Origin of the sequence: Leptospira kobayashii, assembly GCF_003114835.2 — a bacterium.
Lineage (GTDB): Bacteria > Spirochaetota > Leptospiria > Leptospirales > Leptospiraceae > Leptospira_A > Leptospira_A kobayashii.
The window spans coordinates 910,687-968,357 of sequence record NZ_AP025028.1 but is presented as its reverse complement, the minus strand read 5'-3'; the positions used below and the strand labels follow the sequence as shown (position 1 = coordinate 968,357).

Annotated in this window: 53 protein-coding genes (2 of these 53 only partly in view); 16 read left to right on the top strand and 37 right to left on the bottom strand. The window is 41.4% G+C overall.

The window, feature by feature from the left end; genetic code table 11:
* The 3 genes in view from DI077_RS04285 to DI077_RS04275 are tightly spaced (at most 4 nt apart) and all read right to left on the bottom strand, a layout consistent with a single transcriptional unit that may run on beyond the window.
* Positions 1 to 290: the start of a glycosyltransferase family 2 protein gene (locus tag DI077_RS04285; protein WP_341461791.1), read on the bottom strand. 427 nt of this gene lie to the left of the window's left edge; the window shows 290 of its 717 coding nt (coding positions 1-290); it begins with the start codon at positions 288 to 290; its stop codon lies off the left edge, out of view.
* Complete coding sequence (locus tag DI077_RS04280) at positions 280 to 1,614, bottom strand: multiheme c-type cytochrome (protein WP_109020637.1); 1,335 nt, start codon at positions 1,612 to 1,614, stop codon at positions 280 to 282. Before DI077_RS04280 ends, DI077_RS04285 begins: the two co-directional genes overlap by 11 nt.
* A 4-nt stretch (positions 1,615 to 1,618) precedes the next feature.
* Positions 1,619 to 2,566 (bottom strand): sulfurtransferase, encoded by a 948-nt coding sequence (locus tag DI077_RS04275; RefSeq protein WP_109020638.1) that lies wholly within the window; start codon positions 2,564 to 2,566, stop codon positions 1,619 to 1,621.
* Between the two features lie 182 nt (positions 2,567 to 2,748).
* On the opposite strand from DI077_RS04275, the gene DI077_RS04270 reads away from it, so the two are divergent.
* From DI077_RS04270 to DI077_RS04240, 7 genes are all read left to right on the top strand, one after another.
* Entirely contained in the window at positions 2,749 to 3,225 is a 477-nt protein-coding gene (locus tag DI077_RS04270; RefSeq protein ID WP_109020639.1) for a DUF4395 domain-containing protein, read from the top strand.
* Between the two features lie 3 nt (positions 3,226 to 3,228).
* Positions 3,229 to 4,719 (top strand): hypothetical protein, encoded by a 1,491-nt coding sequence (locus DI077_RS04265; protein ID WP_109020640.1) that lies wholly within the window; start codon positions 3,229 to 3,231, stop codon positions 4,717 to 4,719.
* On the top strand, positions 4,679 to 5,287 hold the full coding sequence (locus DI077_RS04260) for a helix-turn-helix domain-containing protein (RefSeq protein WP_109020641.1): 609 nt from the start codon (positions 4,679 to 4,681) through the stop codon (positions 5,285 to 5,287). Before DI077_RS04265 ends, DI077_RS04260 begins: the two co-directional genes overlap by 41 nt.
* A 206-nt stretch (positions 5,288 to 5,493) precedes the next feature.
* Positions 5,494 to 6,945, top strand: coding sequence for a hypothetical protein (locus DI077_RS04255; RefSeq protein ID WP_135354892.1), 1,452 nt, complete (start codon positions 5,494 to 5,496; stop codon positions 6,943 to 6,945).
* A 126-nt stretch (positions 6,946 to 7,071) separates the two neighbouring features.
* Positions 7,072 to 7,431: a hypothetical protein gene (locus tag DI077_RS04250; protein ID WP_109020643.1), complete on the top strand. Its 360-nt coding sequence runs from the start codon at positions 7,072 to 7,074 to the stop codon at positions 7,429 to 7,431.
* A gap of 38 nt (positions 7,432 to 7,469) precedes the next feature.
* The gene (locus DI077_RS04245) at positions 7,470 to 8,417 is read left to right on the top strand and encodes a hypothetical protein (RefSeq protein ID WP_109020644.1); all 948 of its coding nucleotides are present in this window, start codon (positions 7,470 to 7,472) and stop codon (positions 8,415 to 8,417) included.
* Positions 8,418 to 8,514: 97 nt separating this feature from the next.
* The gene (locus tag DI077_RS04240; protein ID WP_167837155.1) at positions 8,515 to 9,918 is read left to right on the top strand and encodes a sulfurtransferase; all 1,404 of its coding nucleotides are present in this window, start codon (positions 8,515 to 8,517) and stop codon (positions 9,916 to 9,918) included.
* 98 nt (positions 9,919 to 10,016) lie between these two features.
* Here DI077_RS04240 and DI077_RS04235 read toward each other — a convergent pair whose 3' ends face one another.
* The 3 genes from DI077_RS04235 to DI077_RS04225 are packed head-to-tail and all read right to left on the bottom strand — an operon-like array spanning position 10,017 to position 12,559.
* Positions 10,017 to 10,685 carry a methionine ABC transporter permease gene (locus DI077_RS04235; RefSeq protein ID WP_109020646.1) on the bottom strand — a complete coding sequence of 223 codons (669 nt, stop codon included), beginning with the start codon at positions 10,683 to 10,685 and terminating at the stop codon, positions 10,017 to 10,019.
* Positions 10,682 to 11,701 carry a methionine ABC transporter ATP-binding protein gene (locus DI077_RS04230; RefSeq protein ID WP_242935351.1) on the bottom strand — a complete coding sequence of 340 codons (1,020 nt, stop codon included), beginning with the start codon at positions 11,699 to 11,701 and terminating at the stop codon, positions 10,682 to 10,684. The genes DI077_RS04235 and DI077_RS04230 overlap by 4 nt, the downstream gene beginning before the upstream one ends.
* A 21-nt stretch (positions 11,702 to 11,722) precedes the next feature.
* The gene (locus tag DI077_RS04225; protein ID WP_109020648.1) at positions 11,723 to 12,559 is read right to left on the bottom strand and encodes a MetQ/NlpA family ABC transporter substrate-binding protein; all 837 of its coding nucleotides are present in this window, start codon (positions 12,557 to 12,559) and stop codon (positions 11,723 to 11,725) included.
* A gap of 174 nt (positions 12,560 to 12,733) precedes the next feature.
* Between DI077_RS04225 and DI077_RS04220 the strand changes: the two genes are divergently transcribed.
* Positions 12,734 to 13,873 (top strand): multiheme c-type cytochrome, encoded by a 1,140-nt coding sequence (locus tag DI077_RS04220; RefSeq protein ID WP_167837156.1) that lies wholly within the window; start codon positions 12,734 to 12,736, stop codon positions 13,871 to 13,873.
* Here DI077_RS04220 and DI077_RS04215 read toward each other — a convergent pair.
* The 8 genes from DI077_RS04215 to DI077_RS04180 form a co-directional block, all read right to left on the bottom strand.
* Positions 13,833 to 15,005 (bottom strand): trans-sulfuration enzyme family protein, encoded by a 1,173-nt coding sequence (locus DI077_RS04215; RefSeq protein WP_109020650.1) that lies wholly within the window; start codon positions 15,003 to 15,005, stop codon positions 13,833 to 13,835. The genes DI077_RS04220 and DI077_RS04215 overlap by 41 nt on opposite strands.
* Before the next feature lie 599 nt (positions 15,006 to 15,604).
* Positions 15,605 to 16,900: a tRNA (N(6)-L-threonylcarbamoyladenosine(37)-C(2))-methylthiotransferase MtaB gene (gene mtaB, locus DI077_RS04210; RefSeq protein WP_109020652.1), complete on the bottom strand. Its 1,296-nt coding sequence runs from the start codon at positions 16,898 to 16,900 to the stop codon at positions 15,605 to 15,607.
* Positions 16,897 to 17,670: a tetratricopeptide repeat protein gene (locus DI077_RS04205; protein ID WP_109020653.1), complete on the bottom strand. Its 774-nt coding sequence runs from the start codon at positions 17,668 to 17,670 to the stop codon at positions 16,897 to 16,899. The genes mtaB and DI077_RS04205 overlap by 4 nt, the downstream gene beginning before the upstream one ends.
* Positions 17,667 to 18,101 carry a hypothetical protein gene (locus DI077_RS04200; protein ID WP_109020654.1) on the bottom strand — a complete coding sequence of 145 codons (435 nt, stop codon included), beginning with the start codon at positions 18,099 to 18,101 and terminating at the stop codon, positions 17,667 to 17,669. The genes DI077_RS04205 and DI077_RS04200 overlap by 4 nt, the downstream gene beginning before the upstream one ends.
* On the bottom strand, positions 18,102 to 20,648 hold the full coding sequence (locus DI077_RS04195; RefSeq protein ID WP_109020655.1) for an ATP-dependent Clp protease ATP-binding subunit: 2,547 nt from the start codon (positions 20,646 to 20,648) through the stop codon (positions 18,102 to 18,104). It lies immediately after the preceding gene.
* 61 nt (positions 20,649 to 20,709) lie between these two features.
* Positions 20,710 to 21,516, bottom strand: a complete 807-nt coding sequence (locus DI077_RS04190) for an ATP--guanido phosphotransferase (protein ID WP_109020656.1) — start codon at positions 21,514 to 21,516, stop codon at positions 20,710 to 20,712.
* Between the two features lie 4 nt (positions 21,517 to 21,520).
* Complete coding sequence (locus DI077_RS04185) at positions 21,521 to 22,219, bottom strand: ABC transporter ATP-binding protein (protein ID WP_109020657.1); 699 nt, start codon at positions 22,217 to 22,219, stop codon at positions 21,521 to 21,523.
* On the bottom strand, positions 22,212 to 23,564 hold the full coding sequence (locus DI077_RS04180) for an ABC transporter permease (protein ID WP_167837157.1): 1,353 nt from the start codon (positions 23,562 to 23,564) through the stop codon (positions 22,212 to 22,214). Before DI077_RS04180 ends, DI077_RS04185 begins: the two co-directional genes overlap by 8 nt.
* Before the next feature lie 60 nt (positions 23,565 to 23,624).
* Between DI077_RS04180 and DI077_RS04175 the strand changes: the two genes are divergently transcribed.
* Both DI077_RS04175 and DI077_RS04170 read left to right on the top strand, forming a co-directional pair.
* Positions 23,625 to 24,608 (top strand): hypothetical protein, encoded by a 984-nt coding sequence (locus DI077_RS04175; protein WP_109020658.1) that lies wholly within the window; start codon positions 23,625 to 23,627, stop codon positions 24,606 to 24,608.
* 4 nt (positions 24,609 to 24,612) lie between these two features.
* Entirely contained in the window at positions 24,613 to 25,641 is a 1,029-nt protein-coding gene (locus DI077_RS04170) for an LIC_10230 family protein (RefSeq protein ID WP_109020659.1), read from the top strand.
* 10 nt (positions 25,642 to 25,651) lie between these two features.
* On the opposite strand, the gene DI077_RS04165 is transcribed toward DI077_RS04170, so the two are convergent.
* Genes DI077_RS04165 through acpP form a run of 6 tightly spaced genes read right to left on the bottom strand, consistent with a single transcriptional unit; the run spans position 25,652 to position 29,842 of the window.
* Positions 25,652 to 26,398, bottom strand: coding sequence for a toxin-antitoxin system YwqK family antitoxin (locus DI077_RS04165; protein ID WP_242935350.1), 747 nt, complete (start codon positions 26,396 to 26,398; stop codon positions 25,652 to 25,654).
* Positions 26,361 to 27,260, bottom strand: a complete 900-nt coding sequence (locus DI077_RS04160; protein WP_423241760.1) for a mechanosensitive ion channel family protein — start codon at positions 27,258 to 27,260, stop codon at positions 26,361 to 26,363. Before DI077_RS04160 ends, DI077_RS04165 begins: the two co-directional genes overlap by 38 nt.
* The gene (gene aroB / locus DI077_RS04155) at positions 27,253 to 28,353 is read right to left on the bottom strand and encodes a 3-dehydroquinate synthase (RefSeq protein ID WP_109020661.1); all 1,101 of its coding nucleotides are present in this window, start codon (positions 28,351 to 28,353) and stop codon (positions 27,253 to 27,255) included. Before aroB ends, DI077_RS04160 begins: the two co-directional genes overlap by 8 nt.
* Positions 28,350 to 28,811 (bottom strand): NUDIX domain-containing protein, encoded by a 462-nt coding sequence (locus tag DI077_RS04150; protein ID WP_174705640.1) that lies wholly within the window; start codon positions 28,809 to 28,811, stop codon positions 28,350 to 28,352. The genes aroB and DI077_RS04150 overlap by 4 nt, the downstream gene beginning before the upstream one ends.
* Positions 28,811 to 29,551 carry a ribonuclease III gene (gene rnc / locus DI077_RS04145; protein WP_242935349.1) on the bottom strand — a complete coding sequence of 247 codons (741 nt, stop codon included), beginning with the start codon at positions 29,549 to 29,551 and terminating at the stop codon, positions 28,811 to 28,813. The genes DI077_RS04150 and rnc overlap by 1 nt, the downstream gene beginning before the upstream one ends.
* Before the next feature lie 57 nt (positions 29,552 to 29,608).
* Positions 29,609 to 29,842 carry an acyl carrier protein gene (gene acpP / locus DI077_RS04140; RefSeq protein ID WP_109020663.1) on the bottom strand — a complete coding sequence of 78 codons (234 nt, stop codon included), beginning with the start codon at positions 29,840 to 29,842 and terminating at the stop codon, positions 29,609 to 29,611.
* A gap of 419 nt (positions 29,843 to 30,261) precedes the next feature.
* On the opposite strand from acpP, the gene DI077_RS04135 reads away from it, so the two are divergent.
* Positions 30,262 to 31,755: a sulfurtransferase gene (locus DI077_RS04135; RefSeq protein WP_109020664.1), complete on the top strand. Its 1,494-nt coding sequence runs from the start codon at positions 30,262 to 30,264 to the stop codon at positions 31,753 to 31,755.
* A gap of 525 nt (positions 31,756 to 32,280) precedes the next feature.
* Positions 32,281 to 33,708 carry an OmpP1/FadL family transporter gene (locus tag DI077_RS04130; RefSeq protein WP_109020737.1) on the top strand — a complete coding sequence of 476 codons (1,428 nt, stop codon included), beginning with the start codon at positions 32,281 to 32,283 and terminating at the stop codon, positions 33,706 to 33,708.
* A 164-nt stretch (positions 33,709 to 33,872) separates the two neighbouring features.
* Here DI077_RS04130 and fabG read toward each other — a convergent pair whose 3' ends face one another.
* The 11 genes from fabG to DI077_RS04075 all read right to left on the bottom strand — a co-directional run bounded on the left by fabG (position 33,873) and on the right by DI077_RS04075 (position 45,283).
* A complete protein-coding gene (fabG, locus tag DI077_RS04125; protein ID WP_109020665.1) occupies positions 33,873 to 34,634 on the bottom strand; it encodes a 3-oxoacyl-ACP reductase FabG in 762 nt (253 codons plus the stop codon).
* Positions 34,635 to 34,688: 54 nt separating this feature from the next.
* On the bottom strand, positions 34,689 to 35,711 hold the full coding sequence (plsX, locus tag DI077_RS04120; RefSeq protein ID WP_109020666.1) for a phosphate acyltransferase PlsX: 1,023 nt from the start codon (positions 35,709 to 35,711) through the stop codon (positions 34,689 to 34,691).
* A 5-nt stretch (positions 35,712 to 35,716) separates the two neighbouring features.
* A complete protein-coding gene (gene rpmF, locus DI077_RS04115) occupies positions 35,717 to 35,917 on the bottom strand; it encodes a 50S ribosomal protein L32 (RefSeq protein WP_109020667.1) in 201 nt (66 codons plus the stop codon).
* A 69-nt stretch (positions 35,918 to 35,986) separates the two neighbouring features.
* A complete protein-coding gene (gene hisG, locus DI077_RS04110) occupies positions 35,987 to 36,601 on the bottom strand; it encodes an ATP phosphoribosyltransferase (RefSeq protein ID WP_109020668.1) in 615 nt (204 codons plus the stop codon).
* On the bottom strand, positions 36,602 to 37,357 hold the full coding sequence (locus DI077_RS04105) for a tetratricopeptide repeat protein (protein WP_109020669.1): 756 nt from the start codon (positions 37,355 to 37,357) through the stop codon (positions 36,602 to 36,604).
* Positions 37,358 to 37,362: 5 nt separating this feature from the next.
* Positions 37,363 to 39,063 carry a 30S ribosomal protein S1 gene (locus DI077_RS04100; protein WP_109020670.1) on the bottom strand — a complete coding sequence of 567 codons (1,701 nt, stop codon included), beginning with the start codon at positions 39,061 to 39,063 and terminating at the stop codon, positions 37,363 to 37,365.
* A 23-nt stretch (positions 39,064 to 39,086) separates the two neighbouring features.
* The gene (cmk, locus tag DI077_RS04095; RefSeq protein WP_109020671.1) at positions 39,087 to 39,827 is read right to left on the bottom strand and encodes a (d)CMP kinase; all 741 of its coding nucleotides are present in this window, start codon (positions 39,825 to 39,827) and stop codon (positions 39,087 to 39,089) included.
* Between the two features lie 66 nt (positions 39,828 to 39,893).
* On the bottom strand, positions 39,894 to 41,675 hold the full coding sequence (locus DI077_RS04090) for a methyl-accepting chemotaxis protein (protein ID WP_242935347.1): 1,782 nt from the start codon (positions 41,673 to 41,675) through the stop codon (positions 39,894 to 39,896).
* A 222-nt stretch (positions 41,676 to 41,897) separates the two neighbouring features.
* Positions 41,898 to 43,478, bottom strand: coding sequence for a gluzincin family metallopeptidase (locus DI077_RS04085; protein ID WP_135354894.1), 1,581 nt, complete (start codon positions 43,476 to 43,478; stop codon positions 41,898 to 41,900).
* A gap of 115 nt (positions 43,479 to 43,593) precedes the next feature.
* A complete protein-coding gene (locus DI077_RS04080) occupies positions 43,594 to 44,019 on the bottom strand; it encodes a hypothetical protein (RefSeq protein WP_109020739.1) in 426 nt (141 codons plus the stop codon).
* A gap of 142 nt (positions 44,020 to 44,161) precedes the next feature.
* A complete protein-coding gene (locus tag DI077_RS04075) occupies positions 44,162 to 45,283 on the bottom strand; it encodes a helix-turn-helix domain-containing protein (RefSeq protein WP_109020673.1) in 1,122 nt (373 codons plus the stop codon).
* A gap of 283 nt (positions 45,284 to 45,566) precedes the next feature.
* Between DI077_RS04075 and DI077_RS04070 the strand changes: the two genes are divergently transcribed.
* On the top strand, positions 45,567 to 46,205 hold the full coding sequence (locus tag DI077_RS04070; RefSeq protein ID WP_109020674.1) for a slr1658 superfamily regulator: 639 nt from the start codon (positions 45,567 to 45,569) through the stop codon (positions 46,203 to 46,205).
* Between the two features lie 29 nt (positions 46,206 to 46,234).
* Here DI077_RS04070 and aroA read toward each other — a convergent pair whose 3' ends face one another.
* Positions 46,235 to 47,518, bottom strand: a complete 1,284-nt coding sequence (aroA, locus tag DI077_RS04065) for a 3-phosphoshikimate 1-carboxyvinyltransferase (RefSeq protein ID WP_109020675.1) — start codon at positions 47,516 to 47,518, stop codon at positions 46,235 to 46,237.
* A gap of 87 nt (positions 47,519 to 47,605) precedes the next feature.
* Here aroA and DI077_RS04060 point away from each other — a divergent pair, with 87 nt between their 5' ends.
* Entirely contained in the window at positions 47,606 to 50,134 is a 2,529-nt protein-coding gene (locus DI077_RS04060; protein WP_109020676.1) for a cyclic nucleotide-binding domain-containing protein, read from the top strand.
* A 564-nt stretch (positions 50,135 to 50,698) separates the two neighbouring features.
* Here DI077_RS04060 and DI077_RS04055 read toward each other — a convergent pair.
* Positions 50,699 to 51,385, bottom strand: coding sequence for a hypothetical protein (locus DI077_RS04055; RefSeq protein ID WP_109020677.1), 687 nt, complete (start codon positions 51,383 to 51,385; stop codon positions 50,699 to 50,701).
* A gap of 90 nt (positions 51,386 to 51,475) precedes the next feature.
* Here DI077_RS04055 and DI077_RS04050 point away from each other — a divergent pair, with 90 nt between their 5' ends.
* Together DI077_RS04050 and DI077_RS04045 are read left to right on the top strand one after the other, a co-directional pair.
* Positions 51,476 to 51,886, top strand: a complete 411-nt coding sequence (locus DI077_RS04050; RefSeq protein WP_135354895.1) for a hypothetical protein — start codon at positions 51,476 to 51,478, stop codon at positions 51,884 to 51,886.
* A 3-nt stretch (positions 51,887 to 51,889) separates the two neighbouring features.
* Positions 51,890 to 52,387: a hypothetical protein gene (locus tag DI077_RS04045; protein WP_109020679.1), complete on the top strand. Its 498-nt coding sequence runs from the start codon at positions 51,890 to 51,892 to the stop codon at positions 52,385 to 52,387.
* A 46-nt stretch (positions 52,388 to 52,433) separates the two neighbouring features.
* On the opposite strand, the gene DI077_RS04040 is transcribed toward DI077_RS04045, so the two are convergent.
* The 4 genes from DI077_RS04040 to DI077_RS04025 form a co-directional block, all read right to left on the bottom strand.
* On the bottom strand, positions 52,434 to 53,444 hold the full coding sequence (locus DI077_RS04040; protein WP_135354896.1) for a D-2-hydroxyacid dehydrogenase: 1,011 nt from the start codon (positions 53,442 to 53,444) through the stop codon (positions 52,434 to 52,436).
* Between the two features lie 17 nt (positions 53,445 to 53,461).
* Positions 53,462 to 53,953 carry a tetratricopeptide repeat protein gene (locus DI077_RS04035; protein ID WP_109020681.1) on the bottom strand — a complete coding sequence of 164 codons (492 nt, stop codon included), beginning with the start codon at positions 53,951 to 53,953 and terminating at the stop codon, positions 53,462 to 53,464.
* Between the two features lie 62 nt (positions 53,954 to 54,015).
* Entirely contained in the window at positions 54,016 to 55,899 is a 1,884-nt protein-coding gene (dxs, locus tag DI077_RS04030; protein ID WP_109020682.1) for a 1-deoxy-D-xylulose-5-phosphate synthase, read from the bottom strand.
* A 7-nt stretch (positions 55,900 to 55,906) separates the two neighbouring features.
* Positions 55,907 to 57,671: the 3' portion of an adenylate/guanylate cyclase domain-containing protein gene (locus tag DI077_RS04025; protein ID WP_109020683.1), read on the bottom strand. The gene runs 560 nt beyond the window's last position; the window shows 1,765 of its 2,325 coding nt (coding positions 561-2,325); the start codon falls outside the window, past its right edge — the gene reads right to left on this strand; the stop codon is at positions 55,907 to 55,909.

Here is a 57,671-nt window from a genome sequence, read left to right as displayed (position 1 = left end):
TCATCAGAACCGTCTCCGTCACAAATAAGAATCCAATCGGGAAGTTTTTTCCTTTTTGCGATTTCAGAAAGAGCGCACAAACAAGCGTTGCCGTAACCTCTTTTCTTCTCAAAGAGTACGTTCACTCCGAAGGATCGGGCGATCTCATTGGTTTTGTCAGTGGAATCGTTATCTACTACGTATACGTTTTCTTTCGGGATGAGTTCTGTGTCCAATAGACCTTTGAGAGCAAAAGCAATGGAACCTTCTTCGTTTTTTGCCGGGATAATAACACAAGAATTATTCTCCACGACGGCTCTCATTTAACTTAAATAAGTCGGGAAGCGAAGTATTGAGGACCTTTTTCGTTTTCCAGCTGTATTTCGATTCCAATACCAAAGAACTATGTGGATAATGTTTCTTCAATTCCTTGATCTTATCTTCGTATTCTTTCGGAGCACCTGTGGTATATTTTTTCACATAATCGGAAGTGGAATTGGTAAGCCGAACATGATAAACGCGAAGTGTCACTGACACTGCCTCAGCATTCGGAATCTTTGCTTTCCAATCTCTGATTTCTTTCGGCTTCAAGCGGTTGTCTGCAACTTTCCTTGCCTTCGGAGACCATTCCCAATCCTGTCCGTAACGGATTTTATCTTTCGCAATTTCCTTTCCGTCTTTATCGAACCATACCAATTCCAATTTCAGATGCCTCTCAGGATCGGCGGAAGGTAAATAGTGTCCCGCATTCTGATTTTGAATTGTAACGATGATATCGGAATCTTTCCACTCCCAACCGACGAGTGCAATTCCCGGCTTGTAACCTCCCGGAATTTGTTCTTTATAAAGTTCGAACTTTTTCGGAACTCCACCGCCAATAAACGCATGTTTGTGGGCATTTCTTTTGGGCTTATTCAAAGACGGAATTACAAAGGATCTTTGTACGGAAGGAAGATGGCAATTCACACAGGTTTTTTCGGAAAAATGTTTTGATGCCTCTTTCAATTCTCCGCCTGTCTGAAAGGAACAAACCAGACTTGCATTCAATTCGTAAGTCTCATTATGACAATCATAACAGCGGTTACGTAGAGCTTCCGCGTCTATTTTTACCGGATGAGGAGGACTCGTGTTTCCATTCGCTCCGATCACATAAGAAGCACCTTTTCCATCCACACGCACATGGCAAGTGGCGCATGTGATCGCTTCTTTTTGCATGATCGGATCAAATCCGGGGTTTGGAATTTCTATCGGCTGAAAATAGTCTCCGTGATTCAAATTCAATACGATGTTCTCTCTCTGATTTTGAACAGGGATATGGCAATTCAGACAAATCCATTTCGGTGAAGAAGTTTTGGAAAGTTCCGCTTGGAACTGCAAATCGGAAAGAGCCTGGGAATGAGTGGAAGTTTTCCATTCCTTATAAATTTCCTCATGGCATTTTCCGCAATTCTCGGCTCTAGGAGCACCTACTCCTTGCAAGTCGGGAAGCTGCGTCACAGTCTTTGCCCATACTTTTCCGGGAAACACCTGTTCCACAGGAACAGGATTGGGAATCAGCTTCTGTCCTATAAAAACGATAAAGGCCGATAGGACGGATACGGAGAGAAAAATCGAAACGATTTTGAATCTATTCAAGTTTTTATTTCACTAACGGATAATCGGATGCATTGAGTGACGACCACTCCCACATGGACCCGGAATAATTTTTTGCACTGATACCGTAAGATAACAATACCGAGGTGGTCCAGGCGGATCTGATTCCTCCGGTGCAATAGGAAACGATTGTCGCATTTTTAGAGATGGATTGTTTGTTCAAAATGGTTTGGATTTCTTCTTTGGATTTAAGGTATCCTTTCTCATCCAAAAAATCTTTGAAATAAATCCATTTTGCTCCGGGAATATGACCACCTCTGGATTCTCCGTAAGGAGTTTCACCTTTGAACTCTCTCTCTTCCCTCACGTCCACAATGTACAGGTTTTTGTCGCCTGCTTTCCAAGCTGATTTCAATTTGCTGTGATCGATATCCAATTCCAGAGAAGATTTATCAGGGAGGGTGTTTGATTTCAATTCCTGTTTCACGGGAGATTTTTCTTTGCCTGCTTCCACCAGATAACTAGAGTAAGCTTTCGCACCACCATCGATCCAAAAAGAATTTTGATATCCGACGGAACGCAAAGTCCAAACGATTCTACCTTCTTCTCCCCAACCGTTCAAAGGATCTCCGATGACCACTACGGTAGCTTTTTCATTTACGCCCAGTTTTCCCAATTTCGATAAAATATCTTTTTTCGCGAGCAACTTACCATTATTAGGTGACTTATCAAGAGAGAATTCCTCCCAGGTTACCGATTTCGTATCCGCGATTTTGGGTAAAAAACGAAGCGATATATCACGTGCATCTAAAAAAACAGCTCCCGATTGTTTCAATTGGTAAGCTTGTTCCGCAGAAATGATCCAGGATTTTGCCAAATCCCATTTTTTTCTTTGGTCCGCACTGATTAAGTCGGAACCTACTACAAATACAAAAGCCAGCAAAAAGGCCCAAACCCCGTAGGAATTGAATACGATTTCCGCTATTTTTTTCATTCCATTGCCCTCTTCCGTTTTCTCTCAAACTTAGACGTCTTCTTAAAGAATCTTTAAGTATTATGAAGATAAGGCATAAAAATAGCCCATTTACGTCAATAAAATAAACTTTTCATCTGCAAAAACGAATTTTTCTTGCAGATCCAACCCTACTTCGAAGTCTAAGCTTCAGGTAGAATTTTATGAAACTTGGCTATTATCCGGATGTAGTGAACGAAAATGCGACCAGAATTGTTGCCTTTTCCGTTGTAGTGATCGGAGTACTCTCGATCCTTTTCCCCAATCCATACCTTCTCGGCTTTCTCCTTTTTGGATTTACCGCAAGATTGAGTTACGGACCGAAATATGAACCGTTTGCCTGGCTCACCGCCAATTGGATTGTTCCCAAATTAAAGATTTCTTTTATAGGAACCGCAGGACCGCCCAAAAGATTCGCGCAAGCCATCGGATTTAGTTTTGCTCTCGCAGCATTGATTCTTTATTTTCTCAACTTAGGAACCGCTTATCAAATCGTACTGGGTATTTTGGTTTTTTTCGCTTCCTTGGAAAGTTTCCTTGGGTTCTGTGCAGGATGTTTCTTTTTCGGGATCTTAATGAAGTTAGGTGTAATTCCTGAAGAAATATGCGAACGATGCAATAACCTCAGCTTTAATAAATAATGCGTGTTTAAAAATCTGCAAACCGAATGGGGAAGGACACTTCCCTATCTTTTTTTCGTCTTATTTTTTTCAATATCCTTATCTTTCGGTTTTTATACGGTCCAATGGGGAATTCTCTCCTATATTCTAATCCTACTTCTTTTGACAGGATCTTTTTATCTACTAACAACCGTTTCTTTAGAGTTTTATAAAACCAATTTTTTCAAATTCGTCTTTTTCGGTTTGATTCTACGGGTCATTCTCTCTTTTTCAAATCCCATCTGGGAAGATGATTGGGCGCGGTATCTATGGGAAGGAGGTCTTGTTGCCCACGGAATTTCTCCTTATAACCATCCTCCGGAGTCTTTTTTCTCGGATACCACAAAACTAGCATTTAATGAAGCGGGCAGCGGAATACTTTCCAGGATCAATCATCCAGATTGGACCACTATTTATTTTCCACTGATAGAAGTTTATTTTTTTCTCTCGTACAAATTTTCCTATTATTCTTTAATCACATTAAAGATCGGTTACATTTTCTTTGATCTTGCGGTTCTATATTTTATATTCTCTTTAAAAAATGCAAGATCCGCTGTTTTGTATTTTTTATTTCCAATTCTATTGAAAGAAGTTTATGCGAATGCGCATTTTGAACTGATTCCCTTGTTTTTTCTTTTATTCTCCATATGGCTGAACGAAAAATCCTACGAAAGAATCGCTTGGTTCGTATTCGGTCTGGGAATTCACTGTAAATTGTTTATCGTATTTTTCATACCCTTGCTGATTTTACGATGGAATCCGGATACATTCCCGGACCGTTCCTATTTTATCAGACTGATAAAAAATACCATTTATCTTGCATTAGGTGCAATATTCCCGTTTATTTTTCTTCCCGCCCTATTGGATGGGGACTGGAAATGGAATCTATTTTCCGTTTTTGCATTTGGAAAAGAATTCGAATTCAACTCCCTTCTGTTTCCCATCATCAGAATCTTATTCCAAAACCAGGCAAGGCTTGCCGTTGTTCTTATTCTGTTAGCTGTAGCGATCTTTCTCTTCTGTATGAGAAAGAACTTGTTTCGAACAAAAGAAAAGGCATTCGAAATCACAGGCTATTTTTTTCTACTTTTCCTCATCCTCGCCCCCATTGTAAATCCTTGGTATTTTCTTTTTCTGCTTCCCTTTCTTTGGAAAAACATGGATGAAAAACCTTCTTTGCTCTGGCTCGTTGCAGTAGTCCCTCAAATGGCGTATTTGACCAACACAAACCTAGGACTTTCCCGCACGGAAGCAATGGGTTCCTCTGGGTTTTACAACCTTCCCATTTCGTTAAGAATAACAGAATTCACCCTCTTATTCATTATTTTCTTACTAGAATTTCGAATATTTTCTATTATACTTTACAAAATATCTAATATATTAAATTCATGGAAAAAGCTCCGGCCACCTATTAAAAAAGGGAAGAGAGATTTTTATGAAGAAGACAGAAGTTTTAGAAAACCAAACCAAAACTGAAGCGGAAGAACTACTAACAAGTGTTCTAGGGTTAACCATTAAAAAGCGCAGAATTGAGCTTGGTTATTCCATGGAAAGGGTTTCTCAAATATCAAACGTTAGTCGGGGAATGTTGGGATTAATAGAATCCGGCAAAACAACGCCTAGCATCGGAATTCTCTGGAAACTCTCGAAAGCTTTGCGGACTACAATTGCAGAAATGGTTCCCGACTTGTTTTTAAGAAATCCCAAAATCATCAAAAAAGAAGAAGCCAGGATTTTAAAATTGCATAAAGGAAATCTGGAAGCAAGAGCACTTCATAAAGACGAAAATGAAAAACTGGAGTTATATGAGATCAAGGTGGCACCTGGTTCCTACCCTCTTCCCAGCTGGTTCGAAAATCAATTTGAACAAAATGTTGTTGTATTGGATGGAAATCTGGAGCTGAACTTTCGGGATCGCAATTACTTTCTGGAATCAGGTGACAGCGCGATTTTCCTCGCTTCCGATCTGCTACAAATCAAAAACGCCGCCGATTCCATCGCGAAAATTTTTTGGGTCAATTCCCTCCAACACGACAAAAAATAACCCCCATCAGGGGAACTTATCATAGCTTCCCCAAAATGCTGAACATATTGTACAAATATCCAATCATCTGTTCGTAATAGCATATTTTTATTCATTATAACGGACTAATCTGATTGAATTCTAACCCCCTCCGTTTCAGTTTGGCTTATCTTCCTTTAGGGACAGAAACCCTTACCGGAGGAAATTTGCATTTAGAGGAAAATACCATGAAAAATATCATCGGTAAATTAGCAGTTGGTCTTGTCCTTTTTGGGTTTCTAGGAGCCTGCAAGAAAGACAAAGACGACAATACAGGGTTACTCGTTTTGGCAGCACTACTTGGAAACGGCGTGAAAGTAAATTCCGCGGCAGATCTTGCCGTCGAATCGGCAGACAATTATGATAACAACAATTACGGCTTAGTGACTGCGACCACAGTTAAAAAATGGATCGCGAACTGGGCAGGAACAAAGCCTGACGGAATTTCAGGAAACTTAGTAATCCTTCAATCGAACACAGCTGGTTCAGGACAAGAATACATTAAGCCGGCGACAGGAGTATTCGTTTACGATTGGAACCAAGGTGGTGGAACCGATATCAACTTTCGCCAAGAAAGAAATAGCGGGGTTACTTATGTTCCTACCGCTCTTCCTGACGGAGCAAGAACAGATGCATTTCTAAAATTTTATAATATCGATCTAACTAAAGATTTGGTTATATTTGCAGCGGGAACTGATACTGGAACAGGCGTTAATGGTGGTTCCGGAGCGAACGGTTATTCAACGGATCTTCCCAATGCACCGAAAGGCTCTATCTACCAAACTACTGCTCGCGGATTGTTCTGGTTAAGATATTGGGGGGCAGATAAGAAGAACCTAGCAATCTTAGACGGAGACATCAAAACACAATTTTCAGCATCGGAATTGGTAGCATCCGGCGGGCAAAGCTCACCAACTAATACAGGAACATTCTCCGTAAAATCTTTTAAGAATGTGGACAACTCGGTTTTAGCTCAACCAGTGGAGAACGTAATTGCCCTTGTGAAAGCAGGTGGAAATTCATCAGCAACTGGATTTTCCGGATCAGTGTTTATTGCTGACGCAAGATTCAACGGAAGCATAACAGCAAATGCCGAATATATCGGAACTGCAACAGCAACCGGAGTTAGTGAATACAACGGTAGCAGTTCAACAAATAACAAAAGTGCGATCGAAGGTCATATCAAAGGTGCGGTTTTTGCTCCATGGCCGAAATTCATCAACCAAACAACAGGTAGATTCAAAACAAAAGCGGAAATCGCTGCGCTTTGGAAAGACGTAACTTGGCAATCGGATAACGCAGGTAAATCGGGATACAAAGACGGACAAGTGATTTTACAATATTGCAGAACAAATGCAAGATCAATGATCACAGGAATGTCCACATTTATCATCCTTGGTAAACCGACTGCATTTTATGACAACTCTTGGATCGAATGGAGTTCATTGACTTCGACTACAGGAGGAAAACAAAACCTTCCTTCCGGTTCCAAATTCGCAACGGATTCTGCAGACCTTACTGAAAGCTTGCAATTCAATGCAACCGGTGTAGTTGCAACTTATGCTAACTTGAAAGTGAACGCTACTCCAACTACTTCCAGACAAATCCAAATCGACGACTTGACCTACAAAAACCAATAGTCCGATTCATTATACAAACCGCTCAATTCATTGGGCGGTTTTTCTTGCAATTATCCAATAAATTATACTTTTTGTCCTTGATAACAGACATTTGTTCTATTTTGTGGAACCAAGAGGCCTAAAACAATGAAAAAAATAATAACTGCATTCACTATATTCGTTATTACATCCCTCACTCTCTCCATTTTCCCCTCAGGAGGATTCGGAGGAGGAGGTGTCGCTCAGGTTCCCCAAGGAAAGGATAGGGAAAAGTTTCACCTGGGAAAAGCAGTCTTCAACCAAGAAGTAGAACTTGCCACAGCAACGGATAAGACAAAAGAAGTCGCCCAAGCGGAGAGACTGGATTATCTACAAGGTGCGCTCCCTAATACGGAAAAACGCAGAGTCAGTCTTCCCGACTTCGCAGGCAAATTGACGGAAGAACAATTGGATGCTTTGGAATATTTCGTTAGCATTCGGTTTAACGTAAAACTGGATAAGAAGTAATAAACTTACTTAAGTATATCATTATATACAATATTAATATGAAACATATAAAAAAAATCTTTGGCACAGTCTTCTTTCTATACTCTTCTCTGTCGGCGCAGCAGGCTTGGGCGCCCTACGAAAGACAACTTTGGGTACGACCCGTTTTCGTTCATTCGGAATATAACAGTGCTTATTTGGCAAACAATCATTCCAGCTATGACGATAATGTTCGGATCAATGCAGGAAGTTTGATTCTTGAATACGGAATCACCGATAGACTGACTGCGGACGTGAGCTCCGGTTTCGGAAAATTAGGACGTCATAAAATCTTTGATCGATTTTTCGGAACTCAAACAACTCCGGAATCTCCGGATAAATACGGAGTATTGGATAGCCGATTAGGACTTCGTTATAAGCTGATCGATGAATTTGATTCCAAGTATTTTTGGATGCCCACCATATCCGTTCGTGCAGGTGCGATTAAAAAAGGGGACTACGATCGTAACCCGCAAGCTTTGGGAGACGGTGCAAGTGGTGGAGAAGTAAATCTTTACCTCGCGAAAGACTTCAACTTCTGGGGATTAGGTGCTTTGGGAGAATGGAGTTATAGAAAAAGACAGGCTCCGGTACCGGAAGATATTCTTTACTACGGCGCATTCTATAAAAGATTTCTGGAGAATATTTTTTTCACCGTCGGGGGGAGAGGGCAAATCGGACAAGGTGGATATGCTTTTGCAGATCCAAGACAAGAACCTCCTTATAACTATTTTGATCTGAAGATCCCGGATCTAACCACAGGTGTAAACCTGGCGGATCTTTGGGTAGCAAATGATAGACCTGCTTGGGGAAGAAAAGAAGATTTCCATAACGTAGAAGTAGGGCTTGGTTTTTCGGATTCGTTCGGAAATTTTTATACCGTTTTCTATTCAAAAACCATATCGGGTTACAATACCGCCAAACTGGAAACAATCGGTTTCGCTGCGACTTTACCATATAATTTATAAAGGAATATACATTATGCGATCTATAAAAATTCCAATTCTTTTGCTAAGTTTATTATTAGTAAACTTAGAATGTAAAAAAGTTCCGGAGTATGCTTTTGTGCCTGCTGCATTAAAGCTGCTCATTCCTATTTCTCCGAAAGTAAACTCTGCTGCCGACCTTGCAAGTGAATCAGCTGAAAACTATTCAGAAAATAAATACGGACTCATCACCGCCGCAACCTTGGAAAAGTACAGATCCGATTGGGCGAACTCCAAACCGCCGGGAGTCACTGGCAGCTTGATTATATTTCAAATACAGACAAATTCATCCGTTGTATCCAATAGTTACGCGGTTCCGAACGGAAAAGATGTATTTACTTACGTTCTAAACAACCCAAGTAGCTTTTTCGGCCAATCAAGAAGCAATGGAATTATAGAAACCGAATCGATCTTGCCTGAAGGAAAAACAATAGATTCGTTTTTTGGAACATTCGGACTCGACTTACGCCAGGATTTGGTTGTATTCTCCGCCGACACTGCAACGGATGACAACTTATTACAAGCGTTACGTGGTTGGTTCGCCCTTCGTTATTGGGGTGTAGATAAAAACCATCTTGCAGTTTTGAACGGTGCGGTAAAATACCACGCAACTGCGGGAACACTTACGACATTTACCGTAACATCTGGGCCTCAATTCGGTCGTACTGCTTCCGCAAAAAATATATTTACGGACAATACAATTTTACATGCAACCATAGGAGATATCATTCATATTCTGAAAAACGGTGTAACAACTTTTGAAAAGGTAACTCCTATTCCTACGGGAGGAGTATTTTTTTGGGATGCAAGGACCGTGAGTGAATACAATGGAACCGCAAGTAGCACGGTTGCAAGTGCATCATTAAGCTGTGTGAATAAATTGACTACCCCGATTACATCGAATACTTGTTATACGAACCACGAAGGACGCATTTCAGGGGCCAAAAATGTTCCTTCTTCTTCTCTTATCAACTCAAGCACATCCGAATTCAAAACAAAGGCGGAAATCAAAGCACTTCTGGCTGGTGCCGGTTATGCTCAAGGCAAAACCGTAATTACATACGGGCAAACAGGCGTGAAAGCAGCAGCAGCATTCTTTGCTTCGAATTCCATTGCAGGTTACCCGACTAGAAATTATGAAGGATCATGGGTAGAATGGGGGGCGTTGGGAAACCGCAAACCAAGTACAGATCCTGCCGATCTAAATCCGGTCACTAACGCAGCCTATCCTGCACCAAATGCATTGGATACGGGATCTCCTTGGAGAACTGATTATGTTTTTCTTACGGAAAGTTTGCAGATTAATCCGGCGTTTTCCGTACCGAATTATAACTTAACAACAACCAAACAGTTTTCTACTTCTTCCTCCGCACTCATAGAAGCGGACAAAAAGTATTTATTGCCAGGAGGAAGCAGTAGTAGCGGCGGTGCTAGTGCCGGCGGAAGTGCATCCGGTGGTGGCGGAAACGCCTGCGGAGGATAAGCGGGTAATCTCATCTGTTAGATTTTATACAAACTTTGACAAAGATAAATTTTCAAAGTTTGTATAAATCATTTGTTTAAATCGCAAATAAAAATAGATTAACTTCTTTTATCGAATTTTCTTCTTAACCGATCGCCCGTCAATTGGATGAGTTGCACCAGTAATATAAGAACAGCTACTGTGAAAAACATAACATCATCTTCATAGCGATAATAACCGAACCGGATCGCCAAATCTCCTATCCCGCCTCCTCCTACAATTCCGGCCATTGCGGAATAGCTAAGCAAACTAATGGTCGTTAACGTAATACCGGAAATAATTCCAGGCAAAGCCTCTGGAAAAAGTACAATCCTAACGATTAACATTAAACTCGCTCCTGTTGAAACGGATGCTTCCAAAATTCCTTCCGGAATTTCCCGAAGAGAAGATTCCACTAATCTCGCGAGAAAGGGAATGGCTGCCACAGACAAGGAAACGGATGCAGCAACCGGTCCGATCGTTGTACCCGTCAAAAACAAAGTAAGTGGCAATAAAGATACTAGCAATATCACATAAGGAATCGACCGGATCAAATTTGCCAAGGTGCCGAAGAAAATATAAATAAATCTATTTTTAATGAACAAATCCTTATCAGACAAGAAAATCAAAAAACCCAAAGGAATTCCAATGAATAATGCAATCGAGAGAGAGATGGATAACATTAAAAAAGTCTGTCCGAATGCGGAATACAATTCCGGTAAAAGTTCAGAGAAACGGCTTAGAATCATAAAGTCACCTCTTCTATCTCAGCACCCAATCGGCTAAATGTATCTTTTGCCGACAAAACATCTTCCTTTTTGCCCATGACTTCGATATAAAATACTCCGATCGGTCTGCCGGAGATATACTCAATATTACTCATCAAAATATTCAAATCCACATTCACTTGCCGGATGACATTCGTTAGTATTGGATCATTTGCAATAGATCCTTTAAAAAGAACGGAAAATATCACACCTTTTGTTTTAGCATAAACTTCGGGAGGCAGTTTGGGAAAAAGAATACTTCCTGTCATTTTTTTTGTGATTGCCACTTTCGGATCAGCAAATAAAGAATAGGTGGAGCCGAGCTCGGCGACTTTTCCGTTTTCCATAACTACAACGGAATCACAGATGTCTCTCACGACTTCCATCTCATGAGTAACAATCAAAATGGTGACGCCCAGATCCCTATTGATTCTTTTTAGAAGTGATAAAATGGAAGCCGTCGTCTCAGGATCCAATGCAGAAGTAGGTTCGTCACATAAAACAAGACTGGGATGATTTGCAAGTGCCCTTGCGATTCCCACTCTTTGTTTTTGACCTCCGCTCAATTCATTCGGGTAAGAATTTCTTTTTTCAGGAATACCTACCAGTTCCAAGAGTTCCAAAACCCTTGATTGTATCTTATCTTTTTGCCAACCTGCGGCTTTTAAGGGAAGTGCGATGTTATCATAAACAGTGGAATTGGAAAGCAGATGAAACTGTTGAAAAACCATTCCTACATTCGACCGAAGATTACGAAGCTCTTTGCCTTTTAGTTTTGTAATCTCCTTACCTTGAAAATAAATGGAACCACTGTCAGGTGATTCCAAAAGATTGATAAACCTCATCAAAGTGGATTTTCCCGCGCCTGTTTGACCGATGATGCCGAAGATCTGGCCCGCAGGTATAAAAAAACTAACATCACTTACACCGGAGAATTTTTCTTCTCCGAGTTGGAAGTTTTTCGTTACATTTCTAAATTCGATTAAATTGATTTGCAAATCGGCCAAATGAAACCTAAATTATTTTCCAAACCAATCCGGTTTTTGAAAACCTTGAAAGTCGCGATTGATTACTTCTGCAAATTCCTTGGAACGAACGGCTTCTTCAATATCTTTCGTAAACTGAGAATTTTTATCCTCATCCCGAATGACGATTATATTTTTATGTTCTTCCGCCAATGTTTCCAACTTTACCGCTTTGGTTAGATCCAAGCCGGAAGCGATCGCAAAATTACCGTTAATCGCCGTAAAGTCGGTGCTCTCCAAAGAACGCGGAAGTTGGGCCGCTTCCAAGGGCAAAAACTGGATTTCTTTTTTATTTTCTATGATGTCTTTAAGCGATGCTTTGGCAGGATCGGCATTCGGATTCACTTTGATAAAACCCAACTCCTGAAATAATTTAAGAGCGCGTAACAAATTGGTAGGATCGTTAGGGAGAGCAATCGATGCTTTGTTTCCAAGAAGATTCGGATCTTTGGTTTTGCCCGCAAAAACAGACATCGGAGCAGTCGGAATATTTATAACAGAAGTTAATTGAAGATCCTTGTCTTTGGAGAATTTCGTAAGATACGGCTGGTGTTGAAATAAATTGGCATCAATGTCCTTATTTGCCAAAGCCAAATTCGGTTGGATATAATCGCTAAAAGAAACAATTTCGATGGTATAACCTTTTTTAGAAAGAGAAGGTAACACTGCCTTTTTCAATAAATCACCGTAAGGACCGGGACAGATCCCGATCTTTAGATTTTTTCGATCCGCACCGAGAGGAGTGGAATTTGATTTTCCACAGGCCACCGAAATAAAAACCAAAAGCCCGATCATAACCGGGAAAGAAAGTTTGGAAATAAAATGTATCATCTGAATCGTCCTTCTTCGTTCCAAGATTTTTAGGGATGGTTTTTTTTAGATAGCAGAAAAATATACAGCTTAGAAGATAAACTGTCTTATATCGCGAACATGATGTCTGCCAAACCAGTGTCCATAATTGCCTTCCTTCTTTGTTTTTCTCTGAGCTGCGGAGAAGAAAAATTTTTGGCAACACATTGGAAAGATCCGATTCCCGAACAAGGCCCTAGTCCCGGTCATTTTTCCAAATTGGAATCCCAACTGGATCCCGGTTCTTGTGGTACCTGTCACAAGGAACAATTTCAAAAATGGGGACAAAGCCTTCATGCCCGAACCATCAGTCCTGGTGTTCTTTGGCAATTGCCGGGGCTTGGCAAAGAACAGGCCGATGCTTGCTTTCGGTGCCACAGCCCTTTAACAGAAACAAGGCGATATTTGGCTGTCAATGAAGGCTGGGAATCCGATTTTCCAAAAGAATGGGCAACTTACCTTCCCAAGGGTACGGAAAAGCAAGGCCTAATATGTGCTAATTGCCATGTAAGAAATCACAACCGCTTCGGTCCTCCTTCCAAAACAAATTCCGCCGCCTCAAAGACATCACCTCACAATGGTTTTACTGCCAAAGAAGAATTCGAATCCTCAGAATTTTGCAAAAACTGCCATGAAACCCCCGAATCAGGTAAAATGATCAACGGAAAACGAATGATGGAAACTTTTTCCGAATGGAAAACCTCCAAGTTCGCAAAAGAAGGAACGAATTGTCAAAATTGTCATATGCCTGACCGCAACCATGAATGGAAAGGAATTCATGATAAGGAAATGGTACAAAACGCTTTGGATGTAAAATTGGAAGTCTCCGAAAAAGATAATTCAATTTTCGTAAAAGGAACGTTAACTTCAAAGAATATCGGTCATAAATTTCCCAGTTATGCGGTTCCGAAAATTTATATTCGTTTGGTTTTGGACTCACGGCCAAAGTTCAAAGAACCGATCATTTTAAGGGAAGAAATCATCGGAAGATTTGTAGATATATATATCGAAAAGGAAAGTTTTGATACAAGACTTTCTCCTGGAGAATCTTTTCAGATAGAGGGGAAACTTGCAAAAAGTCAAATCCCTCCGGGATCTACCATCAAACTGGAAATAGACGTAAGTCCCGGAGAAATGTACAAGCGTATGTTTCAGCATAATTTGGAAAATAAAGAGACCTTATTCATTTCACCGAACGCCATCCCGATACTGGAACAGGCATTAAGTGAAAAGAAAAAATCGGATTATCGTCTCTTTACTTTGAGCCGAGAAGTGCTTGGTTCACTTCGGCAATGATATCATCGATATGCTCAAGACCTACTGAAATTCGGATTAGTCCCGGCAAGATACCTACTGCAACTCTTTCCTCTTCCTTTAGCTTTGCATGTGTCGTTGATGCGGGATGAGTTGCCGTTGTTCTGGAATCTCCGAGATTTGCCGTTAAAGAAAACCATTTCAAAGCATCCAAAAACTTACGTCCACGACCCAAACCACCCTTCACTACAAACGTAACCACACCGCCGCCTAACTTCATTTGTTTTTTAGCCAGCTCGTATTGAGGGTGAGATTTCAAAAAAGGATATTTAACAAGTTCAATTTCAGAGTGTTTTTCCAAATACTCTGCAAGTTTGGTAGCGTTTTCGGAATGTCTTTCCATGCGAATGGCAAGAGTTTCCAAACTTTTGGAAATGATCCATGAATTCATAGGAGAAAGAGATGGTCCTGTGGCACGTGCTATAAATCGAATTTCTTTCATTAGGTCTTTACGACCTAAAACCGCACCTGCAATCACTCTTCCTTGTCCGTCCAGGAATTTTGTTCCGGAATGAACTACCAAGTCGGCACCCCATTCGGAAGGTCTTTGGATATAAGGAGTACAAAAACAATTGTCTACAATTAGAATCAGATTCCTTTTCTTACAAAATTCCCCAATCCATTTCAAATCAATAATGTCCAAGGCGGGATTGGAAGGAGTTTCAATGAATACGATCTTTGTATTCGGTTTTACTCCTTTTTCCCATTCCTCCACCTTACCGATGTCAGCATAAGTATGATCGATATTGAATCTCGGAAAGATTTGAGTCAATACTTGGTGAGTGGATCCGAATACGGATCTGGATGCCAAAACATGATCTCCTGTTTTCAAGAGAGCGAACATAGAAATAAAGACTGCTGCCATTCCGGAAGCGGTTGCAATCCCATCTTCTGTTTTTTCCAAACGGCAAAGTTTTTCAACTAACTCGTTGTTATTTGGATTTGAAAATCGGGTATATATATTGCCTTGGATTTCATCCGCAAATAGAGCACGTGCTTGCTCAGCATCATCGAAAATAAAGCTCGATGTCATAAAAAGAGGAGTGGAATGTTCGCGTTGAGCGGTTCTTTCGGTTTGGATGCGGACTGCATCAGATTCAAAATTTTCAAACATGGTATACTGCAAGGTTCGGCAATCTTAGTTTGAGCTCACTTTTTTTTTTGAATTTTATCTGCTATATCTTCGAATTTAGTCTACTATAGCGGATTTTCTCAAAAAAAACGACGTCTCCGCTGAATGAAACGACTGTTATTTCGAAATTCCCTTGTTCTGCGGGGACCAATCCTATAAAAAATCTTCCTTTTATCTATATGAGAGTTCGTAACCGGCGGCCTATTCGTTTTCGTAAAATTGCATCTTCAGTAGTGAAAGAACCGCTTCAAAACCAAAGGGCGTTTATGTTTCTAATTCCCGAATATCTTTTCCGTCATTTTCAGTTTCTAAAAAAGAATCGAACCTGTTCTCAAGTTTTATTCGAATTACTGAATCGATACTACAAATCGGTTTTCTCAGGAGGTCTATGGTTCAATGAACGAACTTCCAAACAATATCAGGAAGTAGGATTGGATTTGATGGGCTGGGGGGAGAAGGTGGAGGAAGCGGGGTGGGTTAGATCTCTGACCTCCCCTCCCCCTCCTCTACCACTCCCAATTCCCAAAATACAAACTTAAAATGACTTACTTATACTAAAAATCTGCCCAGGCTTCAGCTCTTTACTTCCTCAACTCAAACTCGCAAATGCCTTCCTTACCAGCGTTAGTCGAACTGTATCCTGTAATTTTAACATCCAAAAACTGTCCGTCCGTTAAATATTGATAGTCTTCTTGATTTTTCAGTTTTCCTTTCAGATAATTTCCCGTAACAAGTATTCCATCGTTTTCCAAGATAGCTTCTTCTACGGATCCGATGCGAGACTCCGCATATTTTTTATGCAAGTCGGCACTGAGACTCATCAAATCCAAGACTCTTCTTTTTTTTATATCACCCGTAATAGGATCTCCCCAAGTTTCAGCTGCCGTTCCTTTTCGAACGGAATAAGGAAAAGCATGAATCTTTGCAAAACCCAAATCAACTAACATATCTTTAGTGATTTCGAACTCCTTTTCTCCTTCTCCGGGAAAGCCTACAATGACGTCAGTTCCCAGAAAAATATCGGGAAGTTTTGATCTTACCGCCTCCACTCTTTTACGAAAAGATTCAGGGTGATAAGTTCTGCGCATTGCTTTTAAAACATCGCGACTTCCGCTTTGCAAAGGAACATGCAGGAATTTGGAAAAACGAGGATGGGTTAACAGATCGGCCAAATCGGTTCCCACATCAGGGGGTTCGATAGAAGATAGGCGAAGTCTTGAATACTCAAGAATTTTCAGGATACTTTCCAAAAGATGGATAAATCCTTTTTCTCCGTTTTCAAGCCTATACCATCCCAGATTAACGCCGGTTAATTGAATTTCTCCGACCCCATGATCTTGCAGAAACCGCACCTGGTCCAATACATCTTCGAATTTCCGACTAACACCCAAACCGCGGGCGGAAGGAATTTTACAATAAGAACATTTGCGGTTGCAACCGTCTTGGACTTTTAAATAAGCCCTGGTATGTCCTTCCGGTAAAACATCCGAATAGGAAAAACGATCCAAAGCCTTTGGCGAGCTCTCTACACCGTCCCCTTTCCAATCTTCTAAAATTCGATAAGGCAGTGCGCTTTTTTCGGTGTTTCCATAAACACCCGTTACACCAGGAATCGCAAGGATCGCTTCCTTGTCGGTTTCCGCATAACAGCCTGTTACAAAAATTTTCGCTCCGGGATTGGAACGGATTGCATTTCGAATGATACTTCTGTTTTTAACGTCCGCTTTGTTCGTTACAGTGCATGTATTAACAACTATATAATTTGCGGATTCATTTGTGTCCGCCAAGCTAAACCCTTTATCTTTTAAAACGGAATAAAGCCCGTCCGTCTCAAAAAAATTGAGACGGCAACCCAATGTATGAAATTTGATCTTCACGAATTAGTGATGGAGTGAATGCGTTTATGATTTTCTTTTACGGAACTGTCATTGGAATCTATATTCTCCGCTTTTTGAATGCATTCTTTCGCTTCTTCCAAATATCCGACTGCATCCTTCTTTTTTCCCAATTTCAAATTTTGACGATATAACGCTTCCTGAACCAAAGCCAGGTTATTCCAAATCGATACGGACTTTTCATTCAAAGAAGACGCCCAACGAAGGCTCATATCCGCTTTATCATAATTTTTTAATAAATAATAAATCTTTCCCTCTAGTTCCAAAAAACGCACATCATTTGCATTACCGGATTTTGCCTTTTCAATTTGAGAAAGCGCAACTTTACCGGCACCTTTTTCCGATAAGGCGAGAGAATAAAAATATCGTATTTCCGCGTTTGTAGGAAACAAAGGAACGAACTTTTCCGACAACTCGATCACGGCCTTCCATTTTTTATACTTAGCCAAAATCCCTAATGTATCTGCTGCCAAATTTTCATCGTCCGGTTTTCTTTTGCGGGCTTCCTGAATGGAACCGTATGCATTTTCGAAATCATTCAACTTATCGTAATTATAAGCTAGGAGCGCATAACTTTCGAAAGTTGCCTTACCTTCCGATTGAAGTCCTTTGAGTAATTCTATGGATTTGGAATAATTTCTTAATTTGTATTCTTCAACTGCTTGAAAATAAGAAGAACCTGCAGGGCTTTGCGAAAATACCAAACTAAATGGAGCCAATGCAATCACAAAGGCGAGAAATTGAGTTTTCATGTTGAATCCGAATGAACGCTGATGGAATTTAAATTCACCTGATCAATCCTAGAATGATAGGGTTCGATCGGGTCTATGTATAGAAAAACGCTCCCCGCGTGGGAAAGCAAGTAATGTTCAATATGTTCTTCGCTCGTGATTTCAAGTTCATCTACATACATGGTAGGCAAATCCGCCTCTCCCAAATGCATATGAAATTCTTTTCCAGGTAGAAAATCAGACACGTTTAAGTAGCCCGATCCGAAATACAAACCCGATTGAAAATAATATTTATAATGAACCTTGGCTTCGGGAAGAATCAGATTGGGTCTTATGATCCCAATCTGAATTCTTTCGATGGTTCCGAGCGTTCTCACCTTTCTCAACTGAAACCATACTTTTCTGATAAAAAAATAAGAAAAGAGGAATAGTAGAGGGATGAGAATCGCCATTTACACTAAGGCCAAATCCTTCTGTTCTTCACTGGAAGAAGAGTCATCGTCCTTTTTTACAGGCTCTTTAAAATCTTCCCAAGGAGTTTCGCTAAACTGAAGTTTCGCATCTACGGAATCTACAAAGATTTTCGTAGGGTTATCATAAACGCCTTTCAAAGACTGAACTGCCATGTAATCTTCCAATTCGCGTTGGAACACTCTGCGAAGCGGTCTTGCACCGTAGTTTTGGTCGTAACCGATATTGGCAAAATGTTCTTTCGCGGTTTGTGAAAGTTCAACGAATACTTTCTTCTCAGTAAGTCGTTTGTTGAAGTCTTTCAACATGATATCCACAATCTGAACGATCTCTTCTTTTTTCAAAGGCTCAAAGTAAACAACTTCATCCACGCGATTCAAGAACTCGGGATTGAAATGTTTTTTCAACTGTTCCCGAGCTTGGTCTGCTTTGTATTGCTCTCTTTCATCTTGGAAATCTTCGAAACCGAGACGACCACCCTTGGAAATCTCTTTCGCCGCGATATTCGAAGTCATAATGATGATCGTATCACGGAAGTTAACTTTTCTTCCTTTGGTATCGGTCAAATTTCCTTCTTCCATGATTTGCAATAGAATATTGAACAAGTCATGGTGGGCCTTTTCGATCTCATCCAAAAGCACCAAGCTATAAGGTTTACGTCTTACGAATTCGGTCAATTGACCGCCGTCATCATAACCCACATATCCCGGAGGAGCACCGATCAAGCGTGATACCGCGTGCGGTTCCATATATTCGGACATATCGATTCGAAGCATCGCATCTCCGGAACCGAACAGTTGTTCCGCGAGAGCTTTTGCAAGCTCGGTTTTACCGACACCGGTAGGTCCTAGGAAAATGAACGATCCTGTAGGACGTTTTTCACTTTTAAGACCTGTGCGGGAACGGCGAACCGCGCGAGCCACTTTGTCGATGGCGTCTTTTTGACCGACGATTCTATCTTTGAGAGAATCTTCCAAGTTAAGAAGTTTGTTGTTCTCGCTTTGTTCCATTTTTTTCAAAGGAATTCCGGTCCACAAACTAACAACGGATAATATATCTTCTTCTTCAATGGAAACGGCATAACCTTCCATGCGTTCTTGCCATTGTTTGGTTTTGTCTTCCAAAGCCTGTTTTTTACGGTTCACATCATCGCGAACTGCTGCAGCTTTTTCATACTCCTGACCACGAACCAAATCCTCTTTTTTCAAAGAAAGAGCTTTGATTTCTTCTTCGATATCTTTGATTTCGGCAGGTCTCTGGCAATTGGCAAGACGAGCTTTCGCTCCCGCTTCATCAATGATATCGATCGCCTTGTCCGGGAGAAAACGATCATTGATATAACGGTGAGACAATTTTACGGCTTGCTCGAGAGCTTTTGCCGTATAACGCACCTTATGGTGAGCTTCGTATGCTTTTTTGAGTCCGTCCAAAATCAAAATCGCGTCGTCAACGGAAGGTTCCGCCACTTTCACCATTTGAAATCTTCTTTCCAGAGCGGAATCTTTTTCGATGTATTTGCGATATTCGTTGCTTGTAGTCGCACCGATACATTGTAGCTCCCCGCGAGCGAGAGCAGGCTTCAAAATATTAGCAGCATCTACGGCGCCTTCTGCGGCACCTGCACCGATCAAAGTATGCAATTCGTCGATAAAGATAATGATGTTCTGAGATGTAACGATCTCTTTCATTATCTTTTTCAATCTCTCTTCGAATTCGCCCCGGTATTTCGTTCCGGCAATGAGACTAGCAAGATCAAGAGAAAGCACTCTTTTCTCAAAAAGCAGATCAGGCACTAGTTTTTCCACAACCGCTTGTGCAAGTCCTTCTACGATTGCGGTTTTACCCACACCGGACTCGCCGACTAACACCGGATTGTTTTTCGTTTTGCGCGATAAAATCTGGATCACTCGTTCGATTTCTTTGGATCTTCCGATGACCGGATCCAATTTTTTCTCACGTGCAAGCTGAGTTAAATCGCGAGCAAACTCATCCAAGATAGGGGTTTTACTTTTTTCCTGTCTTGGTGCCGATTGAGTTGTTTGTTGCCCGGTTTGGCTTGTGCTTGTTCCTGCGCCCACCGCACTTGCGGGAGGTGCGCCAAGTAGACGCAAAATTTCGGATTTGATTACATTATAGTTCACGCTAAAGGAAGAAAGTGAACCGCCCGCAATATTGTTGTTATCTCGAAGCAATGCAAGTAGGATATGTTCCGTTCCTACGTAATTATGTTTTAATCTCTTGGCTTCTTCCTTAGAGATTTCTATCATTTTCTGATATTTATCTTGGCCTTGTGTGACATCGAGTAGTAGCGCGCCCGTGTTTTCACGAGTACGTTTTTCGACTTCCTTTCTGAGCTCATTTAGATTTATATTAAGATTCGTTAGAATCTTGATCGCAACCGAATCTTCTTCTCGCAATAGTCCGAGTAGTATATGTTCGGGACCGATAAAATCGGATCCTAAGCGTTTAGCTTCGTCCTGCGCGATTTCGTTGATGACTCGTTTTGCTCTTTTTGTGAATTCCAACATGCCGCACCTTACCTCTTATTACTTAGACGAACGTCTTTGTTCCCATCTTTACCGTACCGACTTAAGCGAACCCCAGTAAACCAAGAATTTTATGAAACCGTAGTTTTTGGATCGGATTTGCATTTTTGCAGGAAAACTGCACTTGAACCTCAGAATCCTCTCCTTCCCTACCCTTTTTATCATCGGTAACCAGCCTAAATTCTATACCAAATCCTAAAATAGGAGATAGATAGGCTTCCAGCTCACTATAAAGGGACATAGGCATTTTCCATTGCAAGCTCAAACGATCCCCTCTTCCCGCATTGGTCGGGCAGGAATTCAGAAAACCGGTCTTTGGTGACCAGGCCCAAAGTCCTTTCCGGAACAAAATCTCTCTGACTTTTTTTTTGGAATCCTTTATTTTTTTTAAAAAGGCATCCGGAAAGTAGGAATTTCCTCCTTTTCCAGCCCGGATGTTTCCTTTTTCCCAAACAAAAATCCATTCCCAGCGGAGATGATCTTCTTCTTTCCAATAAAAACGGTATGGGTGATCCGTGGAAACAAAGGAACCTGATGTTTTCAAATCCAGGGGAATTTCTTTTTCCCGTAACAAGGAAATGATCTTATCTTCTGCGGGAGTATAATAAGGGAAAAATCCATCCCGCAAACACCTCGTTAGACGAATACGGAAGGTAACATCTTTGAAAAAGGAATGATTCGGATAAGGAAGTTTGCGTATCTCCTCCGGGAAGGAAATCTCATGAATCTGCGGTTGGAACCTGGTCCGGTTTCCCGGCAAAAAACAGGAGATGCAAGACGGGCATCCGAACTTTCCGGTTTTTAAAAAAACCGGTTCGGAAAGACCACATCTGACGCAATATATGGCCAAAGGCTCATCCGTTAATCGGTGTTAGCTTTCCGGAGACGATTCGATTTCTTTTATGAGCCATGGAAGCGAGCTCCATATCATGAGTCACAAGAATCAGAGAAAAACGAAATTCGTTTTGCAAACTTTTAATCAGATCCATCAAATGCCTGGAATTGTCCCGATCCAAATTTCCCGTCGGCTCATCCGCAAGGATAAGTTGTTTTTTACCTACAAGAGCACGTGCTACACCTACTCTTGCACTCTCTCCGCCGGATAGCTGCGAAGGAAAACTTTCCGTTCTTTCTCCCAGGCCCACTAATTTCAACATCTCTTTGGCCTGGGATTTTGCCTGGTTCAGATTTACCTTGGAAATAAGAAGTGGCATCATTACATTTTCCAAAGCGGTAAAATCGGGGAGAAGCAGATGTTGTTGGAATATAAAGGAAATCTTTTCCGCTCGGAAATTCTCTCTTTGTTTTTCACTTAAGTTTTTCAAAGAGACTCCGCAAACTTCCACCTCACCTCCGTCAAACGAATCCATTGCACCTAGAATATTCAAGAGTGTGGATTTACCGACACCGGAAGCACCTTCCACGGAAGCAATTTCACCCGCTCTGACTTCAAAATCCATCCCGGAAAGGATTTGATATTTTTGATCCACAACTTGGTAGAATTTTTCCAAACCACGGACGGATATAGTTACAGAATTTTCAGAATTAGTCATTTCGAATTGTATCCACAGGATTTAAATTTGCAGCCCAGCGTGCAGGGAAGTATCCAGCTAACCCGGACAAGATGGTTGAAGCCGTTGTTACCATAAAAATAAAGGAAATATCGATATCCACCGGGATATGATCGAAATAATAAATATCTTTCGGAACCAGTTCCACATGATTCCAGTCCCCCGGATTCAATGTACTACCTACAGAATTGATGATTTCTGAGAGACCGCTGATGATCACTTCCAGTTTTGTTGCGACGAATATTCCCCACATTCCTCCGACCAGGGAAGAAAGAATCCCGACTACCATGGCATTGAGTGTGAAAATCAGAAGTATATCGTTGGAAGCGAGCCCGAGTGCTTTCAAAGTTCCTATGGATTTTCTTTTAGCACGCACGAGAGAGTGAACCGTAGCTACCATTCCAAGCGCTGCAAGTACTATGAATAAAAATACAATGATGGAGATGATTGTTTTTTCCAAACGAAGTGCCGCTAGAAAATTTTCCTGTTCTTCCGCAATGGTTCTGACCGACCAGGAAGCTTTTTCCTGAATGGAAGGATCCCAATTGTCTTCGTTCAAGCGGTTTAATATCCTAACTTTTGTTTGTTTCAGATCGTCCAGTGAACTTACCTTAATTGCTATTTGATTCACTGCATCTTTCATTTTGAAAAAATCCTGAGCAACAGGCAAAGACAGAAATACGAATTTGGAATCGTAATTATAATAACCCGTTTTAAAAAGTCCTGTTAGTCGGAAAGTCTGAACGTTCACCTGAACCCCCCTCTCCACAGTAAACCTTCCTCCCGGAACTGCCATAGTGATTTCACGTCCCATCCCGTATCCGAAAATGGCGCTCATCTCTTTTCCGATCACTACCAGTTTTTTCGAATTGATATTCTGAATTTCATCACGGTTGTAATGCAGAATCCTAGGGAAATTGGGAAGGCCGTTCTGAAGCAGCCTTTCCACCGAATCAATCGGCACGGCACGTATCATAATTGGGTTAAAGTTATTATTGCTTTGGATGAGTCCGTGGCTTGTGATATTTCCTTCCACGGAAATAATGAAATCCTTGAGTTTCGGATCACTCTGCAAATGGGAAATTACTTTCTCGTAGTCGTAGATTGCGCCTGAACCGAACGAATTTTCGATCGTGATGTGCGGACCGCCCTGCCAGAGCGATTCTTTCACCTGTTTTTGGAATCCGTTGAAAATGGAGAGTACGACAACAAGCAAAGAAACCCCCACCGCCATGACGATAAAGGAAAGCCTGGACTTGATGGATAAAAATCCTAAAACGCGAGACCCGCGAATGTATCTGGTAGTAATTAATGTGACGATTCCCATGCAAACCTAATCTTTTTGACAGCTTTCTCCGTTGGAGGGATACTGTCAAAAAAGAACCTTATGCCAGACACTCCAAATTACTATTCTATTAAGGTTGTTGTGCGGGACGAAACGAACATGGTCTATTCTATGTTTGCGGCGGTTTTGGACCCAATCGGAATCCGTACCATCAAGTTTGAAGGAGTGGCAAGCGGTAGCCCTTTGATTTTACTCCCGGTCAAGTCCACATTTCAGGACTTTTATAACAGAACCCAAAGAGTTATCTACAAAGGTGATCAACTCAAAAACATCACCAAGTCCATTCATGAAGTTTTAAAGTCCTCTTTTAACTCGGAGAGTTTTTTAGAGGAATTGTTTCACTACATAGATCACAATCTTGTAGACAGAATCGAATTTATTTTTACTCAAATCCACAATCGTACCGCAGGCAATTCCAATCCGAGAGTCGAGATCCATTATGAACTGATCGATCCAGCAGATATCGAAAAAACTACGGTTGATGAAGAAGAGATCGCAAGAAAAGAAGCGCCTCCCGTAATCGTTCCCGCTACTTCCGGATTTATCATTCCTCCCGACAAACAACTGATTCAGTTTCGTTTTCAACTTTCCCCTGTTAACGGGACACCTCTTTCCGAACTGAAAGGAGGAGATAATGTTTTTATCCGTTTGTTGCCGGGAGATCCGATTACAAATGCCATCATCGAAAGCTTGGAACTAAAAGAAGAATCGGGTAACATCAAACAAGTTCCCGCAAAGATCGTAAACATTTCTAACTCAAAAAATATTTCGGAAGTGGTGATCAAGATCAATGAACAGGTTTACGGAAAGATAGTGGAAGAGGAAAATTCCGTAAAGATCAAAACCTTTGACAGTTCCGCCGGAGCTGCTCCCGTATTGACATCACCTGCATCCATCACTGCCGCAAGGAAAGCAGGCCAACCCCAAAAACAGAAAGATTCCGAAGACTCTTTTCAAATCATGCCTTTTATCGTATTACTTGTATTAATTGCGGCGGGAATGATCGCCATGATAGTTTATCTCTAATCAAATGAAGAAACACCAAAGACTAATTCCAATCCTTACCCCTATTTTTTTGCTATTGTTAGCGTTACATTCCATGTTAGTTGACTACGAGCTGGCTGTCTCTGAACCGATCTCCGTCAGTATGGATGCAAAAGAAGACATCAACCTAAGCCCGCCGGAACAAAAAATTGAAATCAAAAAAGGAGTCTGGTTCAGAATCGATTACCTGAGTCATATGATCAGCGAGTTGCAAAAGGAAGAACTTCCTATCGACACGACTCCGGAAGAATCCATCGACACTCTCAAACGTATCCTGATCGGACAGAGAATATTGTTTTTCATTCTTACTTTTTACATGTTACTTTGTTTCTCCGCATTTGTTTCCTTTCTATACAAAGCATGGTTCTATCTACCTTTGAACCGGGGATTATTCTGGTTGGGGATTTTTTGGACTTTGCAACAGACTTTAGTCCATCTGAGGATCGCGACGGAAGGAGGAATCTGGGCCTGGGCGGGAGTTGCCTTTTTTCTTACCAGCTTTGTTCTTTGTATTCTTTCCTCCGTATACATTGAAAAGGGGAAAAAAGAACCTCTTACATTCGAAACGCTCAAACATTCCTCTGCTCTGGAAGAAGAAGGACGCGCTCCTGTTCCCAGTTCCAGGGCTTCTTATCTAAAGCTACTGGCTCATTTTTTAGTGATCATTCTGGTAGGAGTTTTGATCGGAAATTTCATTTATATTCCTCTCTTCCTATTGCAAAAATATTATGTTACCGAATTCGGAATCTTTATTCTGTCTCTCTTGGGGCTTCTATCGGGTTTCTATATCTATAATTATAGCAAGGTGGGAGGAGAAAAACAACTGTCCTCTCTTCAAAACACATTGGTCAGTGTATCTTATCTGCAGTTTCGTTTTTTAAGAAATGGTTTTCTAGGAATCTTCGGGCTGATCCTGGTCGTATTCTTTGTAACCTTTCTCTTCAGCTTATTGCTTTTCAATATAGATATTCTTCAAACAAATACCGGTCTCCTTGAGAAAGGAACCGAGTTTTAAGCTTTAAAGCTCAAATACAAACGGAATCGCTTGTTTTTTTGGTTTCACACCAAACGTTTCCATTCGGATAATAGGTGACTCTGTATTCCAGATCACCTTCTTCCGTAAAACGCTCGTAAGCTTCCTTTTTTCCATCCGGATAATAATAAAACCACTCGCTTACTTTTTTATCCGCAATGTAGGAACCTTTGGATTCTATTTTCGTATCAGGATAGTATTTCACCCAATCACCCGCCCGATTTCCGCCATCGTAAAACCCACGTTCGCTGACTCTTCCGTTTTCAAAGTATCGGATATAAGGCCCGTTTTCATTTCCCCATTCCAAAACCGACATCCAAAATTGTTTTTTACGAACCCCGGGAGTGAAATTCATTTCATAATAAGGAAGTCCGTCGGAAAAACTCCATCGCCAAATCCCCGTTCGTTCCATCATTTTATATTCTCCGGTTGCAATAACGGCTCCGGTTTGATACTCGTATTTTTCCGATTTTCCGTTTGCAATCCCGAACTCATTGACTTCGGTTTTCGAAACAAGGGCTCCTGTTTCAAACCAGCCCATTTCTTTTCCGTCTATGACCGCAGTATAAACATTGGCCTTCCGATTGTATCTGGCGGACTCGGGTACTTCTTTCGGCCTTTCTCCCTTTCCTTTACAAGGGGACAAAACAAAACTAAGACCCATAATGAATACGAGTTGGAGAAGGTAAGATACGAATGTATTATCTTTTAGGTTGGAGAAAATGGATTTCAGTTTCATTTTTAAATTGTCTCAGTATTTCTTTTGAAATTAGAATTCGGTTGAGCCGCTTGGATCGGATGGGTGTCAAATAACGAAGCGACAAAAGTATATACCCTTCCGGTTCCAAAGAAGTATACACTATGGGAGTGGATTTTCCTAATCTCACAAGATAGTTTTTGGATAATTCCCTTATTTTTTCATCTACCAACTCAGGCGCAAGCACCAGTTCTTCATGTAGAATATGATTACAGATTTTTTCGGCCTTTTCCCAATCCGAATCCACGGTCAGGGAAATTTTGAATTCGTCCCAAACAAAGTCCATAGCATCCGATACCAAAAAAAACCGATGCAAAACTATGTTAAAGTTGGGAAAATGAATGAGTCTGTTCGTAGATTGTTCCGCTTTCGGATCTCCCGAAATTTCAAGTAGGCTGAACTTTAAAAATCCGATATTGACAACATCTCCTTTGATATTATCGATCTCGATCCGATCCCCTACTTTAAAACCGTTTCCTCCCATGATCATAAACCAACCGACCATATTGAGCCAAACTTCTTTCAAAGAAATGACGATACCCGCTCCCGCCAAACCGAGAACAGTCGGCAATAATTGAAGACTGGAAAAAATAATAGGTAAGTAGATGATTATAAAAAAACCGAGATACCCGGTGCGTAGTACTTTTCTTCGATTGTATTCATGTGCTACGTCTTTTGCAGGGCGAACCCTTTCCAAAACGATCATGGTGATCTTATAGATCAATATTGCAAATAGCAACATATATGCGAAGAGGACTATGGTTGCGGAAAATCCTCTTTGCGTATCCAGAACCAAGCGGAATGGGTTCAGCTCCAGATAAAATTCTTTTATATTTTCACCCAAGTTCATCCCAGCCTTTTTGAAATTTAAGAATCTCCAAAACCAGATCCCTTTCAACAGGAACACCAAACTTGTATTTGCCGAAGTCTTCCAATAACACGAAATTTAAAGTATTGCCCTCTCTTTTTTTATCATGTTCCATATGCTCGATGATTTTTGAGGGATTTTCATTGATACCACGGGGAAGCCCGAGAGATTTCATAATACGAATCGCTGTTTTCAGATTTTCACGGGAAAAACCAAGTACACGTTCCGAAAGCAGAAGTGCGGTCACAAGTCCCATAGCAACTGCCTCTCCGTGTGAATATTTGGAATACTTGGTCAAAGACTCGATCGCATGGCCCGTAGTATGGCCCAAATTCAAAATAGCACGGACTCCTGACTCTCTTTCATCCTGGGAAACGATTTCCGCCTTAAACCTTACGGATTCGTCTATCGAGTAACGAAGTATCTCGGATTCGGAAGTAAAATCGGATCTTTTCATTCGGGAGATTTTTTCTAAAAAGTCTCCTCCGGAAAGGAACGCGTGTTTGACGATCTCGGCAATCCCGCAACTCCATTCCCTGGAAGGTAAAGTGGATAATGTAAACAAAGGAGCAAAAACGAATTCCGGTTGGTGGAATGCTCCTATCATATTTTTGCCCAAGTCCAAGTTGACTGCGACTTTTCCGCCCACGGAAGAATCCACACAAGCGAGTAAAGTCGTAGGAACTTGAACAAACCGAATCCCACGTTGGTAAGTCGCAGCGACAAACCCGGCAAAGTCTCCGATCACTCCCCCTCCGAAAGCAATAATGACCGCTTTTCTATCCGTATCCTGTTTTACCATTTCATGGAAAACTTTTTTCAACCTGTCGATATGTTTGTTTTTTTCGCCGGCCTTAACATAAATGATATGATAAGGAACTTTGATGGATCGGATTTCCTTGATCAGATATTTTTCATAAATACCTGCAATATCTCTGTTGGTAATAATGATGAAGCGGGAAACCTTTTTGAGCGTTTCCAGTTTTTCCCGAAGGCCGCTTAGGTCTTCATGAAGTTCCACAGGATATTGAAAACCTGCACCTTCGACTGTTCTTGACTGCAATATCATGACTCAGCTACCCATTTGCTAGGCACATACGTAGAAAGAGATCTTTTTTTGCTTTTGAAATATTCTTTGATATCCGGTCTAAGATCCAGCTTTTGCAATTCTTCAAATGTGAAATACCCGAATCCGGAGATTACTTTTTCCTTCGGGTTGATTTTAGGAACTTGTTCTTTTACTTTCACCTGAAATACCAATTGGATCAGATGTCTTTGTTTTTTAGGATCGATGGATTCGTTTAATAGTAAAAATGCGGAGGATACTACATCCAATTCCAATTCCTCTTTCAATTCTCTTTGCAGGGCTTCTTCTGCTGATTCTCCGAACTCAATTCCGCCGCCGGGTAACAACCAATACCCCTGACCTTTTTTCGTCTGCTGGATGAGCAACACCTTTCCTTTCTTATCTTGAATGAGAGCTGCAACCCGAACCCGTAATCCTTTCTTCTTAAATAAAAAATCAATCATAATAAACCCAATTTGGATAAAGCAAGTTTTGCTGCATTTTGTTCGGCAGAACGTTTGTTTTTTCCTTTGCCTTCCGTTTGGAATACATGATCCAAAGAGACTGCAATCAAAAACAATTTTTCGTGATCAGGACCTTCTTCCCTCATTACTTCATAGATCGGAATTTTCTTCCACTTTTTCTGGCAATGTTCCTGTAAAATAGTTTTAAAATCTTTTGTTTCTTCCACTTCATCCAGCAATTGTTCCATATTCTTGAAGTTAGGTTCTAAGAAACGTCTGCATTCTTCCAAACCTTGATCCAAATACAGGGCGCCGAGAAATGCTTCGAAACAATCAGCTTGCAGATTGGTATTGAATTCTCCTTTTTCTTTTTCACCTTTTCCAAGCAGTAGAAATTGATTGAATTTATACTTTCGGGCGATGGCTGCGATAGCAGGAGCGGATACGATTTTACTTTTTAATTTTGCAAGTTTTCCTTCTTTTCCTTTGGGAAGAGAACGATAGAGATAATCTGCAGCAAGTAATCCGAGAATGGAGTCGCCTAAAAATTCCAACCGTTCATTGTCCAGATGATCCCGATCGAGTTCATTGGCAAAAGATCTATGAACAAATGCTTGGTGAAGGATTTTAAGATCTTTGAACTTTGTATCCGTAAGAGATTGAATGGAGTTCAGTTCTCCCATTCTGGCAGGATTTTGCCAATTTTTAGAATCGTGATGAGTGTGAGAATGATGCAAAGGCGGGGAAAAATCCGGGTTCCCCTTTGGGAGGAAACCCGGTTTTAAAATTGGGAATTACTGTTTAAGTGTATCGATGTGTTTGATTACATCGCCAACTGTTTGGATTTTTTCTGCGATTTCGTCAGAAATTTCCACGCCAAACTCTTCTTCAAGAGCCATAACTAATTCAACTGTATCAAGAGAGTCCGCACCGAGATCATTGATGAAATGAGCGTCGATATTTACTTCTGACTCATCAACACCAAGTTGTTCAACGATGATTGACTTAATTTTTTCGAAATCTGCCATGTGTTCCTCCAGGCTAATGCCCCAACTATTGGGACAAAATGTTAAGTTGTTTTCGCTAGCACGCACGGAAGTGCCCAGCGTTTTTTTAAAATGGAATTGTCGAAAATTTTGGCAAGTCTAAATAGATTATTTTCTAATTGTTGCAGGAGCCATAAAAATGCCATCGTTTAACTAATATTACACGCTTTCCTTCTATTGTGCCAAGCCAAAAAGATCCTAAAACCCTTATAAATCGAAGATTTCAAGACCAATTGCCGCACCAGCATTCTTCACTGATTACCCTATTAGACTTTTTTCCAATATTATAGTCCGTAATAACGGAATAATAGTTCGTTATCGCGAATTTTATATATAAATATCATCAGCACATCCGAAATATAGAAAAAAAAGGTGATTTTAAATCATCAGGAGTCAAAATCATGAAAAAAATATCGATATTAACGGGTCTACTGTTGGCCTTTGCCTTTTTAGGATTCTCCTGCAAGGAAAAGGATAAAGATAATACACCTCTACTTGCAGCACTTTTGTATCTAAGCAATGGAATAAAAGTCAATTCGGTCAGTGATCTGGTAAACGAATCAAATGCAGATTATTCCAAAAACGAATACGGACTGATCGAAGCATCCAAATTGGAAACTTGGGTCAGCGATTGGACTGCGAACAAACCCTCTCATATTTCGGGAAAATTGATCATTTTGCAAACGGATGCGGCTGATCGTTATGAACCAGGCACTAAAGGTTCTTATGTAAAAGCGGATGCTTCGAAAGGCGTCTATGTCTATCATTTGGATGATTATCAAACCGGAGGAACTTCCAACTTTCGTTTCAATCAAACGAGAGATTCCGGGCTAATTAAAAATTCAGTTCGCTACCAAGCAAACGGAGCATATGTGGATGAATGGTTAAAAGCATTTGGAATCGACCTAAGCAAAGATTTGGTAGTATTTGCTGTCGGAACAACGACCACTCTGATCAATGGAAGTGCGACCGGCGGAACACAGGGCGCTTACGATACCGCAGCAAACAAAGGAACCTACGCCGGTGGAGTACAAGACATTGCCCGCGGAGTGTATTGGTTGCGTTATTGGGGTGCGGACATCAAACATCTTGCCATCCTAAACGGTAACCTCTACAAAAATTTCAATAATGCGAGTCTTCTGTCTAACACACGTTCCACGATTCCAAATAACAACGGCGGATTCTCTGTAAAACAACTTCGTGTGGACAATACCGCTCTTACACTCGGACTGGAAGATATTTATGAAATTGCAAAATCAGGTTTGAAAGCAAGTCTCTCGGGAATCACCGATTCACAGTTTCTTGTGGATGCCCGTCCGACTGCTCAGTTCAATGGAGCTGTAACTACAATCGGAACTGCGGGTGCTTATTTCATCACTACTTCTTGGGCATTTTCGGGTGCACCTAACGCAGCGGCAAACCCCGCTCAAAAATTCGTATTATTTGAAGGTGGAATCAAAGGAGCGATAGATTTCCCATGGACGGATCTTCTAGGTGATTCCACTACCGGATTTAAGTTTGTTTCCAAAGACAGTTTGAAAACAATATTTGCAAACAAAGGTTATACGGCAGGAAAAACGGTTATTTCCCAATGCCGAACTAATTTCGAAGCGCAAGTAAACGGATTTGCAGCGTTGAATATTTTAGGTTATCCTACGGCATTTTATGACGGGTCTCTCGTAGAGTGGACATCCGTTGCGGCGGCTCATCCTGCTTCCGAATTCAATAAAGTGACTTCCGGTTTCAAATGGAGAACGGATACGGATACAGTATCACGCATCCTTTGGTATAATGGAACTGCTGCGGATACTTCCCGCTCACAGGCGGCGGAAATAGATCCGACGGCAACAACCACGAAAAAGTTTATCCAAGAGGATAAAGCCTACAAATATTAATCATTCATTTCTCCAAGTTTGATTTTCATGTATGTCTGGAGCCCTCACCTTGAACAAGTGGGGGCTTTTTTTGTGTAGTTATCCGTAATAAATGATTTCCGTGTTTAAGAGTTAGTAGATGTCCACGATCACAGCCGCGGGGTTCTTTTGGTGCTGTGGATGGGGGAATTTAAGGAAGGAGTTTTTAGAATACTATCCCCGCCCTATTGACATTGGGTGGGGTTAACCACCCGCCACCCAATGCACTCCTTCTATCACATCACCTTTCTCTTGTAAAGCGAAGTCCTTAGTTCTGAAAATTTTCAGCAAATAAGTTCGCCTTTTTGACCATGCTCGCCTCAATCCTATATGCGAGTAGATCCGTGATTGAAATCATCAGCTGCTCAGAATATTCACAAGATCAGCACCATATTATTCAATATGGCATAATATTTCCAAGATTACAGATTTTAATTCAGTATAACGATTGAAAATAAAAACCTAACCTAAGAAATGAATTCAAATTCACTTCTCTCGGAGGAAATCATGATCACCTACTCTTCCATTCGCTTTCGGTTTTTTTCATTACTGCTTGTAGGGCTATTTTATTCTCTTAGTCCAAAATCGGAATTATTCGCCATCGACGGACTTACGCGCAATGCCAATAATGCAAGGTACGAGGGTTTGGCGGGAACAAACACCGCACTTGGAGGTTCAGCGATCGATGTTACCTTAAATCCTGCCAACCTTTCTCTAAAGAAAGGAAGAGTTTTAGAATTCGGTTTTACCAATTCTACAATCAACACACGTTATCAAGATCAGTTTTTGGACAAAGATCAGAAAAATATTTATTCCAACGACGTTAAGAGCACACTCAATGCTCCGGCTCCTTACATAGCATTCAAAACACCAATCACAGATAACATCGATTATGGAGTCGCGTTTTATGTTCCCGGTGGTGCCGCAGGGGGAGTGGATAAAATTCTACGAAATACTCCGAACGGACAAAACACGAACGAATGGTCTGGTTTGAATTTAGTTTCCCCTTTGGGAGATTCCAGACAAATCCGAGAAAGTAACTCCAATCAGTTCGCCGTAGTCAAATTGGTAAACGGGATCTCGGTAAAATTCGGAAACCTTTCCTTGGGTGCCAGCATCGAAGGACTTTACGGATATCAAAGATTAAACCAAAAATACTACGATGTTACCGGCAATATTGAAATTCCGGGCCAAGGGTATTATTATGAAAGTAGTAAAAAGGCTTTTAGTTTAGGTGGGATTTTAGGAGCCAACTACACTGTCAATGATTGGGTTAGAATCGGTTATTCTTATCAAGCGCATTCTTCCCTTCCGTTAGATGGCGGTTATACGATCGGAGTAAATAACCCGAATTATTACAGAAAGACAGGGGTGTCTTATCATTTTAATCTTCCGGAAAAACATTCATTGGGATTCGCATTCGGACCGGAAGGAATCAAGCTCGCAATCGACTTCGTTTACTCCAATTACGGATCTTATCTTCGAAAGGCAAACCAAACCTTGGAAGATCCTTGGCTCCCTACCCCGCTTGGAAATATTGCATCTGCCGATGCACATTTGAATTTCAGAGACCAGGGAGGTGTTCAACTGGGACTTGAGCACAAGTTAAATGAAACTTGGACTTACCGGTTGGGTTATAGTTATAACAACTTGCTGATTAAAAGTAACGGTCTGGGAGGAACTACTGGTGGCTTTTTTTCCATTCACCATGTGTTTGCAGGCGGGTTCAGCTATACATTTGATACATGGAGTATCGACTTAGGAGCGAGTTATAATGCGCCTAGAAATAAAATTTACGGTGGTAAAGGAACGGATTGGGATCTTTCTCATGCGATCAAGACCGGACCCACGGAATTCAACGGGTTAGGGTATAGTTATAATGCGGAATCTACATTCCTAAACGTTACATTGGGTGCCACGAAGAAATTTGAATGATCAAACAAGCGGAGCTTGCCTCGCTCGCTCTATACAAAATTGTTTATTGAATTCTAATCTTAAAGTGAGCGAGGCGCTTCTCGCGGTAGCGTAGGCCAGGACGGCCGAAGCTTTTTCGTCGGAACAGGATGTTCCGCGAAAAAGAGCGGGAAGCGCCGAGCGATTTAGTGACCGCCGCCTGGCAAAAATCCACCACCATTGATGTCTAGGATATGACCTGTAATAAAGGAAGAAGCATCCGAAGCAAGGAAAGCAATCCCGTTCGCGATGTCTTCAGGAAGACCTGCACGTTTCAATGGAATCGCAGCAACCATTCCCGCTTTGATGTTTTCAGGAATCGCTTCTGTCATTTCAGTCGCAATAAAGCCCGGAGCGATCGCATTGCATCTGATTTTTCGGGAAGCCATCTCAAGAGCTACGGCTTTCGTAAAACCGATTACACCTGCTTTGGAAGCGGAATAATTTGTTTGTCCGATGTTACCATTTTCTCCGGAAATAGAGGAAAGATTAATAATAGATCCGCCATTTTCCTGCTTCATCATGACCTTAATTGCCGCTTGAGTGCAAAGATAAGTACCTGTTAGGTTAACGGCAATCACCGCATCCCACTGTTCTTTTTTCATTCTCATAAGAAGAGTATCACGAGTGATACCGGCATTGTTTACCAGAATGTCTACCGAACCGAATTCTTTATGAGCAGCTGCGATCAGATTTTGTGCATCTTCTTCAACAGATACGTTTCCGATCACCGCGATCGCCTTGTATCCTTTTGATTTCAACTCTTCAGCTGTTGCTTTTGTCGTTTCTGGGTTCATATCAGCAACTACAATGTTAGCACCAAGAGATGCAAGTTTGAGACAAGTCCCTTTTCCAATCCCTCTCGCACCACCAGTTACAATTGCAGTTTTTCCGGTTAAATTAATCATCTCTTTCTCCTAACTAATCATTTATACTGTTCTATTAAAAAATAAATCCAATTATCAAATGGAATCACCCATCACCGTGCGAAACTCCAGTATTCTGGCGGCGATTCTTTCGTTTACTTTCTGTTTTGCGCATTCGGTGATCACTCTGATCGCGTTTTTTACGGCAAGTGCGCTGGAGGATCCGTGTCCGATCATACAAATCCCTTCCACGCCCAAGAGAAGAGCTCCGCCATATTCGGCATAATCGAGTCTTTTTTTTACGGCAGTGAATGTGGATTTGAGAAGTAATGCTCCTGTTTGTGCAAAGCTCGACTGGCGGATGGAATTTTTCAAAACATTGAATATGGATTTAGCAAGTCCCTCGGTGGCTTTCAGAACGATATTGCCCGTATAACCGTCACATACGACTACGTCCACATCCCGACCGCTACCGTAAAGATCACGCCCTTCCACATTTCCTATAAAATTGAACGGAATTTTTTTTAAGATTTCAAAAGTTTTAACGGTTACCGCGTTTCCTTTTTTATCCTCTTCTCCGTTGGATAAAATTCCAACTTTGGGATTTTGGATTCCGAAAACTTCGCGGGAATAAATTTCGCCCATAACGGCGAACTGAGCAAGATACTCCGGCTTACAGTCCACATTGGCACCCGCATCCAGAAGCAAAACGGGAGCACCCACTTCTCTAGGAATGGGTGCGGCAATAGGAGGTCGTAAAACACCTGGTAGGCGCCCCATATGAAGCAATGCCGCGGCCATCGTAGCACCGGTGTTACCCGGCGAAAATACGCCGACGCATTCTTTTTCAGCTACAAGTCTGACTGCTTTTACAACTGAGGAATCTTCCATTGCGCGAACTGCGATGGAAGGAGAATCATTCATTCCTATGATTTCGGAAGAATGTATGACACGGATTTTTTCCGTATCATAATCAAATTTCAAAAGAAGATCTAATAATTCTTGTTCGTCTCCGACTAAAGATACGGAAAGGCCTAGTTCCCGGACTGCGAGAACCGCGCCTTCAACAATACATTCCGGACCGTAATCCCCGCTCATCGCGTCTACGGCGACCCACATAACTTTTAGTTATCTTCAGTAGTCTTTTTTACTTTCGGAGCGAGAACGAGCGCGCCTTTGTAGAAACCACAGTAAGGGCACACACGGTGAGAAAGAATATAAGAACCACAATTGGTACAAGGGTTCAAGTTAGGTTTGCCAATGGCGTGATGTGCTCGTTTGGTTCTAACTTTTGATTTCGATTTGCGTCGCTTTGGGACTGCCATGACTATCCTCGATGGATTTATTACTAAGTTTTTACTATGGTTTCTAAAATGGTACCGAAAACAAGATATTTAATTTTCTAGGCTTTCAATTAGCGATCGTAGTTCATCCTGTTTGGCATAAAAGGAAGACCGGTTGCAAACCAGCCTTGCCGTGCTAAAAAGAATAGCTTCGATTTCTTTCAGACCGTTCGCTTTGAGAGTTCCCCCGGTTGAAACCAAATCCACGATACAATCGGAGAGACCTACGATGGGGGCAAGCTCAATGGAACCGTATAATTTGATCACTTCGCAGGAAATTCCTTTAGAAAAGAAGTATTCCTTGGTCAATTCGGGGTATTTGGTTGCAACGCGCACCTTAGAACGTTTGGCATAAAGATCAAAGTCAGGAAAACTCGCTAAAGAAAGTCTACACTCTCCTATCTTAAGATCGACCGGAGAAATCAGATCATACTTTCCTTCTTTGATTATGTCCCATCCGACAATTCCTGCATCTGCGGAACATTCTTCCACATAAGTGCATACATCTTGGGAGCGAACAAATAGAAGGCGAAGCCTTTTGTCTTTGGATACGAAGGTGAGTTCTTTGGAATCAGATGGCGGAAGAGAATCCAACCACCCTTTGTCTTTGAGTATCTGGGCGCTTTCCTCTGCAAGCCTCCCCTTAGGAAGAGCGAGGGTGAGCACTTAAGATTTCCCGATTTTTAAAAGTAAGTAGCTTGCGAGAAGCTTTACATCTTCCAGAGAGTCTGCGGTAGTTCCGTCGATTTTCAAAACTTTTTCCAAGTTGGTCTTAGCACCCACCTTGTCTCCATTTTGAAATTGCAGTCTTGCCGTATGATAAAAAGCCCATGCTTTGAACTGGTTGATTTCTCTGCTGGTTTCCAGAAGCGTAGATGCAATTTTATAATTCTCTAATGCTTTCTTAGAATCGGATACCTGGTCTCTGTAATTGCCCGCAATATAAAAGTAATACGCTTTGATTTCTTTAGGAGTATCTATCTTTTTGCCGGCCAGTTCGATGTATTCCGCAGCTTTTGTAAAGTCACCTTTCTCAGCATACAGCCGGGAAAGATCTTTCCAAACCCGAAGTTCCATTCTACCGGTGCTCTGGTCTTTTAAAAAAGTTTCCAGTTCGGCAATTTGTTTTTCGGGAGTGAGATTTGCCTTTTTGGCTTTGCTTTGAAGATCCTCTAAAACAACGGTTTCTTTTTGAAATCTATAATCGGAATACTCGAAGTATCCGATCACTGCCGCTAGCACAATGACTACGGCACCGATTCCTAAAAAAACATTCCTTCTGTTTCTTACAAAAAAATGAGAAAACTTTAGAAAATAAAGCTCGGACTTTGTTCCTTCGAAGTCTGCGAACTCATCTTTATGAGCCCGCACTTCTTCTTCCCGTTTTTTGTCGATGAGGTTCTTCTTTACAAACTTATCCATAGGGGTTAACGGTTGTTATTTAAGTTCATGAAAGAACCGATAGACTCACGTGAAGGAGTATTGTCTTCTTTCATATATTTCGCCATCTCTTCTCTTTCTACCGCTTTATCAAAGTCTTTGATGGAAAGGGAAATCTTCTTATTATTCGGCTCGATCTTAACTACAACTGTGCGAACCTGTTCGCCTACTTTGTATAGTTCTTCCAATTTGATATTTCTACCATCAGGGATTTCCGAAATATGAACCAGTCCTTCAAAACCAGGTTCAACTTCTACGAACACACCGAAACTAACAATGGATTTCACTCTGCCTTCCACAAGCGTACCCGGTGGGTATTTTTTGCGAAGTGCTTCGTAAGGATGTTCAGATAATTGTTTGAGTCCGCAGCTGATTCTTTGTGCGTCCAAGTTCACATCCAGGATTTTGAATTGGATGGATTGTCCTTTTTTCAAAAGAGAAAGAGGATTCTTTTCCTTTTCATCCCAGGTGATGTCGGAGATATGAATGAGTCCTTCGATTCCGTTTTCCACTTCAACAAAGGCACCGTATTTGGTGATTCCAGTGACTTTACCTTCGAGAACATTACCTGCACGCACATTGGAAGAGAGTGCTTCCCATGGGTTTGGTAATAATTGTTTGAGTCCGAGGGAAAGTCTGCGAGCTTCAAAATCGATATCTAAGATTTCAGAATCAACTTCCTGACCTTTTTTCAAAACGTCTTTCGGATGTGGGGGTTTTTTAGCCCAGGAAAGTTCGGTAGTGTGAATGAGTCCTTCCAAACCTTCTTTGAGTTCAACGAAAGCTCCGAAGTTGGTCATGGAAGTCACGATTCCGCGAACTACCATACCTTTTTCCAGCTCTTTCTTAGCCCAGATCCAAGGATCTTCATACAGTTGTTTGATGCCTAATGAAAGTTTGTTGTTCTCTTTGTCTACTTCGAGAACAATCACTTCCACTTCCGCACCGATTTGGAAGTATTGTTTGAAAGGTGCGAATTTTTTGTAAGAAATATCGTTTTGACGAAGGAGACCTACTACTTCGTAAACAGACAAAAATACTCCGAAGTTTGCAATTTTTACAACCTTACCTTGTACTTTGTCGCCTACTTTTACTTTTTCAAGTAACTCGCCCCATTTTTCGCCGTTGATCTCATCTAACAGGGTTTTGCGGGAAACAACACCTGTTTTTGTTTTTTCATTGAGTTCTATGATTTTGACTTGGAATTCTTTTCCACCTTCAGTCGCTTCTTTGAAGCGAACCCCTACGTGAGAGGCAGGTAAAAAAAGTTGAATGCCTTCGCTTTCAACCAGGTATCCTTTGTTTTTAACTTCGCTTACGATTTTACCAGATAAAGGGTAACCGTTTACGCTTGCATCCTTGATCGTTTCCCAACCAACTCTTTGGTCTGCTTCCTTTTTCGAGAGAATTGAATATCCATCGACTCGCTTTTTTACAATGGCACTGACTCGTTCGCCTCGCTTGGGGGCTTCCGAAAAATCTTCACGTGGGACACGTGCTTCTAATTTTTCACCGATGTCTAGGAAGACTGTGTCTCCGATTACGTCTACGACGGTGCCTTCAATGAGCAGTCCTTTACTGCCTGCATTGCTTTCTTGTTCTTGCGATTGCGACTGTGATTCCCACTTTTCAAGGAGTTCTCCGAAAGTGGTCTCGTTTTTGGGGGAAGAAGGGTTGGTTGAATTCAATGGTACTTACCGGGATACAAAACTTAAATTTGTCCAGGCAGAGAAAGCTTGGACAGGATAGTATTTAAGACAGCTTCTGTTTCAAGCCCGCTCGTGTCAATACGGAATGCGTCCTGAGCCTGTAGGAGGGGGGCTACAGCCCTAGTTTCATCCGAATGATCCCTGGATTCGATTTCTTCTTTGAGGTGTTGGAAATTTACCTGAATCCCTTTCTTTTCCAGTTCCAGAAATCTTCTTTTCGCACGAACCTCGGAAGAAGCAGTCAGGAAAAATTTGAATTTGGAATTGGGAAAAACTTCCGTTCCGATATCTCTACCATCCATCACCAATTTGTGTTTTTTGGCAAAATCCCGGATTCTCTCATTCACAAAATCCCGAAATACCCTTCGGTTGGCGATGTAACGGATCAGCCGGGTGATTTCGGGAGTTCGGATCTCTTCGGAAATATCCTTTTGGCCTAAGAAAATCCGGTTTTCTCCGGAATCGGAAAGTTCACAGGAAAGTGGTACCTCCGACAGAACAAAGTCGAATTCTTCCTTTTCTTTTCCCAAAAGGCTAGCATCCGCTAATTTCTCGGTGAAAAAAGGAAACTTTTCCGGATCTCCGCCTTCTCGTGAAAATTTTTCCCATATAGCGAGCGTTAATCCTCTATAAAAGGCACCCGAGTCCAAATATAAAAAACCTATTTTTTTTGCAAGCAGTCGGGCAATCGTGCTTTTTCCTGAGCCTGCGGGTCCATCAATTGCGATGACAGAATCGATCATAAGGAATACTTACCAACGCGCCTCCTCCCAGTCCAGAATCAAATGGAGAGAAAACGCGCGCGGGATTTAAATTCTAAACTTTCCGATTTCCTGATTGAGCTCTTGTGCGAGTTTACTCAAACGATTTGCAGCAGTGATGACTTCATCGGACGATTCCATTTGCTTTTGGGAAAAGCCCGCGATCCCTTGCGTATTCTCGGAAATGCTACTGGTCATATGTGCGAGCTGTTCCGTGGATGCGTTCAACTCTTCGGTGCTTGCGGAAATTTCTTCCGTGGTCGCGGATACGTTTTGTACTTCATCGGTAACTTTTTCAATGGAAGATAAAATCAATTGGAATGTCTCTCCCACGTTGTTTACCATTTGCACACCCACATCCACTTCTTTGTTTCCCTTCTCCATCATGTTTACGGAACTCAAAGTGTTTTTTTGAATCTCACCGATCAGCACAGTAATCTGTTTTGTAGCATTCTCCGATCTTTCCGCAAGTTTACGGACTTCGTCGGCAACTACTGCGAAACCTTTTCCATTATCTCCGGCACGCGCTGCCTCAATAGCAGCATTTAACGCAAGTAAGTTGGTTTGGCTGGCGATCTGATTGATCGTATCTACAATTTGGCCGATTTCTTTGGAGTTTTCACCCAATGTATGAATACTGGAAGAAATTCCGCTCACGGAAGAATTGACAACTTGCATCTGTTTGATGGTCTGTCCGACAACTTCCCTACCTTCCTGAACTCTTTCCAAAACATTATTAGCAAGAGAAGAAACAACGGAAGTCGCCTCCGCAATTTTTGCTATGGCTTGTGCATTTTCATCCATTGCATTTTTGTTTTCCGAAAATGCATTCAACTGGTTTTCAGCATTGTTAGAAACCATTTGAACTGATTGGGAAATGGAAGTGGCTACGGAAGAAGAATGTTCCGCACTGGTATAAAGATTTTTTGCGGAGTCAGAAACCTGCTCGGAAGAGAATGATACTTTTTTAATCATCTCTCTTAAACTGCGGGTCATGGTATTGAAATCGGAGGCAAGAATTCCGAACTCGTCCATAAATTTCAAGTCGGCATTTTGAGTGAGGTCCCCCTCGCTTGCCCGTTCCACCACCGATTTGATCGCGTTGATTTTGCGGGAGATAATTCCTGCAAAGAAATAAGACAGAACTAATGAAAATACGAGAGCAACACTTGCAGCTACCAAAAACTTAATTTGCAGGATTTTCAATCTTTCTTCATAAATGATCTCTTCCCTACCGCCCGATCCTACAATCCAATTCCATGGTTCATAATAAATCTGGTAGGCGATCCAATAATAGATAGGTTCCTGTCCTTCCTGCCACATCTCCCTAACAATCCTTCCCGTCTTTTCTTTGTTAGACCAAGTATCACGAACGGTGTATTTGCCGCCCACCTGATAGTCCCAGAGATTGACTCCCTCTATATTGAAAGGATTCATCGTAAACATTCCGTCCGGTTGGGAAGCCCAGACTCTCATATCCAGTTTTGCGGACATTTTCCCTTTGGACAAATCTCTCACTCCATCGGGACCTTTCGGGCCGAGGATATAATTTTTAGCTCTGTCTTGCGCATCAGTCAGGGAAATTTTTCCTGCCTTCACATCTTCGTTCAAAAGATCAATAAGTCCCACGGAATCTTTTACGATATTTGTGAACATCTCTTCGCCGATATTCAGAATCTGGGTTTTTGCGGAATCATAAACGATATAAAAAATAGGAATGAGGACTAAGTTGAGTATGATAAATATGAAAAGCATCATCTGAAGTCTGATACTTAGGGATTTAATTTTTTTGAAAGCGGACTCGGAACTTTTGGAAACTAAATTCGACATAATAATTGTTAGGTTCTCCTGGAAAAACTCATAGAAACACCTCTCACCAGCTTTTCCGAAAGATGAGATATGAAAATACGACGAAGAATTGTCCGGCTTTTCGGAAAATCCGTCTGAAATCAGCAAAAAAGCCGCGGAAATTAATTTCCACCAAAAAGTTTCATCCGATCGTAATCTATATTCACCATGATTCGCCAGGCCGTAAATTTGGCGAGGCGTGTTCTAATTCCCGGTAAAGCGATAGGTAAAATTTCCTCCCAGAATCCCCGGATAAGCGAATCCCAAACGGAATCCCCCTTCGGTCAACTTTCCCTTTTCTCCGTAATACAATCTGACTTCCTTGTCCATGGTTCGATAGAAGAGATAATTGTTTTTTACATAATCGTATAAATTCAAATATTGCATCCGATCTTCCTCGGATAATTTCGAATCGGCTTTATCAGGATTTTTGCTGGCAAACCGCAATTTTCCGGATAGATAAGCTACATTGTTTTTTAACAGGTAAAATCCGGGATCGGATTGTTCGAAGTCGATCACCATCGGAATTTTCACCTGATCGCAATGCCAATAGAATCTCAAATTGGGATCTTCCGAACCGACAGTATCCCAAAAAAATTCGTACTCATTTCGATTTTGGCACATAACATTTGTTTTAGAATCGGAGTTGGGAAGGAGTATCGATGTCTTAGGCAATAACCCGAATATCGTTTCTTTTCTGCTGCGTTTGGTAAATACTTTATGAGGAAGAAATACGGAAGTCTCCACTTTGTCGACTAGTTCCAACGCAGCCCTTTCTCCCTCCGATTTTTTCACCTCTTGGTAGAGAGCCGAAGAAATTGCTTCTAAAAATTCCGGAAAAAAACGGGGAGATGCACCCGTTCCCGATACTGCTTGCAATATAGTAACATCTGCTAAATCTTTTCCCACTACATTTCTGTACTGCCATAATAAGGAAGGAATGAATCTCAAATCCTTTTTGAATTCGGATTCGATCCCGGTATCATAACTTCCGAAACTTTTATCCAATCGAAAGGAAGTCACCAGAAGCTGACGTTTCACCCCTTCACATGTTTTATAAGTATACAATTCGGGATGATTCAACATGGATGCGGTATAATAATCGGACAAACCTTCGCTCAAAGATTTGCCGATGGAGTTGTTTCCTAAGTACTTTCCTGTGATTAAATGCGCGTATTCATGATAGATTGCATCCGGGCAAAGCGCCGTATCAATGATCCGGTCTACCGCAAATGTTCCTCCGATCACCGGGAAGGACCATTTGGGTGCAAACCAAAGTTCGCTATTCCATCCGTTTTTTGAATCCGAAGGAGGTATGGTCAAAGCGGTATTTTTCAAAGATGTATTTTTATCATAATAATCCGTCGGAGAATACGCGTAAGGTGCATCTATTCGAATCCGAATCGGAGGATTGAATGCCGTGATATCCTTTTTGAAGGATGCTTTTTTTGATATATATCTAAATCTATTTTCTATTTTTTGAAGATGATATCCCAAGGTCATAAGTTTCAAATTTTCTTCTACCTTTTCCAAAGGAACAGGCAAAGGTTCCAGGCCGGAATGAATGGAAAAATGTTCCAGTATATAATGAGTGGATGACTTAAGTCCCAAATCCTGCAGAGTTATGTTTTTATGTACAAATGCTTTTTCGGATTCATCCCAATCTAGAATCTGACTCTCTCTCTTTTCTTCCGAATGGGACGGTATTGCATAAAAAAATATAAGAACAAGTAAGATGAAATAAAAACTAGGCTTTGGCCTCATTTGCAATTTATCTCTCTTCATTTTAAACACCTCTTCGTATGTATCATCTTTTATAAAAAAGGTTTTCGTTTCTTTATAAATTTCAGAAACGAAAACCTTCACTTATCTTTTCATTTGTAATTTTACAAAACCGGGATTATAATCCCAATCCTATGCTATTGTACAATCCGCCTGTAGTAAGAGTGTTTAAGCCGCCTGCATGAACAACCAGAGCGACAATCGCCACAACTCCAACGGATGCTACTGCGTTTGTAACAATTGCAAAATTGTTTCCGTGTAAGTAGTTACCTGTGGATTTTTGCAGCTGAACGGAAGCTACAATCTGATCCATATCCCGGTCTAAAGTTCCCGCAAACTCTGCGTTTTTAATTTCTCTTTTGAGACGGGCAAATTCAGAGGGAGTGATATGCGCCTGAAGATATTCGTTTGCTTCTTTGGAAGTCATTCCGCTTTTTGCAAACGACTGTGCAAGTTCACGAACACTTACTGTGGAAGAAGGAGCTGCAAATGCCGCTTGTGCACTGAGCGCGAATGCTAAGATTAAACTGATTTTCTTTTTCATGATAGAATCCTTTGAATCGAATTTATCGAGTGAGAAGTTTTCTTTGGAAGCGAACTTGTCTCTCAACTGAATCCAATCCTACCACGAAGAAGAATTCCGATCGTCTGACTCGATCGAGAAAGTATAAAATCTAAGACCGGATTTATCGGATCGGATGTTTTTTTAGAATTTTTTCTCTGTATTCTCTCGGAGTCTTGCCTGTTTCTTTTTTAAAAGCTTCGTTGAATGTGGACTTGGAGCCGAAACCTACATCATAAGCAATGGCAAGTAGAGATCGTTCCGGCTCTTTTCCTATTTTTTCTTTCGCTTCATTCACTCTGAATGAATTTGTATATTGATAAAAGCTGAGTTTGATTTCCGTATTCAAAAATTCGGACAACTGATGGGAAGTCAGATCCATTCTTTCGGAAAGATCTCTTAAATTCAATTTTTCTTCCCTGTATATCTTTTCCTTTTCAAACAAATCTTCCAATTGTTTACGAACCAAATTGCGATCCAGTTTTGAAATTTGCGAGATTCTCTCTTTCTTTTCTTCTTCTACGATCTTTCTGACTTCTAAGAAAAAATCAGGAGAAGACTGCCTGAGGACATATAAAAAACAAAAGAAAAATCCGATCGCGATTCCCGAGAGTTGGTAAGCCACATGATCGCCGAAAGCAATAGTTCTAAGTGCGTTTAAAGACAATGCCAAACAAAATAGAGTAATGACCAGACCGATTTTGAGAGTTGTGTTTTTTCTGAAAGTAGACCAACGGATTTGTCCGGAAAGTCTACGTAAAATTCTCAACATACACCAAACATAAATTAGGATCATGGAAGCCATAAGTAAAACAGGCCGATCTTCTAAACTATAGGCTGTAGATTCTGCGTTTTTTAAAAAATCTGCTTTATGCAATAGATTCCATACTAAAATGGATACGAAAAGCAGAACGATCGGGATCAATTTAAAATACAACCAACGAAAGGATCGAAACCTCCCTTCCAGAGTGATAAGAAAATATTCGTCAAGTAAAATCCCCAGACTTGCCACTACCGGCAAATCGGTTAAATACAAATAAGGAAATAATTTGATCATGTGGGAAGAAAGTAGATAAAAATTGAACAATATATAACTTGTGCCTAAAAAAATGGTACCAAGTAACACTTGTTTTCTATTCCGATGATAGCTGAAGAATTCTCCGATTGCGTAGAGAAGACCGAGTAAGGAAGAAAAGATTAAAAAGAAATTCAGGTATTCACCAGATTCACAAAGTGAATGAGACATCGTATCACCATTGATCCAAGGATTGTATATTCAAGTGATTAGACTAAAACTCCAATTCGCGGATTACCTACCTCTCTAATTTTATTTTACCGCAGAAAATATAAAAACCTGAACAAACCATCTAAAGAGAAAACGAACATATTCTTTCACATAAATATTTTAAAAATAACACAATACGTCCGGCTCGATCCAACCGTCGTTGCTTTATCGTCAGATTAGATCCAACCAGACGACTTTCCGAAAAATCAAGTGTAAACTTAAAATACAGAAAAGAGGTATGAGAATGTCATTTGTTAGTTCACCAATCGGTAATTCGGAAGTCTCGGGAAAAAATGAAACTGAAACAAGTCAAAGCAGAGAAAATATAATTTATGTTATATCACAAAATCGGGATCTTTCCTTAACAGAAGAAAACCTGCCTTATCACAGTCACCTTTCTTTGTCGGTATACACACAAGATATGACATTTCATTGGAAAAGATGTGAGATTGTTTCCAATTTCGTTTCCCAATTTTATTCCGGTTCCGACGGAGACAAATCCGTAGATGCAAATTCTGCATCTACGATCATAAACGAACTGATAGAAAATGCGGCAAAATATTCCGAAAAAGAAAACAGTAAGATTTATATAGAAATCAAAGACCTGGGAAACAAACTCAGAGTCGATGTAAAAAATAAAGTCAGCTCTTGGACAAAACTGAACTTTGAAAAGCTGATGCAAATAATTGCTTCCGGAAATGTAAATCAAATGTATTTTGATGCACTGGAATCAAAACATACCGAAGATAAAACTTCAGGGATCGGGCTTTTGATGTTATTGAATGATTATCATTTGAATCTAGGGTATAAAATCAAGAGTAATCAGCAGGATAATTTTGAAATTACAATCCGCGCTCATATCCCGATAGAAGCCGGTTATTAAAATAACCGGGTGTCCAAAGAATCAGGAATCTAAAATGTTTTTAGGATCTCAAAAAATCCGGGGAAAGAAGTGTCTACCCAACTGGTATCGTCAAAACTGAGAGAAAGGCCGGACAACTTGGCAAGAATCGCAAAACTCATTGCAATTCTATGATCCATATAGGTTTCTATTTTTGCGGAAGTTAAGAAACCGATTTCGTCAAATTCATATCCATCCTCAAATTCCCGCACAACTACGCCTAATTTTTGCAAGTTGGTGATTACGGATGTGATACGATCGGATTCTTTCGCTCTCAGTTCTTTTGCATTCCGAATCGAAAATCCTCCTTCCGAAAAAAGTCCCGCAATAGCGAGTATAGGTATCTCATCTATAATGGAAGGAATAAGGGATGCGGGAATTTCCGTTTTACGCAATGCAGAAGGATAAACAACCAGGTCCCCTATATCTTCACCGCATTCCTTCCTAGGATCTGCAATTTCAATTCTGCCACCCATATTTCTTAACACGGTAATGATTCCTACACGGGAAGGATTGAGTCCCACATTACGAATGATAGTTGGTTCTCCTTTGGCACATAACCCGAGTACAATATAAAATGATGCGCTGGAAATATCTCCCGGAACTTTAAAACTTCCCCCCTCAAACCTATAAGGAGGTTTCATTTGAAAACGAAGCGGAGTTATTTGAGTGATACTCCCGCCCAAAAAACGAATCATATTTTCAGTATGGTCTCTGGACAATTCGTCTTCTTCATAATCGAGAGCGATTTCAGAAGACAATGCGGCAAGCATCAGCGCACTCTTTACTTGTGCGGAAGCAATCGGACTTTTGAACTTATAATCCTGTAGTTGTTTTCCTTTGATCTCCAAAGGAGCTCGTCCATCCCCGGAAAGAGAACGAATTTCTCCTCCCATAGCGGTAAGAGGATCGATGATCCTTGCCATAGGTCTTTTTTGCAAAGAAGCATCTCCATTTACCACGACTTGGATTTGCGGTAAACCGCAAAGAAGTCCTGCAGAAAGTCGGATCCCTGTTCCTGCATTTCCAAAATCCAGTTCTCCTTTCGGAGAAGTAAGTCCTTTTTTGCCAGGACTGTTCACGGAATAACTTCCTTTTCCCAAATTTGTAAAGGAAACCCCGAGTTTTCCGAAACATTTCATGGTATTGAGAGGGTCTTCCCCTTCTAAAAAGCCGTGGATTTCCGATTTACCTTGGGCAAGGGAGCTGAAAAGAACAGATCTATGGGAAATCGACTTGTCTCCCGGAACGGAAACGGAATGGGAACTGGAAAGAGTAAGTTTAGAGGATAACATTCAATATTTTTCTAAAAAGTATTTTGCAATTTGAGCAAAGATTCTTAGGTTTTGTAGGAACAGTAAAGTTCCTACAAAAAGCTAAACATGCCCCTAGATACCACTAAAAATAATCAAAAGATCCCAGTCAATCCAGGTGAAGTTCTCTTCATTGCAGGAAAACCGTCAATGTCCTTAAACATTCTCCATGAGGGTTCCGTTCGAGTGGAAACCACTTTGGGGGAAGAAAGTCTGGCACTTTATACATTGGAAGGAACCAATCTCACTCCGGGCATCTTTGCTCTGTTAGAGGGGATGCCTTATCCTTATACCATTCGTGCGAAAACTTCCTGTGTCATTTCCACATACGTGATGAACCAGCCGAACGCAAAAAAAACTCTCACCCAAAAAGTTTCCGTCGGTGTAATGGCAGTCCGAACCATGCTCAAAGAGATCGGAGAGCTTTACAAAAGGATACTTGCAATACGGGGACTCAGCTCCAAAGTCCAAATGACTGCGGATAATTTAGGAGTTGTATATTATATCCTGAATCCATCGATTTTTTCAGACATCCAACCCGGAGCACCGATCACAAGAGATGAAACCATTATAGATCCTGTTATACGAACAATCCGAAACAACCTGGCGGGTTTCTATGAACACGGGGGAATGTTACCGGATGAGCCGAACACTTCCTTTTTGGAGGAAAGTCACGGTGAATTTTTTGAAAAAGATTACCCTGAAACGGTGGAATGGAGCGATTCCTCTTTTCATTTCATCCGCAAAATCTTGGCAGTCAATCCCAAGATTTCCCAAGCGCTTTTTGAAGCGGACCCTACTCTTTTACAAAATGCGGCGGAAAGTTACGTAACCACCTATAGAGAGTTATTCGATATTCTGAATAGGGAAGCCGGAGAGTTAAAGGACAGTTTGAATTTTCTTTTTCATGGAGATCAGTCTTTAATCGAAAAATTCAATCTGACGCTGGATTTGTTTTCCACAGGATATTCTACAATATCCGCAACTACCTTATTGCCTATCACGGAATGGGTTTCCAAAAAAAGCCAGACTCATCTGGAAGAATTCAAACAAATCTTCGGATCACAATACAGTGGTTTGACGGGTGGCCTTGATATTCTGGAACAAAAACAATCGGAGCTTAATAAAAAATACGCTCACGAATTGGGGGCGAAAAAAGACCAGGATTCCGCTAGCGCAAGCGGAATCTCAGCAGGAATCGATTTGGCAAGTCTGAAGAACGAACTGCTCAACTCTGCGAGCCAGATTTTGAATTTTTCCCAAGTAGATCCTGAATCAGTGAAAGAATTTTCGACTTTGATGGTCAAACTCAAGTCTTTCAAAAACCCTCTCGACCCGGAACCGGACAATAGAAAAATCAGACGTACGATCACAAAGACCTATTGGGAAGTTTATAAAAAATCTTTTACAAAATGGCTTGCCGCAGGTAAAAAAGCCCCCAAGGCCGTTGAACTTATGTTACGTTACGGTTACTTTGACGAATCTTTGCTGGAAGACGGCCATTTGGTCGAGCTTGTGCAAAGATTGGATCAAGGACGTTACAATGGAAATGTTCCGGTTCATTTGGGGACGGATTGGTTGGAAAAAATCTATGCGAAAGAATCTCCTACCTCCGTCGACGAATTGGGTCAGACTTTCTTTGAAAAACTCAAACTGGACTTGAAAGACTCCGGAATCAAATCGGATAAAGACATTCCACCGAGTTACGATACTCCGGATGCAAGACTTGCTTATGAAATCGCGTCGATGTATGAGCCGAATTGTCGTCTAACATCCGGTAGTGTTGCCAGCCACTTCCCGATCCTGACCAAGTATCATATCACGATCCCTTTGGAAAAATGTTTTGTTACCAAAGAAAGCGTACAAAAAGCGATCCAAGATATACTCAATGTTGATTATACCGCATTCAACCGCGAAGTCATTTACCGGAACGAAGATATAGGAATCAAAAACGAATTCGTTCAAAAATCAATCATCCCCGATCTGATCTTGGTTCCTTCCATCGGACCGAAAATCATGATGTGGCAGGATCTTTCAATTTTTCGCGGTGCAGGTTCAAAAGAATCCAAAGGAAGAATTACGATCCCGCATTTTATTACGGGAGATTTGAAAACATTCCTGTTTGAAGCAATTGCCGCGTTCCGATGGGAACTATGCAAAAATATACTTGGTCCGGATTGGAATAACGTTGGGATTCCTTCCATCACGGCAGATTACACGGATTATGTGCAGTTCTACAAAAAGAGTAAGGACTTATCCCCTGAGCTCAAAGAAAAAATTTCGGGAGAATTCAAACGATTCAGAACGGATCGGGATAAATTTGCAAACGACTACTCTCTCTGGATCAAGTATGAAGCGGAAGGGGTGCAAAGATTGAATCGTGTAGTGCGTGCCATTTTTTACCGTCATATCCCTTTTCACAAAACCATTCGGGAAAAAGTTTCAGCACAACCGGCCTTTGCAGAATTGCACAACCGATTCAAAAACGTGCGCAATCGTCAGCACAAAGAACTGGAAAACAAATACAAAAAGTATATGGACGCTTCCGGTGCTTTGCCGAAGGAACTGCACGAGAATTTACAGTTCTACGAAGTATAGAGAATTTAAGTGAGGAGACATAATGTTCCGCGCGGAATATTAAAATCCCCCGCCCTGTTTAGGGTTGGGGGGTGTGGCTCGTGGGCTGCCGTTTCCCACCTAACATAAAACCGCTGTTCTCACAATTCCAAACCTGATTCTTCAAAAAAATTTCTCAAAATGTTCGCCTTTTTGCAAGTTAGTGAGCGCATCCAAATTTCTCACTTTTCACTTTATCCTACTTATCAAGCGCCAGGGATCGGCGCGAGGCGACCGACAGGTCGTCGTCCGAAGGACCGGAGCCGCGATCGGCGGAGTCGCAAAAGAGCCCGGTCGGGGTTTTAAACGAATTCGCACTCCATCTAACACATCCGAGGCGCCCACAACAAGCGCAGCGTATCTCGCGGTGGCGAAATTCTATCTTTAAAAGCAAGCGGAGCTTGGCTCGCGGCACATGCCGACTAACTAATATTATGCTTTTTCAAAACAAGTGGAGTGTATCTCGCGGTGGCGAAGGCCACGATGGCCGAAGCTTTTTCGTCGGAACAGGATGTTCCGCGAAAAAGAGCGTGATATGCGAAACGCTTAAACTTCTTCTACGAAATAAGGTCTTGTGTATTCGCGAACGATCTCGACTACGAATCTTCCCCAGGATTTGGGATCTTCTTGAGAGATGTTCACTTGTTTGATTTTCGGGAAATATGCGGTGGGTTTAAAAACAGTATGAGTGAGTTCCAAAGCACGGAGGTAATTGTCCAAGCGTTTGACTTTTACAAAATTGATGATTTCGTTTTGGATTTTCTCTTTCGGGAGATAACCAACAATGATCATTCGAGGGAAAAGGTTCTTTTTTAAAAGACCGATGAAATCTTCAAAACTATCCACCCGGTCAATGAATCCTTCGTAAGCACCGCCACCCAAGTTCATGATCTGAGTCACAATATCCATGGAAAAGGAAACTCCTTCCATGGTAGACATGTCCGAAATGATCACCAAACCTTCGTCAGGTTGAAAAACCTTGAACATATCAACACCTTTAAAATGGCGCCTGAGAAGTTTTGCTGCGGAAACATCGATCTCTTGGGCTTTTTGCAATAAAACCTTGCCGGAACTGTCCGAGATCGGATCCCTTGTGATGAGATAGCGTTTTTTAACGGCATTCTGGTTCATTACACGGAATGCCTTCACTTTGTCTTCTATCTCGTCCAAAGTGGCGAATCCAATTTTTAAGACGTTTTCTCTTTTTCTTTTCCCTAAATCTGTTTCTTCCATGAATGGAAAATGCCTATATATCTAACTTTGTTCATCCTAAGGTTTTTATACCGATGTATAGCAATTTTTGTCTAAGGAATAAGAATGCTTATGAAATTTAAACATTTTGTCCTCCTTCTTTCTCTTTTCAGTTGTTCAACGACACTGGAATTCATCCCCGAGCCGGAATACACCTTGCACTATTCCAGATACAAGAAAGCCTCTTGGGAAGAAGTAGAAATCCTTCAGGAAAGACCGGAAAAATCCTTCCAAATATTGGGAGAAGTGGTTCTTAGGAACCAAAATGAGGCCTCTTGGGATGATGTAAAATCATACCTGAAAAAAGCAATGTGGGAAAGAAAAATGGACGGTGTTTGGATCGTTTCCAGAAAAAAACATTCCGTAGAAGCTCTCTCGTTTCAAACCATGGACGCACGAGGGCATACCACACATGCCTATGAATACCAAGACCAGGTTCCCATCTTTCGGGGATATGCTTTTCGCTATAAGCAAGGAAACTAAGACATGTCTGATCCACGCAAATTTGATTCGGAAATTATCATCGACGCGCACGACAGATGGATATTTAGAGAAACCGAAATCACCCAAGAAGACATTCTCAAATATTTCCGCGCAAATCTCCATCAAAATGAAAAGGGAGTTTATATTGAAAATGTTTTCGGAGAGTTACGGGAAAACGGTTATTTGACTTTAAACGGATATCCATGCCATATAACAAAAGTTATTCTGGATAACTCGGAATTAAAATTTTATGCAGATGACGGAAAAGTTTTTCCGTTCTCCGCAATAGAAATTTATCAAACAGATAATGGTAATCTCATAGGAATTAATCCCGTTCAGGATAAAATCAAATATAGATTCAATTGGAATGCCGCCACCGATTTTGCGGAATTTTTTGTGGAAGAAGGAGAAAAATCGTTTTTAAAAGTCGGAGATTTGCATATGGAAATTCCGATCTATCCCGAAACAATCGAAGTTCCTTTGCCGAAAGATTATATCTGAAGTTCAGTCTCCAAATTAAGCCTTAGATCGACTGAAATTGTTTTCTTTACATAATCCGGTCGAGCAGGTTTTCCCCTTTTTGAAAGCGGCGGAAGTTTTCTAAAAAATGACGAACCAAGTCGGTGAATTCTTCCTGGTATCCTCCTGCCACATGAGGAGTGATGAAACAATTTTTCAAACTGCGAAGAGGATGGTCTTCACTCAAAGGTTCCGGTTCGGTCACATCCAACCAAGCGGCCGCCAAATGATTCGATCGTAAAGATTCGTACAATGCGACTTGGTCCACCGTTGCACCTCGACCTATATTATAAAATACTGCACCTTGTTTGCAGTCCCGAAAACGATCCGAATTGAAATAATATTTCGAATCCAAATTGTCGGGGAGGATATTGATGATATGATCCGCTTCCCGGAGAGCCTTCGGCAAATCTTCCGAACCTATGATCGGAATGGATTCATCTCCTCTTTTCTTTCTGCGCATCCCTGTGATTTTCATTCGAAACGGTTTTAAAACTTCCACGAGGCGGATGGCGATGGAACCGTATCCCAAGATTAAAACATTTTGACCCGTCAGTAATTTGGATTCATGACGAAAACGAGGCCACTCCGGATCGGCATTTTTGATTCTGGCATTCAAGGCATCAGGTAGATTTCTAGCGGAAGCAAGCATAAAGGCAAACACATGTTCCACGCAAGGTTCCGTAAATACAGATGAACTATTTGTAACAATGATACCTCTCTCCTTCATCTCGTTACGAAAATCCTCAGTGTCATAACGTGTAAATCCGGCGGAACTGATTTGGATCCATTTCAATTTTTTTGAATTCAAAATATCGTTTATGTTAGGTTGTCCGAAAGCTATATCCGCGAAAAGAAAACCAGGATCGGAATCCGCATTTGTCAAAAGAGAAAGAGAGGGGTTGGAAGGAAGGATGATTTTATGAGGGAAAAGGGAGTTTTGCAGAAGGTCTTTCGCCGAAGGAGGAAGATCTGTATCGGAAAAGACGGCAAATTCGGGCATTCTAAATAATAAAGGCCTTGGAACTTGAACTTCCAAAGCCCTTCCTTTTGGAACTAACTAGCGTTAGTCGACTCGTTTTTATCTTTTTTGAGTTCATCCCACATTTTCCAGGCTTCCGGAAAATCCTTTTTGATCTCCATTGCTTTGTGTAAATATTGCAAAGAACGTTCGGGTCTGTTCCAAAGTTTGTAAAGAGTTGCCAGATTGAAAAAAGAAATATGAGGAGCGTCATTTTGCGCGCAACGAACCGATTTTTTCAGCCAATAGATCGCTTCTTTGTCTTTACCCATACGAAGCAACAAAACTCCGATTTCATTACAAGGGTTTCCGTAATCATGATTGATCGATACGGCTTTATAATAGGAAATAAGTGCTTCGTCCCATTTGTTTTGGGAATTTTGGATCAGCCCAAGGTAAAAGTACGCCTCTTCATTCTCGTTCATTTCCAGAAAGGCACGAGTATGGTATTCCGCACGGTCTAAATCACCGATCCGAAAGAATTGTTTTGCAAGGTCAAGTTGGGCTTGTAATGAGTTGGAAGACAAAGATATCCTCGTTGTTTTCTTTCATTTTCGGAAGACGTAAGCCATCTCCTTGAAAACTTATTTTAAATAAGACGAATTATTTCTTTCGTAATCCCTTCCGGATCGAGCTGGTAATGCGCCAGTACTTGCGATCTTTCTCCGTGGTGGATCGGCTCCAAAGGCAATGCAAAGGTTTTCAAAAACTTGGAAAGGTATTTCGGGTCGATTTCATTCAATAAATAACCGGACGCTCCCGAATGAACGTAACTTTCGTCTATAATGGCGAAGCGGGAAACTTCACCTAATATTTGCTCAATGGTTTCCTTATCGAAAGGGCGGAGCCAGAAAAGATCGATCAAACCGACTTTTTTTCCCGCTTGTTCCAGTTTTTCCTTCACTTGTTTGGAAATGGATAACATCGAGCCTACGGAAATCAAAAGTACATCGTTTCCTTTTGACAAAACCCTGGTTTTTCCTTTTTGGATCGCACCAGGGGTTTCGAATTTCAACTCCCGTAAATCCCCGTTTTCTTTCGGAAAACGAATCGCTATCGGACCGCCGGAATGGTCTTTCATAAAATGAAGGGAATCTATGATGTCTTGTGCGGAACTGGGGACTAGAATACTCATATTGGGAAGTCCTGCCAGATATCCCAAGTCGGAAAGACCTTGGTGGGTTTCTCCATCCGCTCCCACGATACCCGCCCGATCGATTACAAAACGTACGGGAAGATTCATGAGGGACACATCTTCCACCAGTTGGTCCATTCCACGGGTTAAAAAAGTAGAATAAATGCACATATAAGGAATCACTCCGCCGTTTGTCATGGCACCGGCAAAAGCGACTGAGTGTTGTTCGGCGATTCCTACGTCAAAGGTATGTTTCGGATAGGCTTCCTGGTATTCCCGAAGCCCGCTTCCTTCGATCATCGCAGGCGTAATGACGGCTATATTCGAATTTTTTGCAGTCAGATCCATAAGGGTTCGTCCGACTATCTTAGAAAGACCAATCTTGTTGGAATCGGAAGATGCCATCTTTCCGTCTTTCTTATTAAAAGGTGTGACTCCGTGGTATTTGATCGGGTCCACTTCGGCGGGCTTATAACCCTTTCCTTTTTGAGTCAATACATGGAGTAAAACAGGACCTTTGATCTTGGCTACATTTCCGAGCATTTGAACGGTTCTTTCCACATCATGCCCGTCAATCGGTCCGTAATAATTGAATCCCAGGTCTTCAAAAAGCCCGCCCGGGCGAAGCATAAAATGTTTGATCGAAGATTCCATGTTATGCGCCGCTGCTTCCAAAGCCGGCCCGATGAGAGGCAACCATTTTAAAAACTGATAAAACACGGTTTTCCATTTATTATAAATCTGAGAAGTGATGATATTGTTCAGATAATTGGAAATCGATCCTACGTTTTTGGAAATCGACATATAATTGTCGTTCAGGATGACGAGCATATCCGGCTTTACATGACCGCCATGGTTCATCGCTTCCAATGCCATTCCCGTTGCGATGGATGCGTCTCCGATGACGGATACTACTTTGTAAGTTTCTCCCACCAAATCACGAGCGCATGCTTCACCTAATGCCTGTGACACGGATGTTCCTGCATGGCCGGTGTTGTACAAATCGTAAACCGATTCTTCCCGTTTTGGGAATCCGGAAAGTCCTCCCCATTTTCGAACAGTATGGAGTTCGTCTTTTCGACCCGTCAGAATTTTGTGAGGGTAAGTTTGGTGTCCCACATCCCAGATCAATCGGTCTCTCGGGGTCTGAAACGCATAATGGAGGGCAACTGTAAGTTCTACCACTCCCAGGTTGCTTGCAAAATGACCACCGACTCCCGCAAGGGTGTCGATGATAAATTCCCGCAAGTCTTTGCAGACTGCGGGGAGGTCGGAAATCTTGAGTTTTCTTAGATCTTCTGGTGTTTGGATCTGGTCGAGATAAGGGTATAAAGACATTCTTTTTTCATGAGGCAGCCCTTTGAAGTGGTCGCTTCATTTTTTCCATATCTTCTGGGTTTGTGATTCCAAGCAATTCGTAAATCCGAACAGGTTGGGTTTTTCCCTTTACCCGCACCAAATCCAGCTCTCGAGCCACTACTCTGTCTTTTACCTTTTCGTATGTGTATTCGGAAATGATCACATTGGTTCCGTACATCTTGTTGGAACCTTCCAAACGAGAACCTAAATTGATCGTGTCTCCCATACAGGTGTATTCCATCCTGTGGGAAGATCCCATATTTCCTACTACGGCTGGACCTGAATTCAATCCGATTCCGATATCGATCACAGGTACGTTTCGTTCCGCCCAAATTTTTTGGAGAACTTTCAAATGCTCCAATTGAGCGAGAGCGGCAACACAAGCGTAATATGCATGGTCTTCCAAAGGAACGGGAGCTCCCCAGAAAGCCATAATCGCATCCCCCATATACTTATCAATCGTGCCTTTGTATTCAATGATAAGATCCGTCATTGCTGATAAATATTCATTGAGTAATTTCACCAAATCTTCCGGACCGAGAGCTTCCGAAATCGTTGTAAATCCCCTCACATCCGAGAAAAAGATAGTGATCTCCCTTTTCGAACCACCTAATGCTAGATTGTCGGGGTGTTTCAATAACTCATCCACAACATCTTTGGATACGAATTTGGAGAAAGTCTGACGGATGTATTTTACGTTTTCTTCTTCCGTTAAAATTCTAAATCCGATGATCGCAATAAATACTACGATCTGCTCGATGGTAACAGACGGTAAAACGGTGATTAGGTTGAATTCTTGAAAAATATACAGAGCAATCACACCGTACAAAAGCAACTGCGTGAGCATAATGGCAAATCCCCAATGGGTTTTCACACGAGGTTGCAAGAATCCGATCATCAAACCCAAGCCGATATAGATCAGAAAGATCGCCCAGTTCGGAACTGAGGCCATAAAATCCTGGTTCAAGATTGTATTGATGGCATGAGCGTGGTGTTCAATCCCCGACATATCTCCGAAGGGAGAAAGATGCGTATCTTTAGAAGCTCCCCGACCGGTTGCATAGTACATTGCGACCAAAAAGATCTGATTGTCGATTTGGTTGGACGCGAGCAAATCGGAATCCCAATCGTTTGTGACTTCGAAAATTTCATTTTGTTTGAAAGAGTAACGACCTCCCACAAAATTGATTTCCATCTGACCTTCATAGTCGATAGGAATCACTATCTCTCTGTTTTCGTTCGGAGAAGCCATGATATCATGTTCTTCCATCTTAAGAGTTTTGCGGTTGAATTCTTTTATGATCTTTTTGGGAATATTGGAAAGTTTGATGTACTTACCCATATTGACTTCCACATCACGCGTTACATCAATCCCCAAATATTGGCATACGATCAGTAAATCGATCGAAGGAAAGTATTCCGTTTCCCTATCCTTGCCTGAGTTACGGACTTTTGCAACGAGAGGCATTTTGCGGTTGAGCCCCGATTCGTCTTTTTTTACGTTCGCAAAACCAAGACCAGACGACAATTCCCCTATCGGTTCGATCGGAGGTTGTGGAAATTTTACCCAGGAGATAAAATCCCCTTCATCTATCACATTCTTAAATTTGAACTTTCTGAGTACGTCGATTCTCTTTTCCAAATTGAGAACCGCTTCCTTGGACTCGGAACTGGTTTCCATAGGGTAGTCAAAGAGTACATTCCTGTTTTTCTTAAGCGCTTCCGCCATCTCCTCCGTCTGACCCGGCTTA

What these genes read in the sequence shown, in the direction of transcription:
- DI077_RS04235 (WP_109020646.1), bottom strand. Translation starts at nt 10,685, where the DNA reads ATGATTCTAAGCCGTTTCTCTGAACTTTTACCGGAATTGTATTCCGCA.
- plsX (WP_109020666.1), bottom strand. Translation starts at nt 35,711, where the DNA reads ATGTGGGTCGCCGTAGACGCGATGAGCGGGGATTACGGTCCGGAATGT.
- dxs (WP_109020682.1), bottom strand. Translation starts at nt 55,899, where the DNA reads ATGTCTTTATACCCTTATCTCGACCAGATCCAAACACCAGAAGATCTA.
- DI077_RS04045 (WP_109020679.1), top strand. Translation starts at nt 51,890, where the DNA reads ATGTCTGATCCACGCAAATTTGATTCGGAAATTATCATCGACGCGCAC.
- DI077_RS04255 (WP_135354892.1), top strand. Translation starts at nt 5,494, where the DNA reads ATGAAAAATATCATCGGTAAATTAGCAGTTGGTCTTGTCCTTTTTGGG.
- DI077_RS04085 (WP_135354894.1), bottom strand. Translation starts at nt 43,478, where the DNA reads ATGAAGAGAGATAAATTGCAAATGAGGCCAAAGCCTAGTTTTTATTTC.
- DI077_RS04175 (WP_109020658.1), top strand. Translation starts at nt 23,625, where the DNA reads ATGCCAGACACTCCAAATTACTATTCTATTAAGGTTGTTGTGCGGGAC.
- DI077_RS04070 (WP_109020674.1), top strand. Translation starts at nt 45,567, where the DNA reads ATGTCATTTGTTAGTTCACCAATCGGTAATTCGGAAGTCTCGGGAAAA.
- DI077_RS04250 (WP_109020643.1), top strand. Translation starts at nt 7,072, where the DNA reads ATGAAAAAAATAATAACTGCATTCACTATATTCGTTATTACATCCCTC.
- DI077_RS04080 (WP_109020739.1), bottom strand. Translation starts at nt 44,019, where the DNA reads ATGAAAAAGAAAATCAGTTTAATCTTAGCATTCGCGCTCAGTGCACAA.
- DI077_RS04270 (WP_109020639.1), top strand. Translation starts at nt 2,749, where the DNA reads ATGAAACTTGGCTATTATCCGGATGTAGTGAACGAAAATGCGACCAGA.
- DI077_RS04205 (WP_109020653.1), bottom strand. Translation starts at nt 17,670, where the DNA reads ATGAAAACTCAATTTCTCGCCTTTGTGATTGCATTGGCTCCATTTAGT.
- aroB (WP_109020661.1), bottom strand. Translation starts at nt 28,353, where the DNA reads ATGATATTGCAGTCAAGAACAGTCGAAGGTGCAGGTTTTCAATATCCT.
- aroA (WP_109020675.1), bottom strand. Translation starts at nt 47,518, where the DNA reads ATGTTATCCTCTAAACTTACTCTTTCCAGTTCCCATTCCGTTTCCGTT.
- cmk (WP_109020671.1), bottom strand. Translation starts at nt 39,827, where the DNA reads ATGATCGATTCTGTCATCGCAATTGATGGACCCGCAGGCTCAGGAAAA.
- DI077_RS04215 (WP_109020650.1), bottom strand. Translation starts at nt 15,005, where the DNA reads ATGTTTGAAAATTTTGAATCTGATGCAGTCCGCATCCAAACCGAAAGA.
- DI077_RS04245 (WP_109020644.1), top strand. Translation starts at nt 7,470, where the DNA reads ATGAAACATATAAAAAAAATCTTTGGCACAGTCTTCTTTCTATACTCT.
- DI077_RS04090 (WP_242935347.1), bottom strand. Translation starts at nt 41,675, where the DNA reads ATGTCGAATTTAGTTTCCAAAAGTTCCGAGTCCGCTTTCAAAAAAATT.
- DI077_RS04195 (WP_109020655.1), bottom strand. Translation starts at nt 20,648, where the DNA reads ATGTTGGAATTCACAAAAAGAGCAAAACGAGTCATCAACGAAATCGCG.
- fabG (WP_109020665.1), bottom strand. Translation starts at nt 34,634, where the DNA reads ATGATTAATTTAACCGGAAAAACTGCAATTGTAACTGGTGGTGCGAGA.
- DI077_RS04165 (WP_242935350.1), bottom strand. Translation starts at nt 26,398, where the DNA reads ATGAAACTGAAATCCATTTTCTCCAACCTAAAAGATAATACATTCGTA.
- DI077_RS04130 (WP_109020737.1), top strand. Translation starts at nt 32,281, where the DNA reads ATGATCACCTACTCTTCCATTCGCTTTCGGTTTTTTTCATTACTGCTT.
- DI077_RS04105 (WP_109020669.1), bottom strand. Translation starts at nt 37,357, where the DNA reads ATGGATAAGTTTGTAAAGAAGAACCTCATCGACAAAAAACGGGAAGAA.
- DI077_RS04200 (WP_109020654.1), bottom strand. Translation starts at nt 18,101, where the DNA reads ATGGCGATTCTCATCCCTCTACTATTCCTCTTTTCTTATTTTTTTATC.
- DI077_RS04050 (WP_135354895.1), top strand. Translation starts at nt 51,476, where the DNA reads ATGAAATTTAAACATTTTGTCCTCCTTCTTTCTCTTTTCAGTTGTTCA.
- DI077_RS04225 (WP_109020648.1), bottom strand. Translation starts at nt 12,559, where the DNA reads ATGATACATTTTATTTCCAAACTTTCTTTCCCGGTTATGATCGGGCTT.
- DI077_RS04055 (WP_109020677.1), bottom strand. Translation starts at nt 51,385, where the DNA reads ATGGAAGAAACAGATTTAGGGAAAAGAAAAAGAGAAAACGTCTTAAAA.
- acpP (WP_109020663.1), bottom strand. Translation starts at nt 29,842, where the DNA reads ATGGCAGATTTCGAAAAAATTAAGTCAATCATCGTTGAACAACTTGGT.
- DI077_RS04185 (WP_109020657.1), bottom strand. Translation starts at nt 22,219, where the DNA reads ATGACTAATTCTGAAAATTCTGTAACTATATCCGTCCGTGGTTTGGAA.
- DI077_RS04135 (WP_109020664.1), top strand. Translation starts at nt 30,262, where the DNA reads ATGAAAAAAATATCGATATTAACGGGTCTACTGTTGGCCTTTGCCTTT.
- rpmF (WP_109020667.1), bottom strand. Translation starts at nt 35,917, where the DNA reads ATGGCAGTCCCAAAGCGACGCAAATCGAAATCAAAAGTTAGAACCAAA.
- DI077_RS04180 (WP_167837157.1), bottom strand. Translation starts at nt 23,564, where the DNA reads ATGGGAATCGTCACATTAATTACTACCAGATACATTCGCGGGTCTCGC.
- DI077_RS04075 (WP_109020673.1), bottom strand. Translation starts at nt 45,283, where the DNA reads ATGTCTCATTCACTTTGTGAATCTGGTGAATACCTGAATTTCTTTTTA.
- DI077_RS04275 (WP_109020638.1), bottom strand. Translation starts at nt 2,566, where the DNA reads ATGAAAAAAATAGCGGAAATCGTATTCAATTCCTACGGGGTTTGGGCC.
- DI077_RS04060 (WP_109020676.1), top strand. Translation starts at nt 47,606, where the DNA reads ATGCCCCTAGATACCACTAAAAATAATCAAAAGATCCCAGTCAATCCA.
- DI077_RS04170 (WP_109020659.1), top strand. Translation starts at nt 24,613, where the DNA reads ATGAAGAAACACCAAAGACTAATTCCAATCCTTACCCCTATTTTTTTG.
- DI077_RS04260 (WP_109020641.1), top strand. Translation starts at nt 4,679, where the DNA reads ATGAAGAAGACAGAAGTTTTAGAAAACCAAACCAAAACTGAAGCGGAA.